This window comes from Bacillus sp. 491mf (assembly GCF_900112415.1).
In the GTDB taxonomy this organism is placed as follows: domain Bacteria; phylum Bacillota; class Bacilli; order Bacillales; family Bacillaceae_G; genus Bacillus_A.
The window spans coordinates 1-57671 of the sequence record NZ_FOLV01000018.1 but is presented as its reverse complement, the minus strand read 5'-3'; the positions used below and the strand labels follow the sequence as shown (position 1 = coordinate 57671).

Annotated in this window: 57 protein-coding genes and 2 other annotated features (1 of these 59 running past the window's edge); of the genes, 47 read left to right on the top strand and 10 right to left on the bottom strand. The window is 37.9% G+C overall.

What is annotated here, in order from left to right; all coding sequences use genetic code 11:
• Together tgt and yajC are read left to right on the top strand one after the other, a co-directional pair.
• A protein-coding gene (gene tgt / locus BM211_RS16410; protein WP_035434333.1) for a tRNA guanosine(34) transglycosylase Tgt crosses the window boundary here: on the top strand, positions 1–260 show its 3' portion. 880 nt of this gene lie to the left of the window's left edge; the window shows 260 of its 1140 coding nt (coding positions 881–1140); its start codon lies off the left edge, out of view; its stop codon occupies positions 258–260.
• Between the two features lie 27 nt (positions 261–287).
• Positions 288–548, top strand: a complete 261-nt coding sequence (gene yajC, locus BM211_RS16405) for a preprotein translocase subunit YajC (RefSeq protein WP_035434334.1) — start codon at positions 288–290, stop codon at positions 546–548.
• Between the two features lie 375 nt (positions 549–923).
• Here the strand turns inward: yajC and BM211_RS16400 are convergent, their stop codons facing one another.
• A complete protein-coding gene (locus BM211_RS16400; protein WP_035434336.1) occupies positions 924–1310 on the bottom strand; it encodes a TIGR04086 family membrane protein in 387 nt (128 codons plus the stop codon).
• Positions 1311–1424: 114 nt separating this feature from the next.
• Between BM211_RS16400 and BM211_RS16395 the strand changes: the two genes are divergently transcribed.
• Both BM211_RS16395 and BM211_RS16390 read left to right on the top strand, forming a co-directional pair.
• Positions 1425–2072, top strand: a complete 648-nt coding sequence (locus tag BM211_RS16395) for a DUF421 domain-containing protein (RefSeq protein ID WP_035434337.1) — start codon at positions 1425–1427, stop codon at positions 2070–2072.
• 77 nt (positions 2073–2149) lie between these two features.
• Positions 2150–2629 carry a GNAT family N-acetyltransferase gene (locus BM211_RS16390; protein WP_035434339.1) on the top strand — a complete coding sequence of 160 codons (480 nt, stop codon included), beginning with the start codon at positions 2150–2152 and terminating at the stop codon, positions 2627–2629.
• A gap of 33 nt (positions 2630–2662) precedes the next feature.
• Here BM211_RS16390 and spoVB read toward each other — a convergent pair whose 3' ends face one another.
• Positions 2663–4222, bottom strand: a complete 1560-nt coding sequence (spoVB, locus tag BM211_RS16385; RefSeq protein ID WP_035434340.1) for a stage V sporulation protein B — start codon at positions 4220–4222, stop codon at positions 2663–2665.
• A gap of 121 nt (positions 4223–4343) precedes the next feature.
• On the opposite strand from spoVB, the gene BM211_RS16380 reads away from it, so the two are divergent.
• The 13 genes from BM211_RS16380 (at position 4344) to BM211_RS16320 (ending at position 19837) form a co-directional block, all read left to right on the top strand.
• A complete protein-coding gene (locus BM211_RS16380; protein ID WP_035434341.1) occupies positions 4344–4628 on the top strand; it encodes a post-transcriptional regulator in 285 nt (94 codons plus the stop codon).
• A gap of 106 nt (positions 4629–4734) precedes the next feature.
• The gene (secDF, locus tag BM211_RS16375) at positions 4735–6996 is read left to right on the top strand and encodes a protein translocase subunit SecDF (RefSeq protein ID WP_090998592.1); all 2262 of its coding nucleotides are present in this window, start codon (positions 4735–4737) and stop codon (positions 6994–6996) included.
• Positions 6997–7332: 336 nt separating this feature from the next.
• Positions 7333–8226: a cation diffusion facilitator family transporter gene (locus BM211_RS16370; RefSeq protein ID WP_035434344.1), complete on the top strand. Its 894-nt coding sequence runs from the start codon at positions 7333–7335 to the stop codon at positions 8224–8226.
• A gap of 99 nt (positions 8227–8325) precedes the next feature.
• Entirely contained in the window at positions 8326–10665 is a 2340-nt protein-coding gene (gene recJ, locus BM211_RS16365; protein WP_035434345.1) for a single-stranded-DNA-specific exonuclease RecJ, read from the top strand.
• A 47-nt stretch (positions 10666–10712) separates the two neighbouring features.
• Positions 10713–11225, top strand: a complete 513-nt coding sequence (locus BM211_RS16360) for an adenine phosphoribosyltransferase (protein WP_035434346.1) — start codon at positions 10713–10715, stop codon at positions 11223–11225.
• A 205-nt stretch (positions 11226–11430) separates the two neighbouring features.
• Positions 11431–13611, top strand: coding sequence for a GTP diphosphokinase (gene relA / locus BM211_RS16355; protein WP_035434347.1), 2181 nt, complete (start codon positions 11431–11433; stop codon positions 13609–13611).
• Between the two features lie 16 nt (positions 13612–13627).
• On the top strand, positions 13628–14068 hold the full coding sequence (locus BM211_RS16350) for a D-tyrosyl-tRNA(Tyr) deacylase (RefSeq protein ID WP_090998590.1): 441 nt from the start codon (positions 13628–13630) through the stop codon (positions 14066–14068).
• Between the two features lie 96 nt (positions 14069–14164).
• A complete protein-coding gene (locus BM211_RS27200; protein ID WP_035434349.1) occupies positions 14165–14575 on the top strand; it encodes a hypothetical protein in 411 nt (136 codons plus the stop codon).
• 254 nt (positions 14576–14829) lie between these two features.
• A complete protein-coding gene (locus BM211_RS26525; RefSeq protein WP_218160815.1) occupies positions 14830–15000 on the top strand; it encodes a hypothetical protein in 171 nt (56 codons plus the stop codon).
• A 68-nt stretch (positions 15001–15068) separates the two neighbouring features.
• Positions 15069–15298, top strand: a binding site (T-box leader).
• 67 nt (positions 15299–15365) lie between these two features.
• On the top strand, positions 15366–16637 hold the full coding sequence (hisS, locus tag BM211_RS16335) for a histidine--tRNA ligase (protein WP_090998588.1): 1272 nt from the start codon (positions 15366–15368) through the stop codon (positions 16635–16637).
• Positions 16638–16650: 13 nt separating this feature from the next.
• Positions 16651–18426, top strand: a complete 1776-nt coding sequence (gene aspS / locus BM211_RS16330; protein ID WP_090998586.1) for an aspartate--tRNA ligase — start codon at positions 16651–16653, stop codon at positions 18424–18426.
• Positions 18427–18558: 132 nt separating this feature from the next.
• Complete coding sequence (locus BM211_RS16325) at positions 18559–19326, top strand: tRNA threonylcarbamoyladenosine dehydratase (RefSeq protein ID WP_090998584.1); 768 nt, start codon at positions 18559–18561, stop codon at positions 19324–19326.
• Between the two features lie 94 nt (positions 19327–19420).
• Positions 19421–19837, top strand: a complete 417-nt coding sequence (locus tag BM211_RS16320; RefSeq protein ID WP_090998582.1) for a hypothetical protein — start codon at positions 19421–19423, stop codon at positions 19835–19837.
• Positions 19838–19932: 95 nt separating this feature from the next.
• Here the strand turns inward: BM211_RS16320 and BM211_RS16315 are convergent, their stop codons facing one another.
• Both BM211_RS16315 and BM211_RS16310 read right to left on the bottom strand, forming a co-directional pair.
• Positions 19933–20583: an RsfA family transcriptional regulator gene (locus tag BM211_RS16315; RefSeq protein WP_090998580.1), complete on the bottom strand. Its 651-nt coding sequence runs from the start codon at positions 20581–20583 to the stop codon at positions 19933–19935.
• A gap of 46 nt (positions 20584–20629) precedes the next feature.
• On the bottom strand, positions 20630–21907 hold the full coding sequence (locus BM211_RS16310) for a replication-associated recombination protein A (protein WP_090998578.1): 1278 nt from the start codon (positions 21905–21907) through the stop codon (positions 20630–20632).
• Between the two features lie 217 nt (positions 21908–22124).
• Here BM211_RS16310 and cymR point away from each other — a divergent pair, with 217 nt between their 5' ends.
• The 7 genes from cymR to BM211_RS16275 all read left to right on the top strand — a co-directional run bounded on the left by cymR (position 22125) and on the right by BM211_RS16275 (position 28417).
• Positions 22125–22541, top strand: coding sequence for a cysteine metabolism transcriptional regulator CymR (gene cymR, locus BM211_RS16305; protein ID WP_035434196.1), 417 nt, complete (start codon positions 22125–22127; stop codon positions 22539–22541).
• Between the two features lie 35 nt (positions 22542–22576).
• Positions 22577–23722 carry a cysteine desulfurase family protein gene (locus BM211_RS16300; protein ID WP_090998577.1) on the top strand — a complete coding sequence of 382 codons (1146 nt, stop codon included), beginning with the start codon at positions 22577–22579 and terminating at the stop codon, positions 23720–23722.
• A gap of 16 nt (positions 23723–23738) precedes the next feature.
• Complete coding sequence (gene mnmA / locus BM211_RS16295; protein WP_090998575.1) at positions 23739–24854, top strand: tRNA 2-thiouridine(34) synthase MnmA; 1116 nt, start codon at positions 23739–23741, stop codon at positions 24852–24854.
• A gap of 114 nt (positions 24855–24968) precedes the next feature.
• On the top strand, positions 24969–25625 hold the full coding sequence (locus BM211_RS16290; RefSeq protein WP_090998573.1) for a tetratricopeptide repeat protein: 657 nt from the start codon (positions 24969–24971) through the stop codon (positions 25623–25625).
• A gap of 18 nt (positions 25626–25643) precedes the next feature.
• On the top strand, positions 25644–27974 hold the full coding sequence (locus BM211_RS16285) for an SF1B family DNA helicase RecD2 (RefSeq protein WP_090998571.1): 2331 nt from the start codon (positions 25644–25646) through the stop codon (positions 27972–27974).
• A gap of 108 nt (positions 27975–28082) precedes the next feature.
• Positions 28083–28271 carry a hypothetical protein gene (locus tag BM211_RS16280; RefSeq protein ID WP_035434183.1) on the top strand — a complete coding sequence of 63 codons (189 nt, stop codon included), beginning with the start codon at positions 28083–28085 and terminating at the stop codon, positions 28269–28271.
• A 17-nt stretch (positions 28272–28288) separates the two neighbouring features.
• Positions 28289–28417: a YrzQ family protein gene (locus BM211_RS16275; RefSeq protein ID WP_035434182.1), complete on the top strand. Its 129-nt coding sequence runs from the start codon at positions 28289–28291 to the stop codon at positions 28415–28417.
• A 47-nt stretch (positions 28418–28464) separates the two neighbouring features.
• Here BM211_RS16275 and BM211_RS16270 read toward each other — a convergent pair whose 3' ends face one another.
• Positions 28465–28677 carry a hypothetical protein gene (locus BM211_RS16270; RefSeq protein ID WP_035434180.1) on the bottom strand — a complete coding sequence of 71 codons (213 nt, stop codon included), beginning with the start codon at positions 28675–28677 and terminating at the stop codon, positions 28465–28467.
• A gap of 198 nt (positions 28678–28875) precedes the next feature.
• On the opposite strand from BM211_RS16270, the gene BM211_RS16265 reads away from it, so the two are divergent.
• The 14 genes from BM211_RS16265 (at position 28876) to BM211_RS16195 (ending at position 43915) form a co-directional block, all read left to right on the top strand.
• Positions 28876–29952 carry an AI-2E family transporter gene (locus BM211_RS16265; RefSeq protein ID WP_177206953.1) on the top strand — a complete coding sequence of 359 codons (1077 nt, stop codon included), beginning with the start codon at positions 28876–28878 and terminating at the stop codon, positions 29950–29952.
• A 42-nt stretch (positions 29953–29994) separates the two neighbouring features.
• Positions 29995–30263, top strand: a binding site (T-box leader).
• A gap of 56 nt (positions 30264–30319) precedes the next feature.
• The gene (alaS, locus tag BM211_RS16260) at positions 30320–32962 is read left to right on the top strand and encodes an alanine--tRNA ligase (RefSeq protein WP_090998567.1); all 2643 of its coding nucleotides are present in this window, start codon (positions 30320–30322) and stop codon (positions 32960–32962) included.
• A 73-nt stretch (positions 32963–33035) separates the two neighbouring features.
• Complete coding sequence (locus BM211_RS16255) at positions 33036–33302, top strand: IreB family regulatory phosphoprotein (RefSeq protein ID WP_035434175.1); 267 nt, start codon at positions 33036–33038, stop codon at positions 33300–33302.
• A gap of 3 nt (positions 33303–33305) precedes the next feature.
• Positions 33306–33719, top strand: coding sequence for a Holliday junction resolvase RuvX (gene ruvX, locus BM211_RS16250; RefSeq protein WP_035434173.1), 414 nt, complete (start codon positions 33306–33308; stop codon positions 33717–33719).
• A gap of 12 nt (positions 33720–33731) precedes the next feature.
• A complete protein-coding gene (locus tag BM211_RS16245) occupies positions 33732–34016 on the top strand; it encodes a DUF1292 domain-containing protein (RefSeq protein ID WP_035434172.1) in 285 nt (94 codons plus the stop codon).
• A gap of 681 nt (positions 34017–34697) precedes the next feature.
• On the top strand, positions 34698–35768 hold the full coding sequence (gene mltG / locus BM211_RS16235; protein WP_035434170.1) for an endolytic transglycosylase MltG: 1071 nt from the start codon (positions 34698–34700) through the stop codon (positions 35766–35768).
• A 197-nt stretch (positions 35769–35965) separates the two neighbouring features.
• On the top strand, positions 35966–36613 hold the full coding sequence (locus BM211_RS16230) for an O-methyltransferase (protein ID WP_035434168.1): 648 nt from the start codon (positions 35966–35968) through the stop codon (positions 36611–36613).
• A gap of 6 nt (positions 36614–36619) precedes the next feature.
• On the top strand, positions 36620–37549 hold the full coding sequence (locus BM211_RS16225; protein WP_035434166.1) for a peptidase U32 family protein: 930 nt from the start codon (positions 36620–36622) through the stop codon (positions 37547–37549).
• 16 nt (positions 37550–37565) lie between these two features.
• Positions 37566–38846 carry a peptidase U32 family protein gene (locus BM211_RS16220; protein WP_035434164.1) on the top strand — a complete coding sequence of 427 codons (1281 nt, stop codon included), beginning with the start codon at positions 37566–37568 and terminating at the stop codon, positions 38844–38846.
• 17 nt (positions 38847–38863) lie between these two features.
• On the top strand, positions 38864–39502 hold the full coding sequence (gene udk, locus BM211_RS16215) for a uridine kinase (protein WP_035434163.1): 639 nt from the start codon (positions 38864–38866) through the stop codon (positions 39500–39502).
• Between the two features lie 281 nt (positions 39503–39783).
• Complete coding sequence (gene greA, locus BM211_RS16210; RefSeq protein WP_035434162.1) at positions 39784–40260, top strand: transcription elongation factor GreA; 477 nt, start codon at positions 39784–39786, stop codon at positions 40258–40260.
• Between the two features lie 350 nt (positions 40261–40610).
• A complete protein-coding gene (locus BM211_RS16205; protein ID WP_035434161.1) occupies positions 40611–41315 on the top strand; it encodes a hypothetical protein in 705 nt (234 codons plus the stop codon).
• A gap of 94 nt (positions 41316–41409) precedes the next feature.
• Positions 41410–43158 carry a peptidoglycan D,D-transpeptidase FtsI family protein gene (locus tag BM211_RS16200; RefSeq protein ID WP_090998565.1) on the top strand — a complete coding sequence of 583 codons (1749 nt, stop codon included), beginning with the start codon at positions 41410–41412 and terminating at the stop codon, positions 43156–43158.
• A 112-nt stretch (positions 43159–43270) separates the two neighbouring features.
• On the top strand, positions 43271–43915 hold the full coding sequence (locus BM211_RS16195; protein WP_035434158.1) for a YrrS family protein: 645 nt from the start codon (positions 43271–43273) through the stop codon (positions 43913–43915).
• Between the two features lie 32 nt (positions 43916–43947).
• Here the strand turns inward: BM211_RS16195 and BM211_RS16190 are convergent, their stop codons facing one another.
• The gene (locus BM211_RS16190; protein ID WP_020060864.1) at positions 43948–44163 is read right to left on the bottom strand and encodes a YrzA family protein; all 216 of its coding nucleotides are present in this window, start codon (positions 44161–44163) and stop codon (positions 43948–43950) included.
• Between the two features lie 137 nt (positions 44164–44300).
• Between BM211_RS16190 and BM211_RS16185 the strand changes: the two genes are divergently transcribed.
• From BM211_RS16185 to BM211_RS16160, 6 genes are all read left to right on the top strand, one after another.
• The gene (locus BM211_RS16185) at positions 44301–44939 is read left to right on the top strand and encodes a class I SAM-dependent DNA methyltransferase (RefSeq protein WP_090998563.1); all 639 of its coding nucleotides are present in this window, start codon (positions 44301–44303) and stop codon (positions 44937–44939) included.
• Between the two features lie 14 nt (positions 44940–44953).
• Positions 44954–45649 (top strand): 5'-methylthioadenosine/S-adenosylhomocysteine nucleosidase, encoded by a 696-nt coding sequence (gene mtnN, locus BM211_RS16180; protein ID WP_090998561.1) that lies wholly within the window; start codon positions 44954–44956, stop codon positions 45647–45649.
• Positions 45650–45734: 85 nt separating this feature from the next.
• Complete coding sequence (locus BM211_RS16175; RefSeq protein ID WP_035434151.1) at positions 45735–46658, top strand: O-acetylserine dependent cystathionine beta-synthase; 924 nt, start codon at positions 45735–45737, stop codon at positions 46656–46658.
• A 1-nt stretch (position 46659) separates the two neighbouring features.
• Positions 46660–47793: a bifunctional cystathionine gamma-lyase/homocysteine desulfhydrase gene (locus BM211_RS16170; RefSeq protein ID WP_035434149.1), complete on the top strand. Its 1134-nt coding sequence runs from the start codon at positions 46660–46662 to the stop codon at positions 47791–47793.
• A 471-nt stretch (positions 47794–48264) separates the two neighbouring features.
• Positions 48265–50868, top strand: coding sequence for a bifunctional acetaldehyde-CoA/alcohol dehydrogenase (adhE, locus tag BM211_RS16165; protein ID WP_035434147.1), 2604 nt, complete (start codon positions 48265–48267; stop codon positions 50866–50868).
• 308 nt (positions 50869–51176) lie between these two features.
• Complete coding sequence (locus tag BM211_RS16160) at positions 51177–51413, top strand: YrhC family protein (RefSeq protein ID WP_035434145.1); 237 nt, start codon at positions 51177–51179, stop codon at positions 51411–51413.
• A gap of 13 nt (positions 51414–51426) precedes the next feature.
• Here the strand turns inward: BM211_RS16160 and BM211_RS16155 are convergent, their stop codons facing one another.
• Positions 51427–52197 carry an HAD family hydrolase gene (locus BM211_RS16155; RefSeq protein WP_035434144.1) on the bottom strand — a complete coding sequence of 257 codons (771 nt, stop codon included), beginning with the start codon at positions 52195–52197 and terminating at the stop codon, positions 51427–51429.
• 59 nt (positions 52198–52256) lie between these two features.
• Here BM211_RS16155 and BM211_RS16150 point away from each other — a divergent pair, with 59 nt between their 5' ends.
• Together BM211_RS16150 and BM211_RS16145 are read left to right on the top strand one after the other, a co-directional pair.
• A complete protein-coding gene (locus BM211_RS16150) occupies positions 52257–53312 on the top strand; it encodes a LacI family DNA-binding transcriptional regulator (protein WP_090998559.1) in 1056 nt (351 codons plus the stop codon).
• Positions 53281–53796: a GNAT family N-acetyltransferase gene (locus BM211_RS16145; protein ID WP_035434142.1), complete on the top strand. Its 516-nt coding sequence runs from the start codon at positions 53281–53283 to the stop codon at positions 53794–53796. Before BM211_RS16150 ends, BM211_RS16145 begins: the two co-directional genes overlap by 32 nt.
• Before the next feature lie 58 nt (positions 53797–53854).
• Here the strand turns inward: BM211_RS16145 and BM211_RS16140 are convergent, their stop codons facing one another.
• On the bottom strand, positions 53855–54400 hold the full coding sequence (locus BM211_RS16140) for a helix-turn-helix domain-containing protein (protein ID WP_035434140.1): 546 nt from the start codon (positions 54398–54400) through the stop codon (positions 53855–53857).
• Positions 54401–54555: 155 nt separating this feature from the next.
• On the opposite strand from BM211_RS16140, the gene BM211_RS16135 reads away from it, so the two are divergent.
• The gene (locus BM211_RS16135; protein WP_035434139.1) at positions 54556–54960 is read left to right on the top strand and encodes a DoxX family protein; all 405 of its coding nucleotides are present in this window, start codon (positions 54556–54558) and stop codon (positions 54958–54960) included.
• 81 nt (positions 54961–55041) lie between these two features.
• Here the strand turns inward: BM211_RS16135 and BM211_RS16130 are convergent, their stop codons facing one another.
• Entirely contained in the window at positions 55042–55353 is a 312-nt protein-coding gene (locus tag BM211_RS16130; RefSeq protein WP_035434200.1) for a 4a-hydroxytetrahydrobiopterin dehydratase, read from the bottom strand.
• Positions 55334–57088 (bottom strand): aromatic amino acid hydroxylase, encoded by a 1755-nt coding sequence (locus BM211_RS16125; protein WP_090998557.1) that lies wholly within the window; start codon positions 57086–57088, stop codon positions 55334–55336. The genes BM211_RS16130 and BM211_RS16125 overlap by 20 nt, the downstream gene beginning before the upstream one ends.
• Between the last annotated feature and the right edge of the window lie 583 nt (positions 57089–57671).

The following is a 57671-nucleotide window of genomic DNA, read 5'->3' as shown; positions in this document are numbered from 1 at the left end:
AGTTTGCGAAAGACTTTGGTCCGCTTGATCCGAATTGTGATTGTTACACATGTAAAAACTATTCACGTGCGTACATCCGTCACTTAATGAAATGTGATGAAACATTCGGAATTCGTTTAACGTCTTATCACAACCTGCATTTTCTGTTAAAATTAATGGAGCAGGTGAGACAAGCCATTCGTGAAGACCGTCTTGGAGATTTCCGTGAGGAGTTCTTTGAACAATATGGCTTTAATAAACCGAATGCTAAAAACTTCTAATACATAATAATTGAGGAGGAATAAAAGATGAATCCAGGTATGATGAATATTGTCATGATCGTTGCGATGTTTGCGATTTTCTACTTCTTACTAATTCGTCCGCAACAAAAACGTCAAAAGGCTGTAGCGCAAATGCAAAGTGAACTGACAAAAGGCGATGCAATCGTAACGATTGGTGGCTTACACGGTACAATTGAATCTGTAAACGATACAACGATTGTGATTAAATCTGGTGGTTCACACCTTACATTTGATCGCAACGCAATTCGTGAAACTGTGAAAAACTAATGCAACAAGGTGTTCTAAAAGTATTACTTTTAGAGCACCTTTTTTTTATAAATTTAAGTATTACTAAATCAGTAAATAATAATGAGAATGAGAAAATATAATTCGTTTTTTCTGATGGATTCTGACTTGTGAAATTCATTCATATATACGGGGAAAACATAGAAGCTGTCTCCAAAAGTCACTGTTTATATATCCATTAAATTTTTCGACATATAAGTAGCGGGTATGCACTTACTTTCTCCTTTTGTTTTCGACTTTGCATGTGGTAGGAACAGGCCTTGACCGTTTCTATGCGCGGCCAGATGCTCACGTCTCAATCTAAAAAGACAGGAGTTTTTTAATTTATATAGTAATTTTTTAGGACAGCTTCGCTGTTTAATATGTTGTCCGCTTACCGATATTGACTCCAAATATGCCCCCAATTGTACTTGCCGCAATAATGACAAGTTGATAGAGAAGTTGTGCGTTCGATAACGCCGATGAAAACCCTAAATAATTTACAAGAAATACGAGAATTGCAAATAAGACTCCAGTAGATCCACCGACAAACCACCCTTTTCCTTGTGCTTTTACTCCAGCAACAAATCCAGCGACAAGTGTTGACACAATGGCGAGGACAAGAAGTGCGATGGATAAAGTCCCTTCATTTATGTTTGTAAATTTCAATAATAAAGCGATGATGAGACTTGCTAGGCAAGCGAAAATAAGTAAGGTAACGATGCCGAATCCAACTGCAATTGATAATTTTTTTGTTCCATCCATAAAGCATCTCTCCTTTCTAATACAAGCATATTTTCTCTTGTGCTAAGTTAGACTAGTTTCTTTTTGTACGGGAAAACTAATGTATAGAAATTGCAAGGAGAAGGGAAAGAGAAGATGGAAATACTTCAAATTATCTTTCGAACCATTCTTTTATACAGTGTGATGTTAATTATTTTCCGACTGATGGGAAAACGAGAAATTGGTGAGTTAAGTGTTTTAGACTTAGTTGTGTTTATTATGCTTGGTGAAATGGCAGTTATTGCAATTGAAAATATGGATAAGTCAATTTGGCATCAACTCGTTCCGATGGTGCTGATTATGCTCATTCAAATTGTGTTATCCGTTGTCTCGCTAAAAAGTCAGCGCATTCGTCACATACTAGAAGGAGAACCGGCTATCATCGTACGTGAGGGGAAGATAGATGAAAAGCAAATGCGTAAACAGCGATACAACATGGATGATTTACTTATGCAATTACGTGAGGAACGTATCGGTGATATACGTGATGTCGAGTATGCGATTTTAGAGCCATCAGGGAGATTATCAATATTTGAAAAACAAAAAAGTAAAAATGACACACCATTATTTTCACTTCCGCTTATTATTGATGGAGAAATTCAGAAAAAACATTTATACATGATGGAACATACCGATATATGGCTGAAGGATAAGTTAAAGAAACTAGGGCATACCGATATTGAGAAGATTTCATATTGTAGTTTTCAAAACGGGCAGTTTTTTGTGGATTTAAAAGATGAGTAAAGGTCTGCTTCAAACAGGACTTCATAGAACTATGTCGAATATAAAAGGGCAAAGAAGTCTAATTTGGAGTGAAAGATATGGGAGTTACGTTAGAAAAAGCTACAGTTTCGGACGCAGAATTGATTCATGCTATGCAAGTAGAAGCTTTTCTACCGTTATTGGAAACATACCAAGATTACAATACGAATCCGGCAAATGAGAAGCTTGATAGAATCATTACAAGAATTAACAATCTGCATGGTGGATTTTACAAAATCATGTACAATAATGACGTTGTTGGTGCTGTATGTGTAGTTCGGAAAGAAGAGAATACTGAATTTTGGATTAGTCCAATGTTTATTCTTCCGAAGTATCAAGGGAATGGAATTGCCCAGAAAATAATATTCTTATTAGAAGAGATGTTCCCGCAAGCAACAAGTTGGGAATTAGCCACAATTTTAGAGGAAAAACGGAACTGTTATTTGTATGAAAAAATGGGTTTTGAACAGACTGGTGTTAGAAAAAGATTGAATGAGTGTACAACGCTTGTCTATTATAAAAAAACACATAGTAAATAAAAGTAGCTATCGAATGTATTTCGATAGCTACTTTTATTTTAAAAAAGAAAATTTACGAAGAATTGGGAGCCTTAGTAATTCATCTTTTCGAATAAGGCCAAAAAGGATTAACAGAAATACATACAGTATCGAAGTAGATAGCACTTCCCATAATGTTTGCATGCCAAGTGAAGGAGAGAAGGTTATGCGTGTATGTATGTAATAGGCTACGCTCCCAGCGATGACAATAGCGAGTAAGCCGTACATATAGTCTTTTATATAAATAGTAAATGTAATTTTTTTTAAGACAGTTGCATAGTGAAGTAAAGTAACAGTAACGATATTGGCTGCAATTGCAAGAGCGACGCCCATCATTTGAAACTGTGGTTGTGAAGCAAGGACGAAAATAACAAGTAATTTCACAATTGCTCCGATAAATGTATTCATCATGGCAGCTCGTGCTAAATTGAGAGCTTGTAGTACAGATGTGAGTGGTCCTTGAAAATAGTGAAATAAAAAGCAAGGTGCAAGCACTTGAATGAAAAGAGTCGCACTATCAGAACCATACATAAGCGTTAAAATAGGTGAAGCAAATACATATAAAATGACGACAGACCATCCACCTGTAATAAGAGAGATGCGCAGTGCTTGCTGTAATCTGTGCTCTACTAAACGGCGCTGCTTTTTGGCGTTTGCTTCACTAATCGAGGGGACGAGTGCCGTGGAAAGAGCATATGTAATAAAGGCCGGCAGAGACAAAAGTGGAAAGGCATATCCATTTAATATACCGTATTGCTGCGTTGCAATTGAAGCAGTAACTCCGGCGATTGCTAAACTTTGCATAACAACAATTGGTTCAAAAAAGTAAGAAATAGATCCAATTAAGCGGCTTCCTGTTGTAGGAAGTGCAATATCCATTAAGGAATAAAAGGTGTGTTTACTTTCCTTTACAGTACTTATAAAACGGGAACGAATGGAAAGGTGTTTTTCTCTTTGAAATAATGTTAGCAAAAATAATAGAGAAGCGATTTCTCCAAGTACAGCTGAGAGCATGGCACCTGCTGCGGCGTATTCTACTCCATATGGTAAGAAAAAGCGAATGCATACAGCGATAATCGTAATGCGAACGACTTGTTCTAGCACCTGTGCATAGGCACTCGGTTTCATATTTTGTCTCCCTTGAAAGTAACCGCGCAGCACAGAGGAAACGGCAATGACTGGTACAACTGGTAAAATAGCGATTAATGGATAGTAAGTTCGTTTATCAGTTAATAATGTTTCTGCTAATAAAGGAGCAAGAAGCATAATTCCGATTGTTAATAGAATACTAATGACTGAGGTAATGGCTAATGAAACGGTTAATATTTTTTTAACTTGTTGTTTATCGTTTGTAGCTTCTGCTTCAGCAATCAGTTTTGCGATGGCAACTGGAAGGCCGATTTGTGTAATGGTAATAGCTAATATAAATGTTGGAACAGCCATCATATATAGCCCAACGCCTTCTTCGCCTAAAATGCGCGCCATCACAATCCGGTTAATAAAACCTAATATTTTTGTGATAAAACCAGCGAACATTAAAATAAAAGCACCTCGTAAAAAGGTTTGTTTCGTCATTGTTTTCTCCTACCTTCTCAAAATCAATGGAATGATTTACAATAATTTATATGCATGAATAAGATAAGCATGACAAGCTTTTGAAATGAGGAACGTGAGATCAGAGGGAGATGAGCTAAAAATGGCTGAGAAAGAGGCAATAGTAGAAGCGTATCGAGAGCAATTACAAATCGTTTTGGACAGTAAAGTGGAAGAGTTTCAAATGCTCGGCTATGATCGTGTTACACTAGAAGACGTATGGAAATGTTTAAAGGATAAAAAGTGGAAAAAAGTAGGGCCAAATGTCAGATTGTATGAGCTTGTAAATGATGTGTTAACGTTAACAGCTAGCGACTATATGACATATTTAACGCTGAAGGCGTATCAAGCACCACTTTGGTCGTTTGATGAATATGAAAATAAATAATAAGGTTGTAATTGGTTTGTTCTTCTTCTTGCAGTATAATAGGGAGTATTGATAAAGAGGTAATTTTGGAACAAGCGCTTTTGTTCAAAGGAGGAACAAGAAACATATGGCAAAGCGAAGTAGCAGAATCGTTGCCTTTTTCCTCGTTGTGTTATTAATTGGAGGAATCATTGGAGCAACGACAAAAAACATTACAAAAGGAATTAATCTCGGACTTGATCTTCGAGGCGGCTTTGAAATTTTATATGAAGTAAAGCCAGCGAAAAAAGGGGAAAAAGTTACTAGGGATACTCTTGTGAGTACGGTTGGTGCACTCGAAAAACGTGTAAACGTTCTTGGTGTAAGCGAACCGAATATCCAAATTGAAGGAAATGATCGTATTCGTGTGCAGCTTGCTGGCATCAAAGATCAACAGCAAGCGCGAGATGTGTTATCAACTCAAGCGAAATTAACGTTCCGTGATGTAAATGATAACATTCTTATGGACGGTGCTGATTTAGCAACGAACGGTGCAAAGCAAACGTTTGATGAGCAAGGTCGACCAAGTGTTGGCTTAAAGTTAAAGAGTGCTGATAAATTCCGTCAAGTGACTGAGAAAGTATTAAGCATGAAACCGAACAACTTAATGGTAATTTGGCTTGATTTTGAAGAAGGAAAAGATTCTTACAAGGCAGAAGCAGCAAAACCAAAACCGAAATATTTATCAGCAGCTACTGTGAATCAAGTATTTAATCAAGCGGAAGTATCTATTGTTGGTGGGAACTTTACAGTAGAGAGCGCAAAACAACTTTCAGAGTTGTTAAATGCCGGAGCACTTCCTGTTGATTTAAAAGAAATATACTCTACTTCTGTTGGAGCGAAATTTGGTGAGCAAGCACTACAAAAAACAATTTTTGCTAGTGCAATCGGTATAGCTCTTATTTTCTTATTTATGCTTGTATTCTATCGCCTACCTGGTCTTGTAGCGATAATTATGCTTGGTTTATATATTTACATAACGTTACTCGTATTCAATTGGATGCATGCGGTTCTCACATTGCCGGGTATAGCAGCGCTCGTGCTCGGGGTCGGAATTGCGGTTGATGCCAACGTTATTACGTATGAAAGGCTGAAAGAAGAACTGCGCATCGGAAAATCGATGTTATCGGCATATCGTGCAGGTAATCAGCGTTCATTATCAACCATTCTAGATGCAAACGTTACAACACTTGCAGCAGCTGGTGTATTATTTGCATATGGTACAAGTTCTGTTAGAGGATTTGCGACAAGTTTAATTGTAAGTATTTTTGTCGGCTTTATTACAAACGTATATGGTACACGTTTCTTACTTGGTTTACTTGTTAAGAGTCGTTACTTTGATAAAAAATATACTTACTTTGGTGTAAAACCGAAGGAAGTTATTCCATTAACAAAAGGTGTAGAACATGCACCAACGAGATTTGATCGTATTAACTTTGTTAGCATCGGACATAAATTTTTCTGGTTCTCAGTTGTTGTCATGATTGCGGGTGCGATTATTTTACCAATTTTCAAATTGAATCTAGGCATTGACTTTGAAAGTGGTACGCGCATGGATATTAAAACAAATCAAGCGATAACAGTGTCACAAGTACAAAAGGAATTGCATGATTTGAAAGTAGATGTGAAGCAAGAAGATATTGTGCCAACAGGTGATAATAATAAAGGATTTGCTGTTCGTACAATTGGTGTATTATCAAAAGATGATATTGCGAAAGTAAAAACAGTCTTCCACGATAAATATGGTACAGAGCCAAACATAAGTACAGTTTCTCCGACAATCGGGAAAGAAATTGCGCGAAATGCGTTTTATGCAGTACTGATTGCATCAGCTGTTATCATTTTATATGTGAGCATTCGTTTCCGCTTCACATATGCATTATCAGCAGTATTAGCACTTCTGCACGATGCATTCTTCATTATCGTTGCGTTCAGCTTACTTCACTTAGAAGTCGATCTAACGTTTATTGCAGCGGTGTTAACAATTATCGGTTATTCTATTAACGATTCGATTGTTACGTTTGACCGAAATCGTGAGTTGTACAAACAGAAACAAAAAATTCGCACGTTAAGCGATTTAGAAGAGATTGTGAATGCGAGTATTCGCCAAACAATCGGCCGTTCTATTAATACGGTTATGACAGTGTTACTACCTGTTATTACATTGTTAATTTTTGGAAGTGAGTCATTACGTAACTTCTCAATTGCATTATTTGTCGGTTTAATTGTTGGTACTTACTCTTCTGTTTTCGTGGCATCCCAAATTTGGCTGATGCTTGAAAACCGCCGTTTGAAAAAAGGAAAAGGTCAGAAAAAAGTAGAAGTAAAGACATCTGAACCGCAAGTATAAGAAACAATCACTTAAATTTGAATGAAAAGAGATGCCTCTTTGCAGGCATTTCTTTTTTTGTTCTGGGATAGAATAAAGTGAAGGTTAGTGCGGGCATTTACGGACAGTTATCCCCCGTCTATCTTCTTTAGAAAAGTGGAAGCGGCTCGTTCAGAATGTGAGGGGGATGGAGCTTCTGACGTAGAGGTGTTTTTTACCTCGTAGGAAGAAGCGAAGCCACCGAACATTATAGCCACTGGAACTGGACAACGTTTTTCGCGGAATCTTGAGGTGGGGGGCTTGCTGTCCACAAGTAGCGAGATAAAGTGTACGTTGGTGAAAGAAAGGGTTTCGATTATGGAAAAAGATGAACGTTTTAAAGAAGCGGAATTTGGAGCGATTATTGGAATTATCGGCAATATTGTGCTTGCGATTGTCAAAGCTGTTATTGGATATATTGGAAATAGTAAAGCGCTTATGGCGGACGCAGTTCATTCTGGTTCGGATGTTATCGGCTCATTAGCAGTCTATTTTGGACTGCGTGCAGCAAAGCAACCGCCTGATGAGGATCATCCATATGGACACGGAAAAGCAGAATCTATTTCCGCAATTATTGTAGCTGTTCTTCTGTTTATTGTCGGCATTGAAATTGTTATTTCTTCCGTTAAAGCTTTTACACAAGTTCTCGAGCCTCCGCGCTGGATTACTGTGATTGCTGTACTTCTTTCGATTGTTGTGAAAGAATGGATGTTTCGTTATAAATATCAGTTAGGAAAAAGGATAAATAGTGATGCGATTATTGCAAACGCGTATGAGCATCGTTCTGATGTGTTTTCATCAATTGCTGCTTTAATTGGTATTGGGGCAGCAATTATCGGGAATAAATTGGGGATGGAATGGCTTGTATATGCTGATCCAGTTGCTGGTTTATTCGTATCTTTACTCGTTATAAAAATGGCTTGGGATATCGGAAAAGAAGCGATTCATACAACGCTAGACCATGTTCTTCATGAGGAAGATATTATTCCGATGAGAGAAGCGGTTATGCAAGTGGCAGGAATAAAGAAAATCGGTTCGCTATATGCAAGGGAGCATGGACATTATGTCATCGTTGATATTAAAGTGTCTGTCGATCCATACATTACAGTGGAGGAAGGGCATCGCATTGGTAAACGTGTGAAAGAGGTGCTCATGCAGCAAGATCATGTGCAAAATGTTTTCGTTCATATTAATCCATACTCTCCTGATTAATATAGGGGAGGGTTACGTAAAAGGGTCTAATTGGTTAATCAAACCTCATTGTCACCCCTTAGTCTGTCTAGTATAATGGACAGGTTAAGGGGTGATTTCGTGTTACAACCGAAGACGCGTTGGAAAGAAACGGATAATAATGTGGAACTTGTAGAACAATTGGCAAATAAACTTCAATTGTCATCTCTTGTTACTTCGTTATTACTAAATAGAGGTTTAGATACAGAAGAAAAGATTGTGGGTTTTTTAAGTACAGAGCAGCAAGAATTTCACGATCCTTTTTTACTTGAAGGTATGGATCGTACTGTACTGCGCATTCGCCAAGCGATTCAAAACGGTGAACAAATTTTAATTTTTGGTGACTATGATGCGGACGGTGTTAGTAGTACAACCGTTTTATTTTTAGCATTACAAGAAATCGGAGCGGATGTAGAGTTTTATATTCCGAACCGATTTACAGAAGGATATGGGCCGAATGAGGAAGCGTTTCGCTGGGCGCATCGCGCTGGCTTCTCGCTTATTATTACGGTTGATACAGGGATTGCAGCTGTTCATGAGGCGCAAGTTGCCAAGGAGCTTGGCATTGATTTAATTATTACTGATCATCATGAGCCGCCGCCAGAATTGCCGGAAGCATTGGCTATCATTCATCCGAAGTTAGAGGGCGGTATGTATCCATATCACTATTTAGCGGGTGTTGGTGTGGCGTTTAAAGTTGCCCATGCTTTGCTTGGTAGTGTACCAGAACATTTATTGGAAATTGCTGTTATTGGTACAGTAGCTGACTTAGTGCCTCTTAATGGCGAAAACCGTCTACTTGTACAGCGTGGATTGAAAAAAATGCGAACAACGCAGCGAATAGGTTTACAAGCGCTGTTTAAAGTTGCTAATATTTCGCAAGGTGAAATTACAGAAGAAAGTGTTGGGTTTGCAATTGGACCGCGCATTAACGCGGTTGGACGATTAGAAGATGCTGCCCCGGCTGTTCATTTATTATTATCAGAAGACGTAGAAGAAGCGAAAGAACTCGCGCAAGAAATCGATGAACTAAACAAATTACGAAAAGACATTGTAAAGCAAATTACTGAAGAAGCGATTGCAGAAGTAGAAGCGCATTATCCACCAGAAGAGAATACGGTATTAGTTTTAGCTAAAGAAGGATGGAATCCCGGCGTAATTGGGATTGTTGCTTCGAAGCTCGTAGATCGCTTTTACAGGCCGACAATTGTCTTAAGTATTGATCCTGAAAAAGGCACAGCAAAAGGTTCAGCTCGTAGTATTGAAGGTTTTGATTTATATGCGAATTTATCAGATTGCCGTGATATATTACCGCATTTTGGCGGTCATCCAATGGCGGCTGGTATGACTCTTAGTATGGATGATGTCGGTGAACTGCGTCGCCGTTTAAATGAGCAAGCCGCTGCATTGTTGTCAGAAGAAGATTTTATTCCTGTCACTACGGTGGATGTAGTATGTAAAGTGGAAGATGTCACGCTAGCTGCAATCGAAGAAATGCAAAAGCTTGCTCCGTTCGGTGTTGGGAATCCGAAGCCGCGCATCGCTGTGAAAGATGCAAGCCTAGAAAGTATTCGCGCTATAGGTTCCGATGGCTCACATTTAAAAATGACACTTCGCGATGGACAAGCAACATTAGATAGCATCGGCTTTGGTTTCGGGGCATTTGCAAAAGAAATTTCTCCTGTAGCGCAAGTATCGATCGTTGGAGAAGCTTCTATTAATGAATGGAATAATTTCCGTAAACCACAAATTATGGTTCAAGACATTGCTGTAGAAGCTTGGCAATTATTTGATTGGCGCAGCATGCGTAATGTAGAAACGAATTTAGCGGACCTTTCAAGTGATAAATTGACAATTGTATATTTTAAGGAAGAAGCACTGCAAAAGTTTTCGTTAGAAGCATATAAAGATTATGCAATGCAGGCTAAAGATGTGACAACATTAGAAGATCGCTACGCTGTTATTCTTGATTTACCAGATGCGACAGACGATTTAAAGCACATATGTGAAAAAGGATTCCCAGCCCGCATTTATACTGTTTTTTATCAAGAAAACAATCATTTGTTTAGTACCGTTCCAACGAGAGAACATTTTAAGTGGTACTATTCGTTCCTACATCAAAAAGCACCATTTTCGCTTCGTCAATATGGTGAGCAGCTTTGCCGTCATAAAGGGTGGTCAAAAGATACAGTAAATTTCATGACACAGGTGTTTTTTGAGTTAGAATTTGTTACAATAAAAGACGGTGTCATTTTTATGGCAGAAGGAATGAAAAAGCGTGATTTAACCGAATCAAACACGTATCGTGAGAAAATAAACCAATTACAATTAGAAAAGGAACTGGTTTATAGCACATATCAGCAGTTATATGCATGGTTTGAAACGATTCGTAATCATAAAGAAATAGAGCAGTTAGGGTAAAGGGCTTGTATTTACAACTCTTTTATATTTGAGGAGGATTCATAAATATGGATTTCAAGAAACATATTGCAATCGTACCAGATTATCCGAAAGAAGGTATTGTCTTTAAAGACATCACACCTTTAATGAACGATGGAAAAGCATATAAAGCAGCAACAGATGCAATCGTTGCGTATGCAAAAGAAAGAGATATCGACCTTGTAGTAGGACCAGAAGCACGTGGTTTTATTATTGGATGCCCAGTTTCTTACGCACTAGAAGTAGGCTTTGCGCCGGTTCGTAAATTAGGTAAATTACCACGCGAAGTAATCAAAGTAGATTACGGTAAAGAGTATGGTAAAGATGTGTTAACAATTCACAAAGATGCAATCAAACCAGGGCAACGCGTATTAATTACAGATGATTTATTAGCTACAGGTGGAACAATTGAAGCGACAATTAAGCTAGTAGAAGAACTTGGCGGTGTTGTTGCAGGTATTGCATTTTTAGTAGAGCTTACTTACTTAGATGGCCGTAAAATGTTAGATGGCTATGACGTATTAGTATTAGAACAATATTAATTGTAACAGGGCAATATGCGGAGTACCCGTGAATCTCTTTGAGAGGATCGGGTATTTTTATATATGTATCGAAAAAAAGTAAAGCGAAATGTCTGTAAAATCTTTTCCTTTTCACAATTCACAATCATTACGTTATAATGGTAAGATAAAAATTATTCTAATTGGCAAGGAAAGAGATTATGAATCTTTAATAAAAGGTGATTAGATGGCGAATGAACAAGTGCTAACAGCTGAGCAGGTACTGGAGAAAGCAGGGCAATATTTACACGATGATGATATCGATCTTGTGGCGCGCGCATATGAATTTGCACGTGCGGCACATAGTGAGCAATACCGAAAATCAGGTGAACCATATATTATCCACCCTATTCAAGTAGCAGGGATTTTAGTGGACTTACACATGGATCCGTCAACTGTATCTGCGGGTTTTTTACATGATGTAGTAGAAGATACAGATGTAACATTAGAAGACATTGAACGTGAATTTACAAAAGAGATTGCAATGCTTGTTGATGGTGTAACGAAGCTAGGGAAAATTAAATATAAATCTCATGAACAGCAGCAGGCGGAAAATCATCGAAAAATGTTTATTGCAATGGCGCAAGATATTCGCGTTATTTTAATTAAACTTGCAGACCGACTTCATAACATGCGAACATTAAAACATTTACCGCAAGAAAAACAGCGCCGCATTGCAAATGAAACATTAGAAATTTTTGCACCATTAGCACACAGGCTTGGAATTAATACGATTAAGTGGGAATTAGAAGATACAGCGCTGCGTTATTTAAATCCGCAGCAATATTATCGTATTGTCAACTTAATGAAACGTAAGCGTGCAGAGCGTGAAGAATATTTAGATGAAGTTATGGGGGGAATTCGTGACAAATTAAAAGAAGTTGCGATTCAAACAGAGATTTCAGGTCGTCCAAAGCATATTTATAGCATTTATCGAAAAATGGCAATGCAAAATAAGCAATTCAATGAAATTTACGATTTGTTAGCTGTTCGTGTTGTCGTAAATAGTATTAAAGATTGTTATGCCGTTCTAGGTATTATTCATACGTGCTGGAAGCCGATGCCGGGACGTTTTAAAGATTATATCGCAATGCCAAAAGCGAATTTATATCAGTCATTGCATACGACAGTAATTGGACCGAAAGGCGACCCGCTTGAAGTGCAAATTCGTACGAAAGAAATGCATGAAATTGCCGAATTCGGAATTGCGGCTCACTGGGCATATAAAGAAGGAAAAACGGCTGAAACAACAGGTACGCTTGAGAAAAAATTAACATGGTTCCGTCAAATTTTAGAATGGCAAAATGAAGCTTCGAATGCAGAAGAATTTATGGAATCGTTAAAAATTGATTTATTCTCTGATATGGTGTTTGTCTTTACACCAAAAGGAGATGTCATGGAATTGCCGCTTGGCTCTGTACCGATTGACTTTGCTTATCGCGTTCACTCTGAAATCGGGAATAAAACGATTGGTGCAAAAGTAAACGGGAAAATGGTCACTCTAGATTATAAATTAAAAACAGGTGACATCATTGAAATTTTAACATCTAAACATTCATATGGTCCGAGTCAGGACTGGGTGAAATTAGCACAAACATCGCATGCGAAAAATAAAATTCGTCAATTTTTCAAAAAGCAGCGCCGTGATGAGAATGTTGAAAAAGGCCGCGAGCTTGTTGAAAAAGAGGTGCGAGGCCTTGAGTATGAGATGAAGGAAGTATTAGCACCTGATAACTTAAAGCGCGTTGCTGAGAAATTTAATTTTGCAAATGAAGAAGATATGTTTGCCGCTGTTGGATATAACGGGATTACTGCATCGCAAATCGTCACACGTCTAACAGATAAATTCCGTAAGCAACGTGAAGAGGATTTAACAGAAGTAAAAGAAGTTCGCAAACCAATGAAAATTCGCAAATGGGATTCTGGTGTAAAAGTAAGCGGTGCGGATAATTTACTTATTCGTTTATCAAAGTGCTGTAATCCAGTTCCAGGCGATGATATTATTGGTTATATTACAAAAGGGCGCGGTGTATCCATACACCGTACTGACTGTGTAAATGTTCATACAGAAGAAGCACAGGCGAGACTGTTAGAAGTAGAGTGGGAAGGCAGTCCTGAAAAAGAAATTGAATACAATGTTGACATTGAAATTTCAGGATATGACCGCCGCGGTTTACTAAATGAAGTACTGCAAGCTGTAACAGAGACGAAAACATATATTTCAGCTGTTTCAGGAAGAAGCGACCGTAACAAAATGGCAACGATTCATATGTCTATTTCAATTCGTAACTTACAGCATTTGAAAAAAGTTGTCGAGCGCATTAAACGGGTTCCAGAAATTTATGCGGTGCGCCGCATGATGCATTAATAAGGAGTGAAGAGAAATGAGAGTTGTCTTACAACGATCAAAAGAAGCATCTGTAACAGTAAAAGGTGAAGTTGTAGGACAAATTCCTTTCGGCTTAACACTATTAGTTGGAATCACCCATGAAGATACAGAAAAAGATGCAACGTATATCGCTGAAAAAATTGCAAACTTACGCATTTTTGAAGACGAAAACGAAAAAATGAACCATTCTGTATTAGATGTTGGTGGACAAGTTCTTTCCATTTCCCAGTTCACGTTATACGGAGATTGTCGAAAAGGAAGAAGACCAAACTTTATGGATGCAGCAAAACCAGACTATGCAGAACGTTTATACGACTTCTTTAACGAAGAACTTCGCAAACAAGGACTGCACGTAGAAACAGGAAAGTTCGGAGCAATGATGGACGTTCAGCTTATTAATGACGGTCCGGTGACATTGATTGTAGAGAGTAAATAATGATGGTGGAAGAGAGGAGGTTCTCCTCTCTTTTTTGCTTTGTTTAAAACATATGCATAACTTGTCTGTTGTATAATGAAAAGGGAGAGTGATGCTATGGATAGAGAATACGAAAAGTTAATCGTAAAAAATTTCTTTAATCGAAAAGTACATGAGAGAATCATGTACGAATTATCTTCAGTAAAAAAGCGAGGGAAAGCTTTAGGGCGCCTTGCTCATCACTATGACTCCATATTGAATCCTACTTATATTGAGAAAATCCCTAAAAATTTAATTCACGTTGAAGGTATTACAAAACTTTTGAAAGAATATGGTGCAGGAGATTGTTGTTATGTCATCTCATTCATTTCGGAAATAGATGGTACATTCATGCAATTGGAATCTGCAATAGAAGAAGTAATTTGGTATGGTCTGCCTTGTTTTGTTTCATGTATACCTGAAAAATTGGTGTATTTTCAGAGTGAACAAGGATTCGGGCCGCCAGAAAGATATATTTTACGGAAATAAGGCATATGCTGAAGGACTCAAAGATTTTTCATGACTACAACTATATCAGCGCAAATGCATCATTTATCGGCGACTTTTACAATATATCGGCGCTTCGACATGGAATAAAGATTCTTCGGCAATGTTCGACATGCGAAAAGTCACCTCATCATCAAAATGAGACGGCTTTTTGTAAAAACGTATAACCTCCACAACAATATGGAACAATAGTCATTAGAATTCCACTACCGAATGTGAGGGATATACGTATGCGTATGAGTGAGAAGGGAAACTCTGCTACTAACGGAGCAAACCAATTGTTTAATGTGAATTTTCATGAGTTTATTTCAAAGGAACAGCAAAATACATCGCTAGAACTTGCTTCTGAATTTGGGATTTCTTTAAAAGATGTGAAAACTTTAAAGAAGCACCTCGGACGTTCTTGAGAATCTTGACAATAATTGTGAATAACCGTATAGTAGTAAACAAATTCATTTTTTACAGTTACATATGGTATAAACCGATGATAGAGAAGAGTAGATAAGAGACACATGAAAAGAGAGGAAATGTCTAAGGCTGAAAACATTTCTACATGATGACTGATCGAATGACACTCTGTAGGTTTCGTCTTGAACAGCACGATGCTAAGTAGAGGTCGAACGCAATTTAAGCGTTATTAAAAAAGTGGAAGCATACGTGCTTCAATTAGGGTGGCACCACGGGTATTATACTCTCGTCCCTACTGTAGAATCAGTAGAGGCGGGAGTTTTTTTATTTTTATTACTATTGAGAAAATGAGGAGGAACTGAATATGTCTATTCAAATCCCACGCGGAACGCAAGATATCCTTCCTGGTACTGTGGAACTATGGCAGTATATTGAAGGACAAGCACGTGAAATTTGTCGTCGTTACAACTATAAAGAAATTCGTACACCAATTTTTGAGCATACAGAATTATTTTTACGCGGTGTTGGGGATACAACAGATATCGTACAAAAAGAAATGTACACATTCGAAGATCGCGGGGAGCGTAGCTTAACACTTCGTCCAGAAGGAACAGCACCAGTTGTACGTTCTTATGTAGAAAATAAAATGTTCGGTGATGCTACGCAGCCGACAAAATTATATTATATCGGGCAGATGTTCCGTTATGAAAGACCACAAGCAGGACGCTATCGTCAATTTGTTCAGTTCGGTATTGAAGCGATTGGCAGTAATGACCCAGCAATTGATGCAGAAGTGATTGCACTTGCTGTTGAGTTTTACCGCGGCATGGGCTTGAAAAATATTAAAGTTGTGTTAAATAGCTTAGGTGACGCAGCGAGCCGTAAAGCACATCGCGATGCATTAATTGCACACTTTGAGCCTCGCATTGGTGAGTTCTGTTCAGATTGCCAATCTCGTTTAGAGAAAAACCCACTTCGTATTTTAGATTGCAAAAAAGATCGCAATCATGAACTGATGAGTACAGCACCGTCTATTACGGAGTACTTAAACGAAGAATCAAGTGTGTACTATGAAAAAGTACAAGAACTATTAACAATGATGGGTATTCCGTTTGAGAAAGATCCAAACCTTGTGCGCGGTTTAGATTATTATCAGCACACTGTATTTGAAATTATGAGCGAAGCAGAAGGCTTTGGTGCGATTACAACGTTAAGCGGCGGCGGTCGTTACAATGGACTTGTACAAGAAATCGGTGGACCAGAAATGCCTGGTATTGGTTTTGCGATGAGTATCGAACGTTTAATTATGGCGCTGAAGGCTGAAAGTATTGAATTACCAATTGCTCATCATATTGATTGTTACGTTGTAGCGCTTGGTGAAAAAGCGAAAGATCATGCTGCAAAAATTGTCTTTGACCTTCGTAAGGCTGGATTAGCGGTTGAGAAAGATTACTTAGATCGTAAAATGAAGGCGCAGTTTAAATCAGCGGATCGTCTAAGTGCAAAATATGTAGCTGTATTAGGTGATGATGAATTAGAAAAAGGTATTATCAACTTGAAAAATATGGCGACTGGCGAACAAGAAGAAGTTGCGTTAGATGTATTTGCTTCTTACGTAGCAGAAAAGTCACTATAGGGGGGAAAAGGAAATGGCTGAGAGAACACATGCATGTGGAAAAGTAACAGTAGAAGCTGTGGGACAAACGGTTCAATTAAAAGGTTGGGTACAAAAGCGCCGTGATTTAGGTGGATTAATTTTCATTGACTTACGTGACCGTACAGGTATTGTACAAGTTGTATTTAGTCCAGAAACTTCAAAATACGCGTTAGAAGTAGCAGAAACAATTCGCGGTGAATACGTACTGCACGTAGAAGGTACAGTTGTTGAGCGAGCGGCTGGTGCAATTAATGAAAATATGGCAACAGGCCGTATTGAAGTACAAGCGATAAAAGTAAACGTACTAAATGCAGCAAAAACAACACCAATTATGATTACAGATGATACAGATGCATCAGAAGATGTACGTTTAAAATATCGTTATTTAGATTTACGTCGTCCTGTAATGTACAACACATTCAAAATGCGTCACGATGTAACAAAAACAATTCGTAACTTCTTAGATAGCGAAGATTTCTTAGAAGTAGAAACACCAATTTTAACGAAAAGCACACCAGAAGGAGCTCGTGATTATTTAGTACCAAGTCGTGTACATGAAGGCGAGTTTTATGCACTGCCACAATCTCCGCAGCTGTTTAAGCAGCTTCTTATGGTCGGCGGATTTGAGCGCTATTATCAAGTAGCACGTTGTTTCCGTGATGAAGACTTACGTGCAGACCGTCAGCCAGAATTCACACAAATCGACATCGAGACATCATTCTTAACACAAGAAGAAATTCTTGAAATGATGGAACGTATGATGACAAAAGTAATGAAAGAAGCTAAAGGTGTAGAAATTAACGCACCATTCCCACGCATGACATATGCTGATGCGATGTCACGCTACGGTTCTGATAAGCCGGATACACGCTTTGCGATGGAACTAATTGACCTATCAGAATTTGCAGCAGGCTCTGGATTTAAAGTGTTCACAAGCGCTGTAGAAAGCGGCGGACAAGTAAAAGCAATTAATGCAAAAGGTGCTGCGAGCAAATATTCTCGTAAAGATATCGATGCATTAACAGAATTCGTTAAAGTGTATGGAGCAAAAGGATTAGCTTGGTTAAAAGTTGAAGAAGACGGTTTAAAAGGCCCAATCGCAAAATTCTTTAACGAAGAAGATGCAAATACGCTTATGAGCACGTTAGATGGGGCTGCTGGTGACTTATTCTTATTCGTTGCGGATAAGAAGAGCGTTGTTGCAGATAGCTTAGGAGCACTTCGTTTGCGTTTAGGTAAAGAACTTGAGTTAATTGATGAAAGCAAGTTCAACTTCCTATGGGTAACAGATTGGCCGCTTCTTGAGTATGATGAAGATGCTGATCGTTACTTCGCAGCGCATCATCCATTCACAATGCCATTCCGTGAAGATGTGGAACTATTAGAAACAGCACCAGAAAAAGCGCGTGCACAAGCATATGACCTTGTATTAAACGGTTATGAGCTTGGCGGTGGATCACTTCGTATTTACGAGCGTGACGTACAAGAAAAAATGTTTAAAGCACTTGGTTTCTCACAAGAAGAAGCACAAGAGCAGTTCGGGTTCTTATTAGAAGCATTCGAATACGGTACACCACCGCACGGAGGAATTGCATTAGGTTTAGACCGTCTTGTTATGCTACTTGCAGGTCGCACGAACCTTCGTGATACAATTGCCTTCCCGAAAACAGCAAGCGCAAGTTGCTTATTAACAGAAGCGCCAAGCCCAGTTGCAGACGCGCAGCTTGAAGAGCTTTACTTACAATTAAAAGTAAAAGAAGAGAAGTAAGAACGAATCCTAGATGGACATACTAATTCCATCTAGGATTTTTTATTTGAGTATATAACTTTTTCTATACAAATAGTCGGAAAAACGCTAGAATACATGGTAGACCATTTTTGTAATAGGAGTGTAGACCGCATGTTACATCAATTTTCACGTAATGAATTAGCCTTCGGAAAAGAAGGTATTGAAATATTAAAAAATAGTACAGTTGGTATTTTAGGAATTGGCGGCGTTGGTTCGTTTGCAGCAGAAGCGTTAGCGCGTTCTGGTGTCGGTCGCCTTATATTAGTTGATAAAGACGTTGTTGATATTACAAATGTGAACCGTCAAATCCATGCGTTACTTTCTACTGTGGGTCGTTCAAAAGTAGAACTAATGAAAGAACGTATTGCTGATATAAACCCAGACTGTGAAGTTATCGCATTAGAAATGTTTTATACAGATGAAACATATGAAGAGTTCTTTAAACATGGTTTGGATTTCGTAGTGGATGCATCTGATACAATTACGTTCAAAATTCATTTAATTAAACAGTGCTTGCGCCGTAAAATTAAAATCATTTCAAGTATGGGTGCAGCAAATAAAATGGATCCAACTCGTTTCCGTATTGCAGATATTTCTAAAACGAACACAGATCCAATTGCGAAAGTGATTCGTACGAAACTTCGTAAAGAAGGTATTAAAAAAGGTGTGAAAGTTGTATTCTCTGATGAAAATCCAATTGTGATTCGTGAAGATATTCGTAAAGAAATCGTTCCAGATGAAAATGCAAAAATTCGCAAAGCGAAATTACCACCGTCCTCTAACGCCTTCGTTCCGTCTGTGGCCGGCTTAATTATGGCAAGTTATGTTGTGCGTGAACGATTGAAGGATATTGAATTAAAACGTGTCGGACAAGAGTAAAATGAGACACGCATGTTTCTTTATTGAAGCATGTGTGTTTTTTATGTTAAATATTCAGAAAAATGTTAATATTTATATGTAAAGGAGGGGGAAAATGAGAAATAATAAATCTCTGTTATGCTTTATTATGCTGCTTTGTTTCGTTTCACTTTCTGCATGTAATTCATATGAAGATTATTGGGTGTTAGAGAAGTCAAGGTATAATGAGGTGCCAGAAATGGTTGATTATTTTCCGAAACGCGCACAGGAGAATCCTTCACGCGTAGGTTATTCTACATATACGATTTCAGAAGGACGAAAAATGATCGCGTTAGTAGTTGGATCTCAGCATAAAGGTAGTGAAATAGAAGTAACAAAATTTCAGGAAAAAGGCAATACAACATATGTCACTGTGAATATAAAAAAGGGCAAATCGAATGAAGAAAATCCTGTTATCTTAATTGGAGTAAGTAAATTACATAAGAATATTGTGATACAAGATACGGATGGAAATAAATACGAAAAACTATAGAGTTTAAGGGTACAGTGGAAGAATGACAAGTAAACAGAAAATAAAAAACGCATGAACTTTATCCATGCGTTTTTTATGTGCTCTTTTTCATAATTTTAATTTTCTGCTGTGCAAACGATATCTAGATTTCCGTTCTGATCCATTTTAAAAATCGGTGCCATCTGTTCTTGCGGTTCATCTAGTAGAATGAGCTTGCGTGCACGGTCCATAATTCTAACGAGTGTTTCATAATCTTCCTGAACGGATTGCTGTTGTTTCTGCAGTGCTTCAAGTTTTTTCTCTAATTGATGATTTGTTTTTTGTAGTGTTTCAAGCTGACTATGTAACGTATTGTTTTCAGTTTGTAACTTTTCCATATGTGGATTGTTTTGTTCTATATTTTGTAAAAATGAAATGACATCTTGCATCGAAAGTGACGGATCATTTGCAATAACATCCTCGGAAAATTCAGCCTCAATAACGACCTTTTTCTTCGGCTCCAATCGTGATACTTGTGGTTTTGGATTCGCTGCTAGTTCTCTCTTTAATTCTTTCCGTTGCTTTCTTGCAATTTGCACAGCTTCTTCATAGCCTTGCCGAACTTCTGCATTCCAACGAAAGCCACAAGCGGCAGAAGTTCTGTTTAATTGATCGCCAACTTCATCAAATGCTTTTAATTGCGTACTGCCTTCGCGAATGTGACGTAAAACGGTTTCTGCGAGAAGTAAATCATCTTCCCCAGTCCATGCATCCTGGCGCATTTTCATAGTGAAGCCTCCATATTTCATGTCGTTTTCGCTTATGTTCTCCTTTTTATTCGTTTTTATACGAATGTTGTAATCTTTCATAAACAGTAGCAAGTGCTTGCTCGAATTTACCAGTTTTCTTTGGCATATAGTATTGTTTGCTTTTAATTTTATCTGGTAAGTACTGCTGCTGCACCCATCCACTAGGATAATCATGCGGATAGAGGTAGTCAATTCCTCTGCCGAGCGATTCTGCGCCTTTATAGTGACTATCTTTTAAATGAGCTGGAACATCACCTGTTTGTCCGTTTCGTAAGTCGTGAAGTGCTGCATCGAGCGCTTTGTATGCTGAATTTGATTTCGGTGATAAGCATAGTTCAATGACTGCATTGGCCAGCGGAATGCGAGCTTCTGGAAAACCGACACGTTCAGCGGATTCGATGGCCGCTAGTGTACGAGGCCCAGCCTGCGGGTTCGCAAGTCCAACATCTTCGTATGCCATAATTAGTAATCGTCTGCCAATGCTTTGCATGTCACCAGCTTCAATGAGGCGAGCTAAATAATGAAGAGCGGCATTTACATCACTTCCGCGCACTGATTTTTGGAAAGCTGACAATACATCGTAATGAGCGTCGCCGCCTTTGTCGTGTACAAAACTTTTCTTCTGCAAACATTCTTCAGCAATTTCAAGTGAAATTTCTACTGTTTCTTCATTTGTTGTAAAGCTAGATAAGACAGCGAGCTCAAGGGCATTATAAGCAGAGCGCATATCACCGCCAGACGCGTTTGCAAAGTGACGCAGAGCTTCATCTGTTACTGTGACGTTGTATTCCCCTAGTCCTTTTTCCTGATCTGTTAAAGCGCGTTGTAATCCTTGTAAAAGGTTTTCTTCTGTTAAAGCATGAAGTTCGAAAATTTGACAACGGCTTCGAATAGCAGAATTAATTGCATGAAATGGATTGCTTGTCGTTGCCCCAATTAATGTAATGAGTCCGCTCTCTAAGTGAGGAAGAAGGAAATCTTGTTTTCCTTTATCTAATCGATGCACTTCATCTAAAATTAAGATGAGATGACGATGCATTTTTGCCTCTTGGACAACAACTTCCATATCTTTTTTATTATGTGTAACAGCATTTAATAGACGAAAAGGCATACCGATGCTGCCGGCAATGGCGCTTGCGATTGATGTTTTTCCTGTTCCAGGGGGTCCGTATAAAATCATGGATTGTAGATGCTTTGCTTGTACCATTCGCCATAAAATTTTGCCTTCGCCCACTAAATGTTCTTGCCCGATTACTTCTGTAATATTGGTCGGACGCATTCGATGTGCGAGTGGTTGTTTCATAGGTTCTCTCTCCTTTAGTGACTTGTTTATGTAATAAATTCCGAGTTATTTGGTATACTTATATGTTATCATTTCTATTAGAAAAGTTGAAATTCCTTATCATACTATATTATGCTATAATTTCAAAGGATTTTGATTTCAGAGAGTGTTTTTCCTATAAAATAAAAGAATAACGAACGAAGTAGAAGCAAAAGACTTGAAAAGAGGTGCTACATATATGAAAATCTCGACAAAAGGCCGTTACGGTTTAACAATTATGATTGATCTTGCGAAAAAGTTTGGGGAAGGCCCAATTTCATTAAAATCAATTGCACAGGCGCACGACTTATCTGAGCACTATTTAGAACAATTAATTTCTCCGCTTCGTAATGCTCGTCTTGTAAAAAGTACACGCGGTGCATACGGTGGTTATGTATTGTCAGATCAACCGATTAACATTACAGCAGGTGATGTAATCCGTGTATTAGAAGGGCCAATTAACGTAGTAGAAATGTTGGAAGAGGAAGAACCAGCGCAGCGTCAGCTTTGGATCCGTGTTCGTGATGCGGTGCAAGAAGTTCTTGATAGTACAACGTTAGAAGATTTAGTACGCTATGAAGAAGAAAACAACGGCGGTTATATGTTTTATATTTAATTCCGTGTGTAACGATTTGGAAAGAAGGAGATATTATGGAACGCATTTACTTAGATCATGCTGCGACATCTCCGACTCACCCAGAAGTAGTCGAAAAGATGATTCCATATATGACAGAAGTATTTGGTAACCCGTCAAGCATCCATTTCTTTGGGCGCCAAGGCCGTCATGCAGTGGATGAAGCAAGACGTGCGTGCGCGCGCAGCATTCATGCAAATCCAAATGAAATTATATTTACAAGCGGCGGTACAGAGGCTGATAATTTAGCCCTTCTTGGCGTAGCTCGTGCGAATCGTAAGAAAGGAAATCATATTATTACGACAGCAATTGAGCATCATGCGATTTTGCATACGTGTAATGTATTAGAACGAGAAGGTTTTGAAGTGACGTATTTACCTGTTGATGAAACAGGGCGAATTCGCATTTCAGATTTACAAAATGCATTAACAGAGCAAACGATTCTTGTCTCTATTATGTTTGGGAATAATGAAGTAGGCACAGTGCAGCCGATGGCAGAAATCGGTGCTCTATTAAAAGAACATAGTGCTTATTTTCACACAGATGCAGTACAAGCATACGGGTTAACGGCAATTGATGTGAAAGAGCTTGGTATTGATCTCTTGTCAATTTCTGGACATAAAATTAATGGTCCAAAGGGCGTGGGCTTTTTATATGCAGGGCAGCATGTGAAGTTTGAGCCGCTATTAACAGGCGGAGAGCAAGAGCGAAAACGCCGCGCTGGTACAGAAAATGTGCCGGGCATTGTTGGGCTTTGGCAAGCGATTTTGTTAGCAGAACAAACTCGTGAGCAAAAAGTTGCCCAGTACAAGGGATTTAAAGATATAATGATATCTGTCTTTAAAGACGAAGACATTACTTTCGAGGTAAACGGAAACTTCGAGCATAGTTTACCACATGTGTTAAATGTAAGTTTTACAGGAATGCATATTGAGTCATTTTTGATGAATTTAGATTTAGCGGGAGTTGCAGTTTCAAGCGGATCTGCTTGTACAGCGGGCTCGATTGATCCGTCACATGTGCTTGTAGCGATGTTCGGAAAAGAATCCGATAAAATACGTTCATCCGTACGCTTTAGTTTCGGTTTGGGAAATACGAAAGAACAGGTCGAAAAAGCAGCGTACGAAACAGTGAAGATCGTGAAGCGATTAACACAAAATTAATATAGGAGGTGAGGGGATGAACAAACTACCTCACGAAACGCGCGTTGTCATCGGAATGTCTGGTGGCGTCGATTCATCTGTAGCGGCAATGTTATTAAAGAAACAAGGCTATGATGTAATCGGAATTTTTATGAAAAACTGGGATGATACAGACGAAAACGGCGTATGTACAGCAACAGAAGACTATAACGATGTCATTGAAGTATGTAACCAAATTGGAATCCCGTATTATGCAGTCAATTTTGAAAAGCAATATTGGGATAAAGTATTTACGTACTTCTTAGATGAGTACCGCGCTGGTCGCACACCGAACCCAGATGTAATGTGTAATAAAGAAATTAAATTTAAAGCATTTTTAGAACATGCGATAACGCTTGGAGCGGATTATGTGGCGACAGGACACTATGCACGCGTAGCGTATATGGATGGAGAATATAAAATGCTGCGCGGCGTTGATGATAATAAAGACCAAACGTATTTCTTAAATCAACTTGGTCAAGACCAATTATCAAAAACAATGTTCCCGCTTGGGGAATTAAAGAAGCCGCAAATTCGTGAAATGGCGAAAGAAGCTGGTTTAGCAACAGCTGCGAAAAAGGATAGCACAGGCATTTGCTTTATCGGTGAACGTAACTTTAAAGACTTTTTAAGCAACTACTTGCCGGCACAGCCAGGTAAGATGCAAACATTATCTGGTGAAGTGAAAGGGAAACATGACGGGCTTATGTATTATACAATTGGACAACGTCATGGCCTTGGCATTGGCGGCAATGGTGATCCATGGTTTGCTGTTGGGAAGGACTTGAAAGAAAACATTTTATATGTAGAACAAGGCTTCCATAATGAACTGTTATATGGTGACGAAGTATTTGCGACAAATGTTAGCTGGGTAAGCGATAAGCCGAAAGAAAAAGAATTTGCATGCACAGCGAAATTCCGCTATCGTCAAGCGGATAACAGTGTAAAGGTTCAAATCGTTGATGAGAATACGATTCGCATTCTTTGTGATGAACCAATTCGTGCAATTACGCCAGGACAAGCAGTTGTTTTCTATGATGGAGATGAGTGCTTAGGCGGTGCGACAATTGATGACGTATACTGTAATGGTAAGAAACTTGATTATTTAGGATAAGAAGAAGAACCTCTGCCTTGTATTGGTCAGAGGTTTCTTTTTAGATTACAGCGAATTTTCGTTCGCTCGGAAAATAGATTCTTTGTTATAATTTGTTGTAGAGGTGAAGGATATATGTCAAATAAGCTAGAAACAGGCATTCAATATATGAAAGAAGGAAACTGGGAAGAAGCTGCAAAGAACTTTACAGAGGCGATTGAAGAAAATCCAAAAGATGCACTCGGGTTTGTTAACTTTGCGAATTTACTAGATGTATTAGGAGATAGTGAGCGTGCGATTGCTTTTTATAAACGCGCGATTGAATTAGATGAGAAATCTGCTACAGCATACTATGGATTAGGAAATATATATTATCAGCAAGAACTGTTTGCAGAGGCGAAAGAAGCGTTTGAGAAGGCGGTGCAAGCGGGACTGCAAACTGGAGATGTGTCGTTTATGCTTGGCATTACATATGTGCAGCTTGGAAACGACCGTTTAGCACTGCCGTTTTTACAACGTGCTACTGAATTAGATGAAAATGATGTTGAAGCCATTTTTCAATGCGGATTATGCTTAGCGCGTCTAGAACATGTAAATTACGCGAAACCTTATTTTGAAAAAGTTGTAGAACTTGATGAAGAACATGCGGATGCATATTACAACTTAGGTGTTGCATATGCGTTTGAAGAAAATCGTGAGAAGGCACTTGCGATGTTTAAGAAAGCTGTAGCGATTCAGCCAGATCACTTTTTAGCTGGTAATGCTATTCGTTTATTAGAGCAAGACGCCTAAAATGGAAGGAGGGGTAAAATGGGAAATCAACATGCAATGGATTTGTTTGAGGAAGAGCAAAAGTTTATAAAAGCACAAGTTCTTCATACCATTTTCCACAACGAAGAAAACCTCTATTCCGTTGTCAGTATGAAAATTATTGAAACGAATGAAACATATGACGAAAAAAAGGTCATGATAACGGGTTATTTTCCCCGAATGCATGAAGATGAAGTGTTTACATTAACGGGTCATTTTAAAGATCATCCAAAGTACGGGAAACAATATCATATTGAAACATTTAAAAAAGAATTACCGCAAACAAAAACAGGAATGGTGCAATATTTAGCGAGCGATTTATTTAAAGGAATCGGGAAACGAACAGCGGAAAAGATTGTTGATCATCTTGGTGAACATGCGATTTCGAAAATTATGGATGATCCCGCAGCGCTAGACGGGATTGTCAATAAGCAAAAGGCACAAGAAATATACGAAACGATTATTGAACATCAAGGTCTTGAAAAAGTGATGAGCTTTCTAAACGGTTATGGGTTTGGAACGAAACTTTCTATTAAAATTTATCAACAGTATAAAGAAATGACACTTGAAGTCATTCGAAATAATCCGTATCAACTAATTGAAGAGGTAGATGGTATTGGGTTTGGACGAGCTGATGATATTGGACGAGCACTCGGTATTTCTGGCAATCACATTGATCGTGTACGAGCAGGATGCTTCTATACATTAGAGCACGTTTCGCTGCAAGAAGGCCATGTGTATATGAAAAGAGAGCAGTTAGTGCAGCAAACGATGGAGTTGTTGAATAACCAAGAAACGTCTGTTACAGAGGAAGATGTTTTGCAATGCGCAGAAATGATGCAAGGAGAAGGCAAAATTATTATAGAAGATGATCGTATATATTTAGCCTCCTTGTATTATTCTGAAAAAGGTGTTGTAACCTCTATCAATCGTTTACTTGGCCAAGAAGAACTTCCTTCCTTTCCTGAATCGGAACTGTTGTTAACGCTTGGGAAAATTGAAGAGCAGTTCGGCGTGCAATACGCACCGCTTCAGCAAGAAGGTATTCAAACAGCTCTTCATGAGCCGATGATGATTTTAACGGGTGGACCTGGTACAGGAAAGACGACTGTTATTAAAGGGATTGTTGAAATGTATGCTTCTCTTAACGGTCTATCATTAGACCCAAAGGATTATAGTGATGACAATCCGTTCCCAATTCTATTAACAGCACCGACAGGAAGAGCGGCAAAGCGTATGAGTGAATCAACAGGATTACCTGCTTGTACAATTCATCGTCTCCTTGGATGGACACCAGAAGGATCGTTTCAACGTAATGAGCACGATCCTGTTAAAGGAAAATTACTTATTATTGATGAATTTTCTATGGTTGATATTTGGCTGGCGAATCAATTGTTCAAGTCATTGCCATCTAGTATTCAAGTCATCATCGTTGGCGATGAAGACCAATTGCCATCTGTCGGTCCTGGACAAGTGTTGAAAGATTTTTTGGAATCCAGTGTTATTCCGACAGTAAAGCTTACGGAAATTTATAGACAAGCAGAAGGTTCATCTGTCATTCAGCTTGCTCATGCGATTAAAAAAGGTATGTTACCTTCTGATGTGACGCAAAACAAGAAAGATCGTTCGTTTATTGCTTGCACAGGTACGCAAATTGTTGATGTTGTGAAGCAAGTATGTGAAAATGCAAAAATAAAAGGATTTAGTGCGCGCGACGTACAAGTGCTAGCTCCGATGTACAAAGGACCAGCCGGTATTAATACGTTAAATGAAGCACTGCAAGAAGTATTCAATCCGAAAAAAGAAAAAAGAAAAGAAATCGCATATGGCGAAGTTATATACAGGGCTGGAGATAAAGTACTTCAACTTGTCAATCAGCCGGAAAGTCAAGTGTTTAACGGTGATATTGGTGAGATTGTGTCGGTGTTTTATGCAAAAGAAAACGTGGAACAACAAGATATGGTTGTTGTTTCTTTTGACGGTATCGAAGTGACCTACACGAAGGCGGATTTAAATCAAATTACACATGCATATTGTTGTTCAATCCATAAATCACAAGGAAGTGAATTTCCAATTGTAATTATGCCGGTTGTGAAAAGTTACTATCGTATGCTACGCCGCAATTTAATTTATACAGGGATTACACGTAGTAAAAAGTTTTTAATTATTTGCGGGGAAGAATCAGCGTTTCAATCTGGTGTAAATCGCCTTGATGATGCGCTCCGTCAAACGACATTATGTAATCGCCTGCAAGGAAAGACCGAAGCGATTGAAGTGATCACTGAGGAAGGTCTCGATGTGGAAAACATTTCACCGTATGATTTTATGTAGCGAGGTGAAATTATATAATGTAATGCAGTTCTTCTCATGTATAAACGTATACAGTTTGGACATAATGGCGTAATAGAATACGGGAGATTGTAAGGAGATGAACGTCATATGTTCAGTTGTCCAAACTGTAAAGGAAAAGATATTGGGAAAATTGGTGTGAATCAATATTATTGCTGGAACTGCTTTATTGAATTATCGATTTCAAAGGGGAAAATTCATACACATCAAGTCGAAGAAGACGGTTCATTAAGTTCTCTAGATGATTTGTTTGATGATAATGAACGGACAATCGGCTAATAAGGAGAGTGTTAACTTTGAAATTGCGCTCATCATTAATTGCATTAGGTATAGGAGCAGCGGCATATCAATATGCTCGTAAGCAAGATGTATTTTCAAAACGAAATATGAAAAGAGCACGTAAAATGCTTCGGTCCTATTTATAATTCACATTATACATGCGAGAAAGCTCCCTAATTTTAGGGAGCTTTCATTATGTACTTGTATAGAGATAAAACAGTCCGATTTGGGAGAAGAGATGAGAAAGTCCGTAGCAACCTAGTCCTAAAATACCATAGTGCCAAAGATGCCTGGCACGTTCTTGATTGGAAGAGGGAATGAAAAATCCCTTCCAAATGCCAATACCAATACATACCCATTCTAATAGCATACAAAGTGCGGAAAGACCAAGCATCAACCAAACCATTATATTCCCCCTAACTTTGTGGAACGAATTGGGATATTACTGCTTATTCATGCGTAATAGCGCGTGAAATTGTAATTGTTATGTTAAGTATATGTACCTTTCTACAAAACAGTTAGAATACCTACAAAAATATTACGGCATGGTAACGTTTTTTAATTTTTTACACATAACCTTCTCTATTTCTTTTCAAACTAAGAAATAGAGGAGGTTTTTCTGTTGAAGAATCTTAAAATTATTTGGATTTATCGGTTAGGTTTATTATTGCTGATTTTTTTATGTTTACTTGTTTTTTTGAAAATTAAGCCGTTGTGGGCACCGATTTTATTTGTGCTCAAGGTCGCAGTTACACCATTCTTCATTGCTTGCTTTATTGCCTATTTGCTGCATCCGCTTATTGAAAAATTACATGAAAAAGGTGTGCCGCGCACACTTGCTATTTTACTCATTTACATCCTTTTTTTTGGCGGTCTTGGATATGGTGTGTATAAAGGAACGCCGGCCATTATCACGCAGCTTCAAGAAATGAACGAACAATTCCCGCAATTTGTAAATATGTATGAAACGTGGACAGATGGAGTAAGAGAGCAAACCGAAAATTTTCCTGAGTTCGTGAATGAGAAAGTGAAGCAAATATTTGCAGGGATTGAAGGGAAGATACAAGCGCTTTTAAATAAAGTAATGAGTACAGCAAGAGGAATACTTGATTCTCTTCTTATCATTTTCTTAATTCCGTTTATCGTATTTTATATATTAAAAGACTACGGAGAGTTTTATCATATTTTTTGGAAAATCATACCAGAAAAGTGGCGAAAGGATGGACAACAGTTAGCGAAAGAAATTGATAAGTCTCTTGGAAATTATATTCGCGGCCAATTATTTGTTTGTTTAATTTTAGGCGGGGTTTCGGCGCTAGCTTTTTGGTTTATCGGGATGAAATATCCACTGCTTTTAGGAATTATTGTTGGGGTCACTGATATTATCCCATATTTCGGCCCTATTTTAGGAGCGATTCCAACATTAATGATTGCTGCAACAGTATCGACGAATTTAGTTATTAAAGCTGGCATCGCGCTTGCGATTTTACAATTTGTTGAGAGTAATATACTATCTCCGTATATTGTAGGAAGATCGCTGCGGATGCACCCAGTTGTTATTATGCTTGCGTTGCTTATTGGCGGAGAAGTGGGCGGTCTTGTCGGGCTTTTATTATCCGTGCCGCTTTTAGCAATTCTTCGTACAATTATTGTACACGCTAAGCCGTTTTGGAAACATTGACAAATGGAAATGGATTCGCTACAATTTGGGCATATAGTATATGATAAATTGATGACGGAACGAGTATGTTACAGTCCATTTTGCAGAGAGAGGCTTCCTTAGGCTGTAAGAAGCTTCAGATGAAGGGTAACAGAACGCTATTCCTGAGAGCAGCTAATCACTGCCGTCGTGCCACGTTACGGCAACTTGAGGTGATGAAATATATGCATATGATTACAATGTGCAATCTAGCCGTCGTGTCTAAAAGTGAGACACTTCCGCTTTTTATTTCATAATCAGGGTGGTAACGCGAGTCAACTCTCGTCCCTGTTATAGGGGACGGGAGTTTTTTGTTTTCTAATTGAGTTTAATGGAGGAGGAAATACATATGAAACACTTAACAGGCGCACAAATTCGTCAAATGTTTTTAGATTTTTTCCAGGAAAAAGGACATGCAGTAGAACCGAGTGCATCATTAGTTCCGCACGAAGATCCATCTCTTTTATGGATTAACAGTGGTGTTGCAACGCTGAAAAAGTATTTTGATGGCCGCGTAATTCCGCAAAACCCACGCATTACAAATGCGCAAAAATCAATTCGTACAAACGATATTGAAAACGTAGGGAAAACAGCTCGTCACCATACATTCTTTGAAATGTTAGGGAACTTCTCAATTGGTGATTACTTCAAAGAAGAAGCAATCACATGGGCTTGGGAGTTTTTAACAAGTGACAAGTGGATTGGTTTCGATAAAGAATTACTATCTGTTACGATCCATCCAGAAGACGAAGAAGCATTTACGATTTGGCATGAAAAAATGGGTGTGCCAAAAGAGCGCATTATTCGTTTAGAAGAAAACTTCTGGGATATCGGTGAAGGCCCAAGTGGACCGAACACAGAAATTTTCTACGACCGCGGAGAAGCTTATGGCAATGATTTTAGTGACCCAGAATTATATCCAGGCGGAGAAAACGAGCGTTATTTAGAAGTATGGAACCTTGTGTTCTCACAATTTAACCATAACCCTGACGGTACGTATACGCCGCTTCCAAAGAAAAATATTGATACAGGTATGGGTCTTGAGCGTATGGTGTCAGTTGTACAAAACGTGCCAACGAACTTTGACACAGACTTATTTATGCCAATTATCAGCGCTACAGAAGCAATTTCAGGTGTGAAATATCGCGCTGGTAATCTAGAACAAGACACAGCATTTAAAGTAATCGCTGACCACATTCGTACAGTAACGTTTGCTGTTGGAGATGGAGCTCTTCCTTCAAACGAAGGCCGCGGTTATGTATTACGTCGTTTATTACGCCGCGCTGTACGTTATGCGAAGAAATTAAACATTAATCGTCCATTTATGTACGAATTAGTACCAGTAGTTGGGGAAGTAATGAAAGATTTCTATCCAGAAGTTCTTGAAAAGAAAGATTTTATTGCAAAAGTTGTGAAAAATGAAGAAGAGCGTTTCCATGAAACACTTCATGACGGCGAAACAATTTTAGCTGAAGTAATCGGTAAAGCAAGAGAAGCAAAATCAACGGTTATTTCTGGCGAAGATGCATTCCGTCTATATGACACATACGGATTCCCAATTGAGTTAACAGAAGAATATGCAGAAGAAGCTGGCATGACAGTTGATCATGAAGGTTTTGAAGCTGAGATGGAAAAACAACGTGAGCGTGCACGTGCAGCTCGTCAAGATGTTGATTCTATGCAAGTACAAGGCGGTGTTCTTGGTGAAATTAAAGTGGCGAGCGAATTTGTTGGCTACAATACTGTTGGAACAGAAAGTAACGTTGCTGCACTTGTGAAGAATGGTGAGTTCACAGATAGCTTACAAGCAGGTGAAGAAGGACAATTAATGTTAGATGTAACACCATTCTACGCTGAGAGCGGTGGACAAATTGCAGACCGTGGTTACCTTCTTGCTGATGGTGTAAAAGTACTTGTAAAAGATGTACAAAAAGCACCAAATGGTCAAAATTTACACAAAGTAGTGGTAGAAGAAGGAACATTAACGAAAGATGCAGCAGTAAAAACGTTAATCGATACGAAAAACCGCGCAGCAATCGTGAAAAACCATACAGCAACTCATCTTCTGCATCAAGCATTAAAAGATGTTCTAGGCGGACACGTAAACCAAGCTGGTTCTCTTGTAACATCAGAGCGCTTACGTTTTGACTTCTCTCATTTCGGTCAAGTACAAGCAGATGAACTTGAAAAAATTGAGCGTATTGTAAACGAGAAAATTTGGGAAAGTATCACAGTAGACATTTCTCAAAAAGCAATTGAAGAGGCAAAAGCGATGGGTGCAATGGCACTATTCGGTGAAAAATACGGAGATGTAGTACGCGTTGTACAAGTAGGCGATTATAGCTTAGAGCTTTGCGGTGGTTGTCATGTAGATAATACAGCATCTATCGGTATTTTCAAAATTGTTGCTGAATCTGGTATCGGAGCAGGAACGCGCCGTATTGAAGCAGTAACAGGAAAAGCTGCATACGAACTAATGAACGAACAAGTAGGTTTATTAAAAGAAGCAGCAAATAAAATGAAAACAAACTCAAAAGACATTTTAACAAGAGTAGATGGCTTATTTGCTGAAGTAAAACAACTGCAAAAAGAAAATGAATCTCTTGCAGCGAAATTAAGCAACATTGAAGCTGGTAACTTAACAGATGCAGTACGTACAATTGATGGTGTAAATGTACTTGCGACAAAAGTAAACGTTACAGATATGAACAATTTACGTACGATGATGGATGATTTAAAGAATAAATTACAATCTGCAGTTATCGTACTTACAGCTGTAAATGATGATAAAGTCAACATTCTTGCTGGTGTAACGAAAGATTTAATTGAACAAGGATACCATGCTGGTAAACTTGTGAAAGAAGTAGCTTCTCGTTGCGGCGGTGGCGGCGGTGGTCGTCCTGATATGGCACAAGCTGGTGGTAAAAACCCGGCACAAGTAGATGATGCACTGTCATTTGTAGAAGAGTACGTTAAATCTGTTTCAAAATAATGATATTGTAGTGTACAATGGTAGGGAGAAGGGATATCTTTCTCCCTATACCTAGTAAAGTGAGGTGCTTAAAATGGACGGATTCGATAAAACGATGAAGTTTAACTTCCAAGAAGAAAAACAAAATGTCCATGTCAATGACGTACTGTTAACTGTGTATGATGCACTTCAAGAAAAAGGATATAATCCGATTAATCAAATCGTCGGTTATTTATTAAGTGGTGATCCAGCATACATACCTCGTCATAAAGATGCTCGCAATATTATTCGTAAGCTAGAACGTGATGAATTGATTGAGGAGCTTGTTAAGTCTTACTTGAAACATCATCGTGAGGAGTAGTTTATGCGTATATTAGGTTTAGATGTTGGTACAAAAACAGTCGGCGTTGCAATAAGCGATGAGATGGGCTGGACAGCACAAGGTTTAGAAACGATTAAAATTAATGCAGAAAGAGGCGAGTTTGGTTTTAATCGTATTTCTGAATTAGTAAAACAGTACAATGTGGACAAGATAGTAGTAGGATTGCCTAAGAACATGAATGGTACAATCGGTCCGCGCGGCGAAGCTTGCCAGCAATTTGCGGAAAGCTTGGGTGAACTCGTGCAATTAGAGGTTGTACTGTGGGATGAACGTCTGTCAACAATGGCAGCGGAGCGCTTGCTCATTTCGGCAGATGTAAGCCGAAAAAAACGAAAGCAAGTCATTGATAAGATGGCGGCTGTCGTAATTTTACAAGGATATTTAGATAGTAAATAAGAGGTGACCATGATGGAAGAAAATCAAATTACAATTGTTGACGAAAAAGGTAACGAACATCTATGTGAAATTATTTTCACTTTTGATGCTGAAAAATTCGGGAAAAAATCTTACGTAGTATTCTCACCAATCGGTGAAGTTGACGAAGATGGCGATCCAATTTATGATGCAATGGCTTTTGAGCAAAACGAAGATGAGTCTGGTGGTACATTACTTCCAATCGAATCAGAAGAAGAGTGGGAAATGGTACAAGAAATGTTTAACACTCTTGCTGAAGAAGAAGGCGAAGAAGCGTAATAAGGTAAATGACAAACTGATTTCATATTGAAATCAGTTTGTTTGCTTTATAAGGTACTATATATGCTAATTAAAAATCCGACATAAATTTTAGTGGGGCGAGAACATCTGGCCATGTATAGAAGCGGTCAGTGCCTTTTCCTGCCACATGCGATGTTGAAAACAAAGGGAGAAAGCAAGTGGCGGGCATGTTTTACCCCGCTATTCGTGGGCAGTAATACTCCCACCTCAAAATTCGGCGAAAGCATTGTCCAGCTCCAGCGGCTAGAATCTCCGGTCGTTTCGCCCCCTCAGACGAGGCAAAAAGCGCCTCTCTGTCAGGGGCGTGGGCGTCCTGCGATTCTGAGCGAGCCGCTTCCGCTTTTCTTAAGAAGTTAGGTGGGAGATAAACTGCCCTTAAAAGCCCGATTGGTGAGGGCTGATAATCAGTGGGGGATGAAGAAAATCCCCACTGATTAAAGTTTCACTTTATTCTGCGTGGCAGCAACTTAGATGTAGAAAAATTAAAATGCATGATGAATGATTTTTGTCGAAAGCGTACAATTATTTGTAGTATAATAATACAGATTGTAGAAAAAAGGAAAACATGTCTACGAATAGACATGTTTTTTAATATTCCGTAGATTTTGTATAGGGTATACCGGTGCAGTCTATAATGGGGAGTAAGGAGGAAGTGCGGTAGTGGATCAAAGAAAAACGAAAAAACTAAGACGAGTGATTACGGTTATTTTCATCGCGTTACTTGTTGTATGCGGTGGTGCATATATGTATGTTACATCAGCTTTAAAACCACTAAATACAGCAAGTAAACAGGAAATTGAAGTGGAAATTCCAAAAGGTTCTTCTATCAGTAAGATTGGAGAGATTTTAGAAGACAAAGGAATTGTGAAAAACGGGACTATATTTAGTTTTTATGTAAAAATGAAATCTAAAAATTTACAAGCTGGTACATATTTGTTAAACCCATCGATGAATGTAGAGGGAGTAATAGCAGAAATGTCATCAGGTAATGTGCATCGTCCAGTTGTTTATAAAGTAACAATTAAAGAAGGCGCACAAGTGGTTGAAATTGCAGATACAATTGCAAAGGAATTGAAGTGGAAAAAAGAAGATGTTGTCCGCCAACTAAACGATAAAGCATTTGTACAAAAATTACAGAAGAAATACCCTACTCTATTAACAGATAAAATTTATGATGCAAATATTAAATACCCATTGGAAGGATATTTATATCCAGCAACATATCCTTTTTATAAAAAGGACCTAACGTTAGAGGAAATTATTATTCCAATGTTAGAGAAAACAAACAAGCTCATTGTTGAAAATGAACAGAAGATGAAAGAGAAAAATTGGGATGTTCATCAATTATTAACGTTGTCTTCACTTATTGAAGAAGAAGCGACAGGTTATACGGATCGTCAAAAAATTGCAAGCGTGTTCTATAATCGTTTAGTGAAAGGAATGCCTTTGCAAACAGACCCAACAGTGTTATACGCATTAGGGAAGCATAAAGAGCGTGTATTATACGATGATTTAAAAGTAAACTCTCCGTATAATACATACGTTATAAAAGGATTACCAGTTGGACCAATTTCGAATTCTAGTGTAAAATCAGTACAAGCAGCACTTGAACCTGAAAAAACAGACTATTATTATTTCTTAGCAGCGCCAAATGGCCAAGTGTACTATGCGAAGACATTAGAAGAACACAATGCGTTAAAACAAAAATATATTATACAAAAGCAATCGTAAATTTTTTGAGGGAAGCGAGAAAAATTCGCATATCCCTCTTTTTTATGATAAAATATAGCGGGTTAAAAACTGGTAGAAGAATCGTTTTTAATATAGAAACGGGACGTACAAGCTAAGGATAGAGCGGGCTTGTACTTTTCTTTCCACATAGAGACAATATTCTTTTTTACTTCTCCATGCGATAAGGAGGACTATCAATGGAGCAACAAGATGTAGTTTGTGAATATTTGCTGTCTTTTATCGATCCGAAAGATGAGCTCATTCTTGAAATGGAACAGTATGCACGTGAGCAACATGTACCAATTATGGATCGTCTTGGCATGGAATTTATGTTGCAATTTTTGCGCTTAATTGGGCCAAAGAGCATATTAGAACTTGGTACAGCAATTGGATATTCTAGCATTCGCATGATGCAAGCTATTCCAAATTCAAGCATTGTGACAGTAGAGCGAAATGCAGATCGATATGAAAAAGCACTTGAATATATAAATCGTTCCTTAGTAAAAGAGCGCATTTCTCTTATCTTTGGAGATGCTTTAGAAACAGGGGACCAAGTAAAAGAACATGGCACATTTGATGTTATTTTTATTGATGCGGCAAAAGGACAATATCGTCGCTTTTTCGATATCTATGAGCCGTTATTAAATCCTGGCGGTGTCATCATTTCAGATAATGTACTATATCACGGTCTTGTGACGACAAAGGAACATATTGAAAATAGACGTACACGCGGTTTAATTAGACGAATTAAAACGTATAACGAGTGGCTCATGAATCATGAAGGATATGATACAACCATTTTCCCAATTGGTGACGGAGTAGCAGTGAGTAAAAAGAAAGGGTGACAAGCAATGAAAAAACCTGAATTGTTAGTAACGCCAAAAACAGTGGCAGATATCGAACCACTTGCAAAAGCAGGCGCAGATGCAGTAATGATTGGTGAACAAGAGTTTGGCTTACGTTTAGCCGGCGAATTTTCTCGCGAAGATGTAAAAGAAGCAGTAGCGATTGCACATGAAAATAATATGAAAGTATATATCGCAATGAATGCGATGTTCCACAATGAGAAAGTAGAAGCATTAAAAGATTACGTTTCATTTTTACAAGAAGTAAACGTAGATGCGGTTGTATTTGGAGATCCAGCTGTACTAATGACAGTGCGTGAAGTTGCACCAAATATGAAAATGCACTGGAATACAGAAACAACAGCAACGAACTGGTTTACATGTAACTATTGGGGACGAAAAGGTGCAAAACGTGCCGTTCTTGCCCGCGAGTTAAGTTTAGATGAAATTGTGGAATTAAAAGAAAGTGCAGAAGTTGAAGTGGAAGTACAAATTCACGGAATGACATGCATGTTCCAATCAAAGCGTTCTTTAGTAGGAAACTACTTTGAATATCAAGGCCGTGAGATGGAAATTGAAAAGAAGAAATACGAAGAAAACATATTTTTACATGATCAAGAACGTAATAATAAATATCCAATTTATGAAGATGCAAATGGCACTCACATTATGAGTCCGAACGATATTTGTTTTATCGACGAATTAGATGAGTTAATTGATGCTGAAATCGATAGTTTAAAAATTGATGGTGTATTAAAGAGCTCAGACTACATTGTGGAAGTAACGAAGAAATATCGTAAGGCTATTGATTTATGTGTAGAAGATCGCGATGCGTATTATGACGTAAAAGACGACTTATATAAAGAAATCGAAGAAATCCAACCGGTAAATCGTCCATTAGATACGGGATTCTTCTTTAAAGAAACGGTTTATTAAAAAGGAGGTTCAGCATATGACAGTCAAAGAAATTTCACGTGTGATTGACGGAAAACGTGTGATTGTGAAGAAACCTGAGTTATTAATACCCGCTGGTAACTTAGAGAAATTAAAAGTAGCTATCCATTACGGTGCAGATGCTGTATATTTAGGTGGACAAGAATTTGGTCTTCGTTCAAATGCAGGCAACTTTACGCTAGAAGAAATGGCAGAAGGCGTTGAATTTGCGAAAAAATATGGTGCGAAAATATATGTAACGACAAATATCTTTGCTCATAATGAAAATATGGATGGGTTAGAAGAATATTTAAAAGGGATTGAAAAAGCTGGTGTAACGGGGATTATTGTTGCAGATCCACTTATTATTGAGACGTGTAAACGCGTTGCGCCTTCTGTTGAAGTGCATTTAAGTACACAACAATCATTATCCAACTGGAAAGCAGCGCAGTATTGGAAAGAAGAAGGCTTACATCGTCTTGTACTGGCTCGTGAAGTAGGATATGAAGAAATGAAGGAAATTAAAGAGCACGTTGATATTGAAATTGAAGCATTCGTCCACGGTGCAATGTGTATTGCATATTCTGGAAGATGTACGTTAAGTAATCATATGACGGCACGTGACTCTAACCGTGGTGGTTGCTGTCAGTCTTGTCGCTGGGATTATGACCTAATTCAAACAGTATCACAACATAAAGAAGCAGAAGAACTTCCTTTATTTAAGGAACAAGATGCTCCGTTTGCAATGAGTCCAAAAGACTTAAACCTTATTTTATCGATTCCGAAAATGATCGAAATTGGGATTGACAGCTTAAAAGTAGAAGGGCGCATGAAATCCATTCACTACGTTGCAACTGTTGCAACTGTATACCGTAAAGTAATTGATGCATATTGCGAGGATCCAGACAACTTCGAGTTTAAACAAGAATGGTTAGAAGAGCTTGATAAATGCGCAAATCGTGATACAGCTCCTGCATTCTTTGAAGGAGTTCCAGGGCACTTAGAACAAATGTATGGAAATCATAGTAAGAAAACAACGTATGATTTTGCTGGTTTAGTGTTAGATTATAATGAAGAAACAGGCATTGTGACAGTAGAGCAGCGTAACCACTTCAAGCCGGGTCAGGAAGTGGAGTTCTTTGGACCAGAAATTGAAAACTTTACACAAACGGTGGAAAAAATTTGGGATGAGGATGGAAACGAATTAGATGCAGCGAGACATCCGCTGCAAATCGTGAAATTCAAAGTGGATCGACCAGTGTATGTGAACAACATGATGCGAAAAAGCATACTTCAATAAGAAAGAGTGATAGTTGAATGGGGACGAACAAGCCTGTTGTAATTGGAATTGCTGGTGGTTCAGGTTCAGGTAAGACGAGTGTAACAAAAGCAATTTTTGATCAATTTCAAGGTCATTCTATTTTAATCTTAGAGCAAGATTATTATTACAAAGATCAAAGCCATTTGCCGATGGAAGAGCGTTTAAAAACAAATTATGATCATCCATTAGCATTTGATAATGACTTGTTAATTGAGCACTTGCAGCAGTTGCTGGAGTATAAGTCAATTGAGAAGCCAGTATATGATTATACATTGCATACACGTTCGGAAGAAATTATTCCAGTAGAACCGAAAGATGTAATTATTTTAGAAGGGATTCTTATTTTAGAAGACCCGCGTCTTTGCGATATAATGGACATTAAAGTGTTTGTTGATACAGATGCTGACCTTCGCATCTTACGTCGTATGCAGCGCGACATTAAGGAACGCGGTCGTACGATGGACTCTGTTATTGAACAATATGTAAATGTTGTGCGTCCAATGCACAATCAATTTATTGAGCCTTCTAAGAAATTTGCGGATATTATTATCCCAGAAGGTGGACAAAATCATGTTGCAATCGATATTATGGTCACAAAAATCGCAACAATTCTTGAAGAAAAAGTGAATTTGTAATAGCATAGTAAAAGATATTCGATAGGAAGGGATTTTCTCCCTTTTTATCGAATACAATGAAACATGCAAACCTCACCCACATCTAGGTGAGGGCATATTTATATTAGCTTTCTATACATATCTTCTTGATATAAGAAAGAAATAAGAACATACGGGGTTGTATGTGACAACTCCGCTAGTGCTGCGTGTACTAGAAACTTCCGCTATTTCATAAGGCGGGGGAGTTTTCATAAGGAACTCCTCTTTTTTCGGGGGATCGGTATATAAAAGGAGTGGAAAACATGGCAACAGAAAAAACATACCCTATGACACTTGAGGGAAAACAAAAATTAGAGCATGAACTTGAACAATTAAAAACAGTAAGACGTAAAGAAGTTGTAGAACGTATTAAAATTGCGCGCAGCTTCGGTGATCTTTCTGAGAACTCTGAGTACGATGCAGCAAAAGATGAGCAAGCTTTCGTAGAAGGTCGTATTACACAGCTTGAAAACATGATTCGCAATGCGGTTATTATTGAAGATAACGGTGAAGCCTCTACGGTTGTAACGTTAGGTAAAACGGTAATATTCAAGGAATTACCAGATGGAGAAGAAGAAGCATATACAATCGTTGGTAGCGCGGAAGCAGATCCATTTGAAGGTAGAATTTCTAATGATTCTCCAATCGCAAAAAGCTTATTAGGTAAGCAAATTGGCGAAAAAGTTGCAATTCAGACTCCAGGTGGAGAAATGCAAGTAGAGATCGTCTCTGTAAAATAATAAAAAAGGTTCACTCCGAGGAGTGAACCTTTTTTATTTATCCCCCAGAATCGCAGGACGCCCACGCCCCTGACAGAGAGGCGCTTTTTGCCTCGTCCGAGGGGGCGAAACGGCCGGAGATTCTAGCCGCTAGAGCTGGACAATGCTCTCGCCGAATTTTGAGGTGGGAGTATTACTGCCCGTTAATGCGGGATAAAAAATGAAGGTGGGACTATCCTTGAAGGAATTGTTATTTTATCCGACAGAATATGACAATATAAGGACTTTCATTCTGATATTATAGTTGAAGAATTTCTTTACGTTTTGAAGTGTAAAGGAATTTTAAAGGGGATAGGAAAGAGGGGAAGTTTATGAACAAAAAATTATTTGTAGCACTTACTTGTGGTGTTATGATGACAGGATTAGCTGCATGTGGATCTAATGATAAAACAAGTGCATCAAATGAATCGAAACCGAAGCAAGAAGAAAAAAAGGAAGAGGCGTCTGCATCTTCAAAAAATTCGACTAGCGAAAAGGGAAAACAAGAATTAGGAAAAGAACAAAAGAGAGAGAAATTTGAAGATTTCGATCCAGAATATCAGTTAGCTATTGTAATGAGAATGTTTCAAGATGTAACGATCAAGTATGATTATGCGATTGGTAATCCAGAGTATTTGTTAAAGGGTACAATGGATCAAAAGACAATAGATGATATGAAGAAGATGTTACAAGAGCAGGCAAAGAATAATGATAAGCTTTTCAAAGATGAAGTGAATCAAGCGTTTACTTTTTTAAAACAATCTAAAATAAGTAATAAAGGTGAAATCCAAAAGCTAATTGACGCAGAAAATAATTATTTAAAGATAGTAGACAAAATGATTGTATGTATTGATTCTGTAACGGTTGAAAACGCAAGTGAAAAAAGAAATGAAATGAATGCTTTACATTCGGAATATTTAAAAGCAGCAACTCAAGTAACAGCTACTTCAATTGAGGCTGCAAAAAATTCAGGAATAAATGAAGAGGACTATAAAACGATTCTTAAGAAATTTTTAAAGATGCCAAAAGATCAATAAAAATTATATAAGAAAAATAAAAACGCTAATAATAGCTTGTTTTGTATAAAAGGAACGGCCCCTCGTCTAAACTGAAAAGACGAGGTGTTTTTTTATGAAAATCAGGCGGAGAATGATTATCATCTTAGTATGTTTTATGTCCATTCTATTATTACTAATTGGTAGGTTGGTGCAAATACAGCTTATAGCTACTGAGTCATTTACAGATAGACATATTAATTTAATAGAACAGAGTGTTAACCAGCGTACACAAGCAGTCACAGTGGACGATGGCAGGGGACGTTTTATTGATCGGAATGGAGAAAATCTTGGAGAAGAAAGATATCCAGTTTTAGTTGTTTTTCCATTTTTACAAATAAACAATGATATGTTAGAGAAAATAGCCCATATAATTGGTGTATCTCGCAAAGATATTCAAGTGCAGATGAAAAGTAGAAATAAACCATTTATATTTCAAAAAGATGATCGTCCTTTTCCGTTAACAAAAGAACAAATGGAAAAGGTGAACCGTACCGGTATGTTAGGTATGGTAGCAACCGAAGTAAGAATGCAACGAAGCCGAGAAGCAGAGCACTTAATCGGTGTAGTCGGAGAAAATGAGAAAGAATATAAAAAGCGTTATGAGAAATTAAAAAAGTTACCTAGCAAAACGCCCATCGGTATTTCTGGATTACAGCAGTCATTTGATGAATTTTTAATGACTGACGGTGAAACGAAAGTGCTGTATCAAATAGATAGGCAAGGGGAGCCGATTTTGGGAGACCGTGCGAAATATATCGCGCCTGGAAACCCCTTTTATCCAGTTACAGTTCAAACAACAATAGACAAATGGTTGCAACTAAAAGCAGAAGAACTCGTGGAAAAGTATGGGTTGCAAAAGGGTGGATTAGTATTATTGGATGTACAGGCGAGTGAAATTGTAGCAATGGTGAGTAAACCATCGTTACATACAAATAGCAAGGAAGCATATAAGCGCGGGGCAAGTAATCAAATGCTTATTCCGCACTTTCCCGGATCTGTTTTTAAAACAGTTATTGCAGCAGCTGCTATTGAAGAAGGAATACTTAAAGCAAAACGAAAATTTGACTGCAATAGGGACTTATACGGAGAAGGGCAAGCTGATCAGCTGATGGGAACGCTATCGTTTACAGAAAGCTTTGCACGCAGTTGTAATCGTACGTTTGCAGAGCTTGGACGTGAGCTATTACAAAAAGATAGAATGGCGATTGAGAAGTATGTGGAAGCGTTAGGGGCGTCTAAAAGTGTTGGATGGGAAGGGGATGTTTTTCATACGACTGCATTTCGGCAGCTTATAGAGGAAAAAGAGGGAACGATTTGGTGCGATGAAAGAGATAAAAACGTTCGTAAAGCAATTGCACAAACGGCAATCGGTCAAAAGGACGTTCGCTTATCACCGCTAGCTGTTGCGAATATGATGGCAACCATTGCAAGGGGCGGTGAAAAGAAAGAGGTTAAAGCTGTTCGGGACATTACATATAAAAATGGAACGAAAGTATTTCATTTTGAAGATCATGTATTACGAGGAAAAACACTGAAAAGAAATACGATTAAGAAAGTGCAGCAATTGCTAAGAAGCGTTGTAACAGCACCGAATGGTACGGGATCTGTATATCAATCATTACCGTTTTCAATAGCAGGAAAATCAGGAACTGCGCAAACAGGGAAAGAGAATTATGAAAATCGTTGGTTTGCTGGTTATTTTCCGTATGAAAATCCTCGGTACGCGTTAGTTGTCGTTGATTTAGAAACGAATAGGAAAGACAACGTAGTCACACGTATTTTTACTGATTATGTAAAGGCGATTGCTACGTGGGAACAATAGCGAAAGTGATAAGAAATATTTTCATTTTGTGAAAAAGTGGTCCTACTCCTTCAACCTTTTTGCATTTGATGTTACAATAACAAGTATGAAAATTGTCATGGAGGTTTGAGTAATGGCAGGAGGAACTAGATTTCAAAAAAAACAACAAAGGCGTCGCCAAAATGGTGTATTGAATATTGCAATTGGTATCGTGCTATTAGCGGTAGTAATTGTAGCATATCAATTATTCTTTACTTCTGATAATACAGAGCAGGCTGCTTCTAGTGATAAAAAAGTAACGCAGCAAACTGAGAAAGAAAAAGAAGCCGCGAAAAAGAATGAAAAAGAAGAAGCTGCTAAGAAGAAAGAAGAAGCGAAAGTAGCGGAAGAAAAGAAAAAAGAAGAAGAAGCTAAGAAGAAAGCGGAAGAAGAAGAGAAGGCAAAAGAGAACGAAAAAGTATCCGCAGAGAAAACAATTGCACAAGCGAAAGAAGCATATACAAAACCAGCTTGGAAACCAGTTGGTACTGAGCAAGGACAATCACCAGCAATGACGTTTAAGCAAGGAACATCAGACTGGAATGAAATGAGAAAAGCGATTGCGTATGCAATTGATATCCCAGAAGATCAGTTGGTAATTCAACGTATTGGAAATAACGGAAAACAGAAAGCATACGGTAACGTACGAGATAAACAAACAGGAAACAAATATTATGTAAATATTGATTGGGTAGAGAATGAGGGCTGGAAACCAACGCTTGTTCAAACCCTGAACTAAAAAGGAGAGAGGTCATAGAGCCTCTCTCTTTTTTAGCGCAATTTTTTCAATTTAAAGTGAACAACAGCGCTATAATATGGTCGTTTGCTTTCGGGATCCATCATCATTTGATGTGAAACGTGATGTACTTCTAGCATAAGTGCCTTATTATTATCAATTTGTTCATTGATTTTCTTTTCTAGCAATGCTAAGCTAGCTGCCTCAAAAAACTCAACTTTATCTTCTATCATTTCGAATGTAAACGACATGAGGAACACCTCTTTCTGCATGTTCATAGTATAGTTTATCAAAGAAAACTGAGAAATACCATGTGCATTTTTGTTGACTTTTTAACGGATAAGGAATATTATACTGATAAATCCGATAAGAAAAAGGGGAATTTTCTATGGGAACAGAATTTAATGAACTATTTGATCAATGGGCTCATACGTACGATTCTTTCGTACAGGGTGAAGATATACAATATAAAGAAGTTTTCGCTCATTATGAGGAGATTTTAGAGGATGTAGTAAATAAATCTTTTGGTAATGTTTTAGAATTTGGCGTTGGTACTGGTAATTTAACAAATAGATTATTAACTGCTGGTCGTGCTGTTCACGGTATAGAGCCATCAAAAGAAATGCGTACAATTGCTAAGCAAAAGCTTCTGAAAGAAGTATCGATTACAGAAGGTGATTTCTTGAACTTTGTCACTCCTTCGCATGTGGATACAATCGTTAGCACATATGCTTTTCATCACCTAGTTGATGAAGAAAAAAATGTAGCGATTGCGAAGTATGGTCAACTGCTAAATAAAGGTGGTAAAATAGTGTTTGCTGACACGATATTTGTAAATCAGGAAGCATATGATAAAACTGTTGAATATGCGCAACAGCGAGGATTTCATGAGTTAGCAAATGATTTACAAACGGAATATTATACGCGTATTCCAGTCATGCAATCTATTTTTGAAAATAATGGCTTTCACGTCACCTTTACTCGTATGAATCATTATGTTTGGGTAATGGAGGCGACGAAGCAATAGAAAGAGGGATTAGATTGAGAATTGCTGTAATTGGAGCAATGGAAGAAGAAGTACGTATTTTACGTGACCAGTTAGAACAAGCAGAAACAGAAACAGTTGCGGGTTGTGAATTTACGAAAGGTACATTAGCAGGACATGAAGTAATCTTGTTGAAATCTGGTATCGGTAAAGTAAATGCAGCAATGTCCACGACAATTTTATTAGAACGTTATCAGCCGGAAAAAATTATTAATACAGGTTCAGCTGGTGGATTCCATCATTCTTTAAATGTAGGCGATGTTGTCATTTCAACAGAAGTTCGTCATCATGACGTAGATGTAACAGCATTTAACTATGAATACGGTCAAGTACCAGGAATGCCAGCAGGATTTCCAGCAGATGAAGAACTAGTTGCATTAGCTGAAAAATGTATGCAAACAGCAGAAGGAATTCAAGTTGTTAAAGGTATGATTGCAACAGGAGATTCTTTCATGAGCGACTCAAACCGCGTTGCATTTATTCGTGAGAAGTTTACTGATCTGTATGCAGTAGAAATGGAAGCGGCAGCAGTTGCACAAGTATGTTATCAATATAAAGTGCCATTTGTTATTATTCGTGCACTTTCTGATATTGCTGGTAAAGAATCGGATGTTTCGTTTGAGCAGTTTTTAGATCAAGCAGCTCTTCATTCCACAAACTTTATTGTAAACGTATTAGAAGAATTAAAGTAATGTAGCAAAAAGGCAACTGTTTCATATATAGATAATACATACAGTTGCTTTTTTCTTTTAAGGGGTTAGGTGAGGAGGAAATACGATGAAAGTGTATCGCAGTGTTCACGACCTAATCGGACATACACCGCTCGTTGAGATTACGCGCTTTTTACTCCCGGAAGGTGTTCGGATTTTTGCAAAGCTTGAATTTTTCAATCCAGGTGGAAGTGTGAAAGATCGATTAGGACGAGAATTAATTAAGGATGCTCTTGCCAAAGGGCTTGTAAAGCCAGGGGGAACCGTTATTGAACCGACTGCTGGCAATACAGGAATCGGACTGGCACTGGCAGCAATTGAACATGATTTGCATGTTATCGTTTGCGTTCCAGAAAAATTTAGTATTGAAAAACAAGAACTTATGAAAGCTCTTGGGGCAACAATTGTTCATACACCAACGTCACAAGGAATGACAGGTGCTATTGTAAAAGCAGAAGAACTTTTAAAAGAAATTCCAAATTCGTATTCTCCATGTCAATTTGCAAATGAAGCAAATCCACGTGCATACTATAAAACATTAGGGCCTGAACTGTGGGAGGCACTAGATGGACATATTGATATATTTGTCGCTGGTGCTGGAACCGGCGGAACCTTTATGGGGACAGCGTCATATTTGAAAGAGCAAAATCAACAAATTAAAACAGTCATTGTTGAACCAGAAGGCTCTATTTTAAATGGTGGCGAAGCTGGTTCTCATGAGACAGAAGGAATTGGGCTTGAGTTTATACCACCATTTCTTAATCCAACATATTTTGATGATATTCATACGATTTCGGATCGTGATGCTTTTTCTCTTGTGAAACAACTGGCGCAAAAAGAAGGGCTCCTCGTTGGCAGTTCTTCGGGGGCAGCACTACATGCAAGCTTATTAGAAGCTGAGAAAGCAAAGCCAGGAACAAATATTGTAACTATTTTCCCAGATAGCAGCGAACGCTATTTGAGTAAGAACATATACAAAGGATGGGAATAAAATGAGAACAAAAACAAAGTTAATTCATGGTATTCATATCGGAGAACCCTTAACTGGATCGGTAACGGTACCGATTTATCAAACGAGTACGTACAAACAAGAAGGGGTAGGAAATCATAAAGGGTATGAATATTCACGTACTGGAAATCCGACTCGTTCAGCTCTTGAAGAAACAATTGCTGTTCTTGAAAATGCTCATGCAGGATTTGCATTTGGATCAGGTATGGCAGCAATTACAGCAGTAATGATGCTTTTCTCTAAAGGAGATCATGTTGTTTTTACGGATGATGTATACGGTGGAACGTACCGCATCATGTCGAAAGTATTAAATCGCTTTGGTATTGAACATACATTTGTTGATACAACAAACTTAGAAGAAGTAAAAGAAGCGATTCTTCCAAATACAAAGGCTATCTATATTGAAACACCGACAAATCCGCTTTTAAAAATTACGGATATGAAACAAATTGCAGCACTTGCTAAAGAACGAGGCTTATTAACAATTGTTGATAATACATTTATGACACCGTATTGGCAAACACCAATCTCTCTTGGTGCAGATATTGTCCTTCATAGTGCAACAAAATATTTAGGCGGTCATAGTGATGTTGTTGCTGGGGTAGTAGCTGTAAATAACGCAGAGTTAGCAGAAGATCTTCACTTTGTACAAAACTCAACAGGTGGTATTTTAGGACCACAAGATAGCTTTTTATTACTACGTGGTTTAAAAACATTAGGAGTGCGTATGGAAGAGCATGAAGTAAATGCTCGTGCAATTGCTGAGTTTTTACAAAATCATCCGAAAGTAAATAAAGTGTATTATCCAGGACTTAGCACTCACCATAACCATGACTTAGCAGCAGAACAAGCAAATGGCTTCGGTGCAATTATTTCATTTGATGTAGATAGTCAAGAAACATTAAACACTATACTTGAAAAAGTACAATATTTTACACTTGCTGAAAGTTTAGGAGCAGTAGAAAGCTTAATTTCTATTCCTTCGCAAATGACACATGCTTCTATTCCAGCAGAGCGCCGTGCGGAACTAGGAATTACAGATACATTAATTCGTATTTCAGTTGGAATTGAAGACGGAGAAGATTTAATTGAAGATTTAGCACGAGCGTTAGCATAAGGGAACAAGCACTATATGTATATAAGTTAACAAACGACATAAAAACTATGGGAGGATGAGAGCATCTGGCCGTGCATAGGAGCGGTCAGGGCCTTTTCCTACCACATGCCATGATTTTAAACAAAAGAGCAAGCAAGTGAAAGTGATGGTATAATCTGGATTCCGTGGTTTATATGTTGAAACATTAAACCAGATTTATATAGAAGTAGTGTTTGTTATTCTATTTTTCAAGCTTTGTAATGCGACCTTTTAAGTTTGTGAAATTTTTCACAAATTAGACACACACATATATAAATATCTAGTGTATAGTAAAAATATAAAGAGAGATGCTTCACACATAATCATGTGAAACATTTCACAAATAATAAAAAATTCATGTAGAAAAGGTAGTTCTATTTTTTTAAGCTAATAGGGACATATTTAGACCCCGAGGGACTTTATGAGTCCAACAGCAGAATAGGAGGAAATTACATGGTAGTCAAAGAGAAAGTTGTAAATGAAATGCAAGAAGTTACAGGAATGATTGAGACGTTAGTAAAGAAAGGGCAAAAAGCTTTACATGCATTAGAAGGTTTTACACAGGAACAAATTGATAAAATTGTACATGAAATGGCACTTGCGGGTGTGGATCAACATATGCCGCTTGCGAAAATGGCTGTTGAAGAAACGGGCCGCGGTGTGTATGAGGATAAATGTATTAAAAATATTTTCGCAACTGAATATATTTGGAATAGTATAAAAAATGATAAAACAGTGGGGATTATTCGTGAGGATCCACATGAGGAAGTAATAGAAATTGCAGAGCCGGTCGGTGTAGTTGCTGGGGTAACGCCAGTAACAAATCCAACATCAACAACGATGTTTAAAGCAATTATTGCGATAAAAACGAGAAACCCAATTATTTTTGCATTCCACCCTTCAGCGCAGCAATGTTCTATCGCAGCTGCAAAAACAGTGTACGATGCTGCAGTGAAAGCTGGTGCACCAGAGAACTGTATTCAATGGGTTGAAAAGCCTTCTGTTGAGGCAACAAAACAATTAATGAATCATGAAGGTGTAGCGCTTGTTTTAGCAACTGGAGGAGCAGGAATGGTGAAATCAGCATATTCTACTGGTAAACCAGCTCTAGGAGTAGGACCAGGTAACGTTCCATGCTATATGGAAAAATCAGCGAACGTGAAACGTGCTGTAAATGATGTGATTTTATCGAAAACGTTTGATAACGGTATGATTTGTGCTTCTGAACAAGCGATTATTGTGGACAAAGAAATCTATAATGATGTGAAACAAGAAATGATCGCAAATAATTGTTACTTTGTGACAGAAGAGGAACGAAAAAAATTAGAGAAGCTTGTTATTAATGAGAATACATGTGCAGTAAATAGTGATATTGTTGGGAAATCCGCACATTACATTGCAGCATTAGCAGGGATTACAGTGCCTGAAGATACAAAGATGATTGTAGCTGAAATTAAAGGAGTCGGTGCAGCTTATCCGTTATCTCGTGAAAAATTAAGTCCAGTATTAGCTTGTATAAAAGCGAGTTCATTAGAAGATGGATTACAGCATTGTGAAAATATGTTAGAGCTTGGCGGATTAGGGCATTCTGCTGTCATTCATTCTACAAATAAAGAAGTACAAAAACAGTTTGGACTACGTATGAAAGCATGTCGTCTTATTATAAATGCTCCGTCAGCACAAGGCGGAATTGGTGATATATATAACGCTTTCATTCCATCGCTTACACTTGGATGCGGATCATACGGAAAGAACTCTGTTTCTCAAAACGTAACGGCAACACATTTAATGAACGTAAAGAGACTTGCAAATAGAAAAAAGAATATGCAGTGGTTCAAGTTGCCGCCAAAAATTTATTTTGAAAAACACGCTACGCAATATTTAGCAAGTATGCCGAACATTTCACGCGCATTCATTGTAACAGATCCTGGAATGGTGCAGTTGGGGTATATTGATGTAGTGACGCATTATTTAGCTCAACATAGAAATGATGTAAAAGTAGAAATATTCTCTGAAGTAGAACCAGATCCGTCAGATGAAACTGTATTTAAAGGTGCAGAAATGATGAGAAGCTTCAAACCGGACGTTATTATTGCTCTTGGTGGCGGATCAGCGATGGATGCAGCAAAAGGAATGTGGCTATTTTATGAGCACCCAGAAACAGAATTCTTTGGTATAAAACAAAAGTTTTTAGATATTAGAAAACGTACATGTAAATATCCAAAACTAGGAGATAAGGCGCAGTTTGTTGCGATTCCGACAACATCTGGAACAGGTTCAGAAGTGACACCATTTGCGGTTATTACAGATAAAAAGAACAATATTAAATATCCGCTCGCTGATTATGAATTAACACCAGATGTTGCTATTGTGGATCCACAGTTTGTTATGACAGTACCGCCACATATCACTGCTGACACAGGAATGGATGTTTTAACACATGCAATTGAAGCGTACGTATCGATTATGGCAAATGATTATACAGATGGATTAGCTTTAAAAGCAATGGATCTTGTGTTTAAATATTTACCGCGTGCATATAAAGATGGCAATGATGAAGAGGCTCGTGAAAAAATGCATAATGCATCAGCAATGGCTGGTATGGCATTTGCAAATGCATTTCTTGGTATTAACCATAGCTTAGCACATAAATTGGGACCGGAATTCCATATTCCGCACGGACGTGCAAATGCCATTTTAATGCCGCATGTCATTCGCTATAATGCAATCAAACCAAGAAAACATGCACTATTCCCAAAATATGAGCACTTTATTGCAGATGAGCGCTATGCACATATTGCAAGAATGCTTGGACTTCCAGCACGTACAGTGGAAGAAGGAGTAGAATCATTAGTACAAGCTATTATCGCTCTTGGAAAAGAATTAAATATTAATATGAGCATTGCTGGCCAAGGTGTTGAAAAAGAAGCATTTGAATCGGTTGTTGGTGTACTTTCTGAACGCGCATTTGAAGATCAATGTACAACAGCAAATCCGAAATTACCGCTTATTTCAGAATTAAAAGAAGTGTATATGCAAGCATATAAAGGTGTGTAAATTAGAAAGAGCCGTACTGATTACGGCTCTTTTTTTGATTTTTCAACATGTAAGTCACTGCTATGCAGAACAAAAAGTGACTGCTACTTGCTTTCTCTCTTTGTTTTAAACCTCGCATGTGGCAGGAAAAGGCTTTGACCGTCTCTATGCATGGCTAGATATTCTCGCCCTCCTCTAAAAAGAAAAGTGTTTTTATCCCATCTTTTCAATTTGTATATATCATGGAAAACTTCTCCCTCATTGGCTGCATTTACTTGCCTACGAAACGATGAAAATATGATACAGTGAAAAGGAGGAGTGAGTAAATAATGAAAGAATTACAGCAAAAAATTGCTGATTATATTCGTTTCGGTCAAGTCATGTTAGCGCTAAGTGCATTTTTAATGCTCGGTTTATTACTCCCAAATGGACAAAAAGAAGCGGTGCAAATGTTTGCCATGATGGGTGTGATTGCTGCTTTTTTAGGCGGTTCATTTTATTTTTTCTATCGTGCAAGAGTGCTGCGTGACAAATTAGAGGAGAACAAGCATGAACAGCCACTATAAATAGAAACGTTACTTAAAGAGTGTCTTTGAGTAACGTTTTTTTAGTTAACACTTGAATGTCAGTGTAAGCTGTAATGATAAAATCAGCATACGGTGTTAATTCTTCTATTGCATGCTCGTGATTGGCAATTCCTACAGCAATACTGCCTGCCTCTTTAGCCATTTTTACATCCACAACAGTGTCCCCGATCATAATGAGTTCATTTGTCTCAATGCCAAGTTGTGCGCATGTTTTTATAATCATCTCTGGGTTTGGTTTTCCGTACGTCACATCTTCTGGAGTAAGCAGAAAATGTAGTGGTGGCACGCCAAGAAGTTCGATACATTTTTTTGTTCGTGATTTATTGTCTGATGTTAAAACACCTGCATAAATGCCTTCGCTTTGCAAGGAACTTATACAATCTGCTGCTCCCTCAATTGGATGAAAAGCATTTGCGATGCATAGCTCTTCATCGCTTTCTTTAAAAATAGCAGCGGCAAGTTCTTTACAGTGATGCCATGGGTATTTTGTAATTTGATATAACAAGCTCGCGGTAACAATGATTTCATCCTCTTCAGGGGCCACTGCTAATAGTCCTTTAAAATCAACTTGATCAGGATGGACGAAACCAACTGCTTTTTCCCAAAGTGACTCGTATCCATCGCCGACAATTTGTGAAAATTTATCTTTTCTTAGTCTATCAATTTCATGCCAAAACGGGATAGCCTGAAATAACGTACCGTCCTTATCGAAAGCAACGGCCTTTGCATGAATGATTTCTCCTAAAATTTGAATTTTTCCCATATTTAAGGTCACTCCATTTATAATAGATATATAACTTACTATATACTGTACATTCTGAAATGCGTTACAGGTCAAGGGGGAGATTCAAAATTTCTACAATTGAAGATATCGCTAAATTAGCTGGGGTTTCGAAAGCGACCGTTTCTCGTGTAATTAATCATCATCCGTATGTTCGAACAGAATTAAGAGAAAGAGTGCAAGCGATTATTGATGAAAAAAATTATGTCCCTGTAGCGGTAGCAAAAGATTTACGACGCCTTCAAACGAATTTAATCGGTGTAGTAGTACCGAATTTATACCATCCATTCTTTAGTCAATTCATTCAAGAAGTAAGTAATATTTTAAAAGAAGATTGTTATGACGTTGTGATATTACAATCAAATTATGTACCAGAGAGGGAAAGAGAATTTATCCATTACGTAAGAACGAAGAAGCTAGATGGGCTTATTTTTGCGACACTTTCTTTGCCCATAGAGGAGATCGAATGTGTAAGTACTTCAGGTGCGATTGTTATATGTAATGAGCATGTAGAAACAGAATTGGTATCAACAGTTCAATTTGATGAAGAACGGGCAGGGTATTTAGGAACAAAGCATCTTTTAGAAAAAGGATATACACGCATTGGATTTTGTTACGATACATTAAAAAGTAAGGCGCAACGAAAAAGGTATAAAGGATATAAAAGAGCTTTATGTGAGCAACATCTATCATTGCGACAGGAATGGATATTTCCTAATTGTTATGGATTAAAGGATGGGAAACGGGTGATACAAATAATGCAATCTATGAAAAATGCTCCCGATGCGGTTTTTACAGGTAGTGACGAAATAGCTGCCGGAATAATTATGGAAGCGCAGCGAATGGGAATTTGCATCCCAAAAGATTTTGGTGTGATTGGATTTGATAATCAGGAGCTGTCGATGATGATGAATCCTAATATAACGACTATTTCCACCTCAATTGCAAGTATGGCAAGGCATTCTATTATTCTATTGCATAAACAATCACAAGGTGAACATTTGCAACAGATACAATTACCTATTTCCGTTATAGAAAGAGAATCGACAAGAAGGGAGGGAGGACATGTTTCATACAGACCGTTTACAGTTTCGTAAATATACAATGGATGACTTAAATTTTTACGCTTCTTTATGGGGGAACAATCAAGTAATTCGTTACATTGGGAAAGGGACTCCAAAAACGTATGAACAATGTAAAAAAAATCTTGAGAGCTGGGTCTTGCCTGGATACGAACGTGGACTTGGTTTATTTTTAATGTTACATAGGGAAACGGGAGAACCAATGGGACATGCGGGACTTGTTAAGCAACGCGTTGATGGAAAAGAAGAGATTGAAGTTGGCTATTGGCTACTGCCAAAGTATTGGGGAAACGGATTTGCGAAAGAAGCGGCAGCGGCATTTCGAGATTATAGCTTTCAAGTATTAAAGCTTCAGAAACTTATTTCTCTTATAAATCCGAATCACCCAGCTTCTATTTTTGTTGCAAGAAAGACAGGGATGGTTTATGAGAAGACTGTTGTATTCCATGATATGGATGTTCTCGTTTATTCAATAAGAAGAGCAGGGATAGGAGAATAATAACCTGCTCTTTTTATTCTATAAAGAAAGCACTGCAAACAAATTTGTTCACAATGCTTCAATATACATGCTTTCGATTTTCAGTATGGCTTGAAATAAGAAGAAGTGCAGCTTCATCACCAATATTACGAACGATATGAGGTACACATGCGCTCCAAGAAAACGAATCTCCTTCTTCTACGATGGCAATATCTTCTCCATGTTGTACTTCTAATTTTCCGCGCAAAACAAGATGGCATTCTTCACCTTCATGAGCATTCGGTGTGTTTTCTATCGGAAAGCCGGCAGGAATTTCTACTAATGATAAACACAGTCCGCCCTGCTCGGCCACATGTTCAATTTTTTGTTGATCTTTTCCGTAAATACTATATTTCCGTTCTTCTTTTTTTACAATTTTCATCCGATCTTTTTGCTCTAACAATAAATAAGGAAGAGGAACATTAAAAAAATGAGCGATTGTTTCAAGAGTAAGAATAGATGGAGATGTTTTATTGTTTTCCACTTGACTCATAAATCCTTTAGAAAGCCCTGTTCCCTCACATATTTGTGCAATTGTAATTCCTCTGCGCTGGCGAATTTCCCGTATTGTCGAACCGATATTCATAAAAATCGTGCTCCTTTTTAATAACAGATAGTTGTATCATAGCAAATCTTTTTTATTTTTTCTCAATAAAAATCAATTGACGGTTAAAAAAATTTAGTGTATGTTTTGTAATGATAATAAAAGTTTCGTATGACAAAACAAAAAGGAGAGAAAAGATGAATCAATATATTGGTAATTTAATAATTCGAGTTGTATTAGGAATAATATTTTTTGCTCATGGTTTAAAGAAATTCCAAGCAGGAATCGATAATATTGCAGGTTGGTTTACAAGTATTGGTTTACCAGGTGGTCTTGCATATGGCGTTGCGACGGTAGAGGTAGTTGGCGGTGCGTTATTAATTATCGGTTTAGGTGTGAGATATGTAGGATTATTATTTGCACTTATTTTAGTTGGAGCAATTGTAAAAGTGAACGGACCATTTGGCTTATTAGGGGATGGAAAGCATTCAGGATATGAGTTAGACTTAGCGTTATTAACAATGGGTTTGTATTTATTTGTTGTAAAAGCAGAAGGGTTTGTAGATCGGTTTTTAAAAGATACGATTTTGAAAAAAGGTTAATTTATATAAATGTAAAACCTCCTATAAGTTTTGATATATGAAAGGAACCAGCAGAAAAGTTTCTGGCTGGTTCCTTGAAAATTATCTTATAATCGCTTTTTCGTTCTGTAAAAACATCTCATCAAATTGCTTTGCCATTTCAAAATCAAGTGTTGTTAATCCTTTGGCATTCCACGATGATAACGTAATAATTACCGCTTTATATTGGATCAAGATGAACGGATGATGATTGCGTTCTTCTGATAGTTTGGCCGCTTCAGAAACAAATTCGACACCTTTTAAATAGTCCGAGAACATGTATTTTCGTTCAATCCATTTCTCGTCCTTTATTGTCCATTTACCGAGCTTCATTAACTCTTCTTGTACTTCTTCATTAGTTAGTCTTTGCATTATTTGTCCCATCCTTTAATGGAATTAAGGCAAGTCCGTTATTGATTAAGCGCTGCACGGCATCATTATTTGTAAAAGAGGAAAGTTCTTGTAATAATGCTCTGCGTTCTGGGATCTCCACTTTATGACTCGCTAATAACTCTAAAATTTCAATGCGCAGTAACCATTCTTTTTTATAAAATCGTTCTAGTACGTGATAAATCGCGATAAGTTGTTCTGTGTGCTGTTCATGTAGTGAACTTTCATCCCGAATGTTGCGAACTGTTTCGTACATGTTTTCTAGTTCGGATTGAATATGCGGTGCAGGTGTTGTTTCTTCTTCGTCATCCACCTGGAAGAATGCTGCTGGATCTGCTGCCCCGGGGAATACAGAAGTAATAGCTGAACCAACTGCCATGTCAAATGTACCCCATGATGTATCAAATAATAAGCGGTCTTTCAGCGTTACAGTACAATTTGTAAACGAAATAACAGCGACTTTTTCCTTATTTCTAATTATATCGCTTACTGTTCCTGTTACGTGTACACCACTTTTAAAAGTAAGCTCAGCCTTATTATCGATAACGATTCCTAATGCGTGTAATTCTTCATCCGTACAAGATTCTAATGCGAGATCATTTTGTAATAAGCCAATTGGTGTACCGAAGCCGTCTTGATGTACTACTGTGGAATGATTTTGTAATTGCGCATGGTGAATTGCTAATGCAGTAGGACTATTTGTTTTCATATAAATTGCTTCGCCGTTTTCATCTTTTACAATTTCAGCGAGCGTGCCTGTCATTTGTAATCCGCTATTTAGCTCGACTGTTGCTATATTTTCGGAGTGTAGTGCTTTATCTAAACTTTTTGTACCGCCTAATTGGAATGCCATTGTTTCTGAGAATGCTTCAAGTGAATCGATAAGCTCCTCAAACGACTGACAAACAAACAGTTGCGGTTGCATTTTCGTTACATCGTAAGTTGTTTGAATACATGCTTCAATAGAGAAAGGTACTTTTTCAACTGCATCGGTTAAACAGTGCTTACTTTCACCAACAGAGGAAAGAAGACCTGCACCGTAAATTTTCGGGTTTTGTAGATCGCCAATGAGCCCGTATTCTACTGTCCACCAAAATAGGCGTGAAATTTGTTCTGCCTCTGACAGACCGGAAATATGTTTTTGCTTTTCTGCTACCTCATTTTCTGCTGCTATAATTTCTTCTGGTGTAGATGTGCGGCTTTCTTTTACAATCGTTAATTGGCGAACCGCTTCAAATAATTCGTGTTCCTCTTTTGTAGAGAAGGCTCTTGCTCCAATCTTCCCAAACAATTTCACGTACTTTGCATATGTAGGATCGAGTAAAATCGGGGCGTGACCAGCTGCTTCGTGAACGATATCTGGAGCTGGTGTATATTCAATATTTTCCACTTTGCGAATATCCGTCGCAATAGGAAGAAGTCCGTGTCCTTGGAAATCAAAGAATGCCACGCCTGGAATCAATCCGTCAATTGTAACCGCGCCCCAACCACTCGGTGCTAAACAATCATTCATTTCTTCAACCTTTGGAATGGCATCTATGTTAATCCCGGAAGATTGCAATCCGTTTACATAAGCTGGATGTGCAACGTCTTTTAAAAAGTTATGATTTTGTCTCATAATGTAGCGCCATACAGCGTGATCAATTGGTGTGTATTGATCGTAATGCTGCTTTGATACATACGGTTTTAAATGTGATGGAATTTCTGTTTTTTTTGTCATATATACATCCTCCTTCTAAGTGAAAAAAATAAGATGTTACATGTTGTACACGCATCGCTCCTTTTAAAATAATGTAAGCGCTTTTAATTTTATCATAAGATTCCGAATTATTTAACATTTCTTTTCGTGCGATTAGAAAAAATTGTAGTACTAACCTACTTGTATTTTTTTAGGTGAACGTGATAAAGATTTGTTTTTTATAAATTTTGCATACTCTTCGTTTGAGTAGTGAAATGCTATAAGAAAAAGGTAGGGGATAATTGTGGCAATGGAGCAAGAGATATTACCATTATGAATACACGGGGCAACAATCTTTTTAATGTTGTCTTCTATCATATCTTTCGAGAGGACTCCCACCTCTAAACATATGTGAAGGTGGTGAGGTGAATCGAAAAAATATTTTATTTTCAAGTAAATAAATAGAAACGTACGTTCTTGTTTTGGTATAATACCCTTAACAAGGAGGTGAAAAAATGACAACGGAAAATCAAATACATTATAAAACTCTTCAGATTTGGATTAAAAAAGGACATCGTATGTATTCTTATTTTCAAGAATCTTGCCAAAACGCTAAAAATATGTA

Excerpts from the sequence above, each read along its gene's own strand:
- BM211_RS16395 (WP_035434337.1), top strand. The coding sequence starts at position 1,425 with ATGGAAATACTTCAAATTATCTTTCGAACCATTCTTTTATACAGTGTG.
- BM211_RS16255 (WP_035434175.1), top strand. The coding sequence starts at position 33,036 with ATGGACGGATTCGATAAAACGATGAAGTTTAACTTCCAAGAAGAAAAA.
- BM211_RS16380 (WP_035434341.1), top strand. The coding sequence starts at position 4,344 with ATGGCTGAGAAAGAGGCAATAGTAGAAGCGTATCGAGAGCAATTACAA.
- BM211_RS16280 (WP_035434183.1), top strand. The coding sequence starts at position 28,083 with ATGTTCAGTTGTCCAAACTGTAAAGGAAAAGATATTGGGAAAATTGGT.
- udk (WP_035434163.1), top strand. The coding sequence starts at position 38,864 with ATGGGGACGAACAAGCCTGTTGTAATTGGAATTGCTGGTGGTTCAGGT.
- BM211_RS16175 (WP_035434151.1), top strand. The coding sequence starts at position 45,735 with ATGAAAGTGTATCGCAGTGTTCACGACCTAATCGGACATACACCGCTC.
- relA (WP_035434347.1), top strand. The coding sequence starts at position 11,431 with ATGGCGAATGAACAAGTGCTAACAGCTGAGCAGGTACTGGAGAAAGCA.
- BM211_RS16320 (WP_090998582.1), top strand. The coding sequence starts at position 19,421 with ATGAGAAATAATAAATCTCTGTTATGCTTTATTATGCTGCTTTGTTTC.
- BM211_RS16230 (WP_035434168.1), top strand. The coding sequence starts at position 35,966 with ATGGAGCAACAAGATGTAGTTTGTGAATATTTGCTGTCTTTTATCGAT.
- adhE (WP_035434147.1), top strand. The coding sequence starts at position 48,265 with ATGGTAGTCAAAGAGAAAGTTGTAAATGAAATGCAAGAAGTTACAGGA.
- BM211_RS16185 (WP_090998563.1), top strand. The coding sequence starts at position 44,301 with ATGGGAACAGAATTTAATGAACTATTTGATCAATGGGCTCATACGTAC.
- BM211_RS16145 (WP_035434142.1), top strand. The coding sequence starts at position 53,281 with ATGTTTCATACAGACCGTTTACAGTTTCGTAAATATACAATGGATGAC.
- BM211_RS16140 (WP_035434140.1), bottom strand. The coding sequence starts at position 54,400 with ATGAATATCGGTTCGACAATACGGGAAATTCGCCAGCGCAGAGGAATT.
- BM211_RS16220 (WP_035434164.1), top strand. The coding sequence starts at position 37,566 with ATGACAGTCAAAGAAATTTCACGTGTGATTGACGGAAAACGTGTGATT.
- BM211_RS16200 (WP_090998565.1), top strand. The coding sequence starts at position 41,410 with ATGAAAATCAGGCGGAGAATGATTATCATCTTAGTATGTTTTATGTCC.
- alaS (WP_090998567.1), top strand. The coding sequence starts at position 30,320 with ATGAAACACTTAACAGGCGCACAAATTCGTCAAATGTTTTTAGATTTT.
- spoVB (WP_035434340.1), bottom strand. The coding sequence starts at position 4,222 with ATGACGAAACAAACCTTTTTACGAGGTGCTTTTATTTTAATGTTCGCT.
- BM211_RS16150 (WP_090998559.1), top strand. The coding sequence starts at position 52,257 with ATGCGTTACAGGTCAAGGGGGAGATTCAAAATTTCTACAATTGAAGAT.
- BM211_RS26525 (WP_218160815.1), top strand. The coding sequence starts at position 14,830 with ATGAGTGAGAAGGGAAACTCTGCTACTAACGGAGCAAACCAATTGTTT.
- BM211_RS16400 (WP_035434336.1), bottom strand. The coding sequence starts at position 1,310 with ATGGATGGAACAAAAAAATTATCAATTGCAGTTGGATTCGGCATCGTT.
- BM211_RS27200 (WP_035434349.1), top strand. The coding sequence starts at position 14,165 with ATGGATAGAGAATACGAAAAGTTAATCGTAAAAAATTTCTTTAATCGA.
- cymR (WP_035434196.1), top strand. The coding sequence starts at position 22,125 with ATGAAAATCTCGACAAAAGGCCGTTACGGTTTAACAATTATGATTGAT.
- yajC (WP_035434334.1), top strand. The coding sequence starts at position 288 with ATGAATCCAGGTATGATGAATATTGTCATGATCGTTGCGATGTTTGCG.
- BM211_RS16370 (WP_035434344.1), top strand. The coding sequence starts at position 7,333 with ATGGAAAAAGATGAACGTTTTAAAGAAGCGGAATTTGGAGCGATTATT.
- BM211_RS16285 (WP_090998571.1), top strand. The coding sequence starts at position 25,644 with ATGGGAAATCAACATGCAATGGATTTGTTTGAGGAAGAGCAAAAGTTT.
- BM211_RS16135 (WP_035434139.1), top strand. The coding sequence starts at position 54,556 with ATGAATCAATATATTGGTAATTTAATAATTCGAGTTGTATTAGGAATA.
- BM211_RS16155 (WP_035434144.1), bottom strand. The coding sequence starts at position 52,197 with ATGGGAAAAATTCAAATTTTAGGAGAAATCATTCATGCAAAGGCCGTT.
- BM211_RS16170 (WP_035434149.1), top strand. The coding sequence starts at position 46,660 with ATGAGAACAAAAACAAAGTTAATTCATGGTATTCATATCGGAGAACCC.
- greA (WP_035434162.1), top strand. The coding sequence starts at position 39,784 with ATGGCAACAGAAAAAACATACCCTATGACACTTGAGGGAAAACAAAAA.
- BM211_RS16125 (WP_090998557.1), bottom strand. The coding sequence starts at position 57,088 with ATGACAAAAAAAACAGAAATTCCATCACATTTAAAACCGTATGTATCA.
- secDF (WP_090998592.1), top strand. The coding sequence starts at position 4,735 with ATGGCAAAGCGAAGTAGCAGAATCGTTGCCTTTTTCCTCGTTGTGTTA.
- aspS (WP_090998586.1), top strand. The coding sequence starts at position 16,651 with ATGGCTGAGAGAACACATGCATGTGGAAAAGTAACAGTAGAAGCTGTG.
- ruvX (WP_035434173.1), top strand. The coding sequence starts at position 33,306 with ATGCGTATATTAGGTTTAGATGTTGGTACAAAAACAGTCGGCGTTGCA.
- BM211_RS16270 (WP_035434180.1), bottom strand. The coding sequence starts at position 28,677 with ATGGTTTGGTTGATGCTTGGTCTTTCCGCACTTTGTATGCTATTAGAA.
- BM211_RS16360 (WP_035434346.1), top strand. The coding sequence starts at position 10,713 with ATGGATTTCAAGAAACATATTGCAATCGTACCAGATTATCCGAAAGAA.
- BM211_RS16315 (WP_090998580.1), bottom strand. The coding sequence starts at position 20,583 with ATGAAAATGCGCCAGGATGCATGGACTGGGGAAGATGATTTACTTCTC.
- BM211_RS16160 (WP_035434145.1), top strand. The coding sequence starts at position 51,177 with ATGAAAGAATTACAGCAAAAAATTGCTGATTATATTCGTTTCGGTCAA.
- BM211_RS16290 (WP_090998573.1), top strand. The coding sequence starts at position 24,969 with ATGTCAAATAAGCTAGAAACAGGCATTCAATATATGAAAGAAGGAAAC.
- BM211_RS16390 (WP_035434339.1), top strand. The coding sequence starts at position 2,150 with ATGGGAGTTACGTTAGAAAAAGCTACAGTTTCGGACGCAGAATTGATT.
- mnmA (WP_090998575.1), top strand. The coding sequence starts at position 23,739 with ATGAACAAACTACCTCACGAAACGCGCGTTGTCATCGGAATGTCTGGT.
- BM211_RS16245 (WP_035434172.1), top strand. The coding sequence starts at position 33,732 with ATGGAAGAAAATCAAATTACAATTGTTGACGAAAAAGGTAACGAACAT.
- BM211_RS16205 (WP_035434161.1), top strand. The coding sequence starts at position 40,611 with ATGAACAAAAAATTATTTGTAGCACTTACTTGTGGTGTTATGATGACA.
- BM211_RS16190 (WP_020060864.1), bottom strand. The coding sequence starts at position 44,163 with ATGTCGTTTACATTCGAAATGATAGAAGATAAAGTTGAGTTTTTTGAG.
- BM211_RS16300 (WP_090998577.1), top strand. The coding sequence starts at position 22,577 with ATGGAACGCATTTACTTAGATCATGCTGCGACATCTCCGACTCACCCA.
- BM211_RS16195 (WP_035434158.1), top strand. The coding sequence starts at position 43,271 with ATGGCAGGAGGAACTAGATTTCAAAAAAAACAACAAAGGCGTCGCCAA.
- hisS (WP_090998588.1), top strand. The coding sequence starts at position 15,366 with ATGTCTATTCAAATCCCACGCGGAACGCAAGATATCCTTCCTGGTACT.
- BM211_RS16310 (WP_090998578.1), bottom strand. The coding sequence starts at position 21,907 with ATGAAACAACCACTCGCACATCGAATGCGTCCGACCAATATTACAGAA.
- BM211_RS16225 (WP_035434166.1), top strand. The coding sequence starts at position 36,620 with ATGAAAAAACCTGAATTGTTAGTAACGCCAAAAACAGTGGCAGATATC.
- BM211_RS16350 (WP_090998590.1), top strand. The coding sequence starts at position 13,628 with ATGAGAGTTGTCTTACAACGATCAAAAGAAGCATCTGTAACAGTAAAA.
- BM211_RS16325 (WP_090998584.1), top strand. The coding sequence starts at position 18,559 with ATGTTACATCAATTTTCACGTAATGAATTAGCCTTCGGAAAAGAAGGT.